Below are 57671 nucleotides of genomic sequence, written 5' to 3'. Positions count from 1 at the left end.
CTGGGCCAATCGGTCTACTCCTACTTCCAGAACGGCGGCGGCAACTGCTACGTCGTCCGGATCGGCCAGAGCGAGAACTCCGGCGGTGCCGGACGCGGTGGTGGCCAGCGCAAGGAGTTGACTCCCGGGACATCGGCCCAGATCGGCCGGCTCAAGGTCACCGCATTGGACCCAGCCATCGCACCGGGTGACATCACCGTCGAGGTCACCGATCCGGGTGGCGAGAATCCCGGCGACGACATGTTCCGTCTGGTCGTCAAGGTGCGCGGCGAGCAGGTCGAGGAGTTCGACCGGGCCAACTTCACCCGGGGCAAGCAGAACGTGGTGACCATGGTCAACGCGGCCTCGAAGGTCATCAAGGTCGAGGACACCGGCAGCGGTACCGTCGCGCGGCCGGCCAGCGGCAGCACCACCCTGGTCGCACCGCCGCCACCGGAAGCCGTCCCAGCGCGGCTGAGCGCCGACGACTATGTCGGCGACGTCGCCGATCGCACCGGTTTCGGCGGCCTGGAGGCCATCGAGGACATCACCATGCTCTGCGTCCCGGACTTGATGAGCGCCTACCAGCAGGGTGCGATCGACCTCGAACAGGTGCAAGCCGTACAGACGGCGATGATCGCCCACTGCGAGCTGATGGGCGATCGCGTCGCGATCCTCGATCCGCCGCCGGGCATGAACGCCCAGCAGATCAAGGAGTGGCGGGTCGACAAGGCGCGTTACGACTCGATGTACGCCACGCTCTACTGGCCGTGGGTCAAGACCATGAATCCAGCCACCGGACAGCTCGGCTTCATGCCCCCGTCGGGGCACATCGCCGGCATCTGGGGCCGCAACGACGCGACCCGCGGTGTCCACAAGGCACCCGCGAACGAGGTCGTCCGCGGCGCCATCGACCTCGAGATCAACATCACCCGAAACGAGCACGACCTGCTCAACCCGCAAGGGATCAACGTCATCCGCGCGTTCCCCGGTCGCGGGATCCGGGTCTGGGGCGCCCGTACCCTCTCCTCCGATCCGGCCTGGCGCTACCTGAACGTCCGGCGGCTGTTCAACTATCTCGAGAAGACGATCCTGAACGGCACCAACTGGGTCGTGTTCGAGCCCAACGACCAAGCCCTGTGGGCGAGGATCCGCCGTACGATCGCCGCGTTCCTGGTGATGGAGTGGCGGGCCGGCGCGCTCTTCGGCGCCACGCCGAACGAGGCCTTCTACGTCAAGTGCGACAGCGAGACCAATCCGGCCGAGGGCATCGACGCGGGTCAGGTCGTCTGCGAGATCGGGGTCGCCCCGGTGAAACCGGCCGAGTTCGTGATCTTCCGACTCGCCCAGTTCTCCGGCGGCACCAGCCTGGTCGCCGAGTAGCCACTCGCACTCACTCATAGGGCCCACCGCCCTCCCCCCAGTACTGAGCACGGAAAGGAACAACTCAGATGGCACTTCCAGATGGCGACAGTTCGGTCGGCCACTCGTTCGGACTCGAGTTCGACGGCGTCACGATCAAGAGCATCACCGAGGTCTCCGGGCTGAAGCTCGAGCAGGACGTCGTGGAGTTCAAGGAGAACACCCCGGACGGCAAGTTCACGATCAAGCGACTGCCCGGTCGGCCGAAGGCACCAGATATCACGCTGACCCGTGGTCTGACCGCCGACAACAGCTTCGAGACCTGGATCCAGAACAGCCGGTTCGGCAAAATGGTCGACTCCCGCAAGGGCGGCTCGATCATCATCTTCGACTATGAGGGTCAAGAGGTGAAGCGCTACAAGCTGACGAACGCCTGGCCGAAGAGCCTGGAGATCGGCAGCCTGAAGGCCGGCGACACCTCCTATCTGACGGAGAAGCTGACCCTCACCTGCGAAGCGATCGAAGTGGGCTGATGGCCATGCGTCGCGGGACCGTGATCATCCCCGAGCCCAAGCAGGCGCCGGTTGGCTCGTCAGCCGGCTCAGACGAGACGAGATCCTCAGATCAGGGACAACGTCTGGTCACCGAGTTCAGCTTCTTGCTGCCTCGGGGCTATGTGGATGGCTCGGGCAGGGTGCATCGCGACGGCGTGATGCGGTTGGCCACGGCCCGCGACGAACTGATTCCCTTGCGCGACGATCGGGTCCGCGAGAACCCCGCGTACCTGACGGTGGTGCTGCTCGCTCGGGTGATCGAGCGGATCGGCGGCATCGAGGACATCCACGCCGGCATCATCGAGAATCTGTTCGCCACCGATCTGGCGTTCCTGCAGGATCTCTATCGCCGGGTGAACACCGAGGGACATACCCGGGCAACGGTGACCTGCCCGTCGTGCGAGCACCACTTCGCGGTCGACGTCTCCGGAGGGCGCCTGGGGGAATCCTGACGTACGCGACCGACCGGCTCTACGCCGAGATCGCGTACGTCGCCTACTACCTGCACTGGTCCCACGAGGCGATCCTCGACCTGGAGCATGCGGAGCGTCAGCGGTTCGTCCGTGAGATCGGTGCCCTCAACACCCGCATTTCGGGGGAGTAGGAGTGGTGAGCATGCGATGGCCGTGGGAGCGAGGAGCCTTCGGGTGGCCTCGCCGGGCCAAGGCTGCGGAGTCCGACGGCGGTGATGCCGGGACTCCGCAGCCGTCTGCTGCTGCTCAGCCGAGCCCGATCACCTCCCCGACCGGGCCCCTCTCGGATGCCTGGACCCGGTTGCCGCCGGTGCAGCGGAGCATCGCCGACTCCACCTCGGTGGCTCCACCGGCGGCCTTCCGTGCATCGCTTGCCTCATATCAGAATCCGAGTCTCCTCGCCCCGCTGGGGCATGCCGTTGACCCGGACGGGCCGAGTGGCGTCATCGGCGGCTTGACCTCACCGGCCGGTCAGCCGATTCCGTACGCGGACGCAGTGGAACTGCGGGTGCCGGACCGCCCGGTGAAGAACCAGGCGTCCGCCGTGCAGCGCCAGATCATGACCCTGCAGCCAGTAGAGATCCCGCAATCCGTGGAGACACCGCAGTCGGTGGAGACACCGCGGTCGGTGGAGACACCGGGTATGGAGGCACCGCCGAGCGCCGAACTGGCTGAGCCTTCCGTCTCCCGATCCCACTCTCCCGCAGCGCCGTCCTCGTTGCCCGGATCAGTTCCGTCACCAGAACCGGCGGCCGCCCTTCAGCGCCAGGTCGAGCCCACCGCGGAGACGGCGTCGCTGCTACCGGACCGGCCACTGGTCGAGTCCACGCCTGCGGATATGACCAGCTCACTTGCCGATGGTCCCGCCACGTCCCATGACGAGGGACGGCCCACCCCTGCTGCGAGCGGGCCATCCACCGAGCTGCCGTTGACCGTACCCACCACTCAGCCCAAGCAAGACATGTCCGGGCCCAGCCTGCAACGCCGCACGATCGATGCTCCGGCGCCGTCATCGGTCCCGCCATCGGCGGTGGCCCCGACTGCACCATCGGTCGTGTCCCCGCCTGCACCATCGGCGGTGCCGCCGCCAGCATCGGTCGTGCCCTCGGCTGCACCATCAGTGGTGCCGGCGGTCGAGCCTTCGGCCGTCCCGATCGAGGCCCCATCGCCGACTCCCGCGGACTCTCCCAGCTCGGGTACGCCGGTCAGCGCAACGTCCGCGGTCGAGGTGACTGTCGCCCGGACACTGGCCGATCCCGCCGGCACCTCGGGCGCCTCGGGCATCACACCGGTGAGCATCCCGGCGCAGTCGACCCCTGATTCGGCGCTCGCCGTACCCGAGCCTCCGACGCGATCGGTCGACCCTGAGCTGGTCGTGGCCCGGACCGCGATCCCCGGCGATTCGACCGCCTCCGCGCTGGGCAGTCGAACGGCCGGCGGACTCGGCGCTCAGACATTCAGCGAGCCGGCCGGCCCGGCCGCCACACAGCCGGCCGACGGCACTGCATCGGCAGGCCCGGTCATAGCAGCGGAACCAGACTCACCGCTGGCGCCAGAGACACCGGCCACGTCAGGCACTCCGCTGGGATCGGACACAGCAGCGGCGCCAGGCATCCCAGCAACGCCAGAGATCGACGTACGCGCTGGCGAGCGGGACATCGATCCCCCCGCGGTGCAGACCCTCACCAGCAGTGACGCCTCCGTACCAGCGCCCAGCCAGAACGAGTCATCCACCGAGACGGCCGGACTGCTCGCTGAGCGGCCCGGGCTCGTCGACACCTCTGCTCACGATGCCCTGGCCCACGATGCCCTGGCCCACGGCGGAGCCTCTGGACCCGATGCCGCCAGAGCCGACATCGCCAGCCCCACCATCCGCGAATCGCCGGGCGAGCTGCCGCCGCTGACGGTGCCGACCGCGCCCACAGCCCAACCGGAATCCGCCCGGCCCACGCTGCAACGTCATACGCTTGACGCACCCGCGGGTCCGGTCGCCCCAACACCGGGGGCTTCGGCAGTTGCTGACTCCTTCCCAGCAGCCGCATCGGGCGATCCGATGCCGTCCACCCCAACTGCAACCGATGCGGGGACGTCGACCCCGACCGCAACTGCTCCGGCTTCGCTGACTCCGACGTCCACCACCGAGTCGGCCGCAACGGGCTGGGCAGCCCCGGCCGGCCTGACCGCCCCGGCCGGTGCTTTCGTAGCGAACGTTGAACCACCGGCAGCCCCGCCCGCGGCTGAGTTGACCGTGGCCCGGATCCCCAGCACCTCAGTGCCCTCCGCATCGGCGACGGATGCCGGGCTGAGCGTCGTTCAGACCCTTCGCACCGGCGAGTCCTCGACGGCCGAGTCCTCGACGGCGATGACCACAGCCGCAGCGTCGTCCGTCTCCGACTCCCTGTCCAGCGGCTTGCAGCCCACCGATTCCCCGGCCGCCGACTCGCTGCCTACCAACTCGCTGCCGGTCGAGCCGGTGTCAACCGGGTCCGCATCGGCCGAGTCTCCGTCGACCGACGCTGCTTCCCCGTCCGTCGAGACTCGGCCGGCTGACTCTCCAGCGGCCGCAGCTGGCGACGTACCGCAGCACGAACCCGAGCCAAGCCTTCCGACGGCCTCCCTGCTGGCGGACCGGCCGCCGCTGATCGAGCGCGCGACAGCCGACTCGGGCCACGACACAAACTCGGGCCAAGCAGCCCAGTCCGCGGGCAGCGAGCCATCCGCGCAGCTCCTGCCACTGACCGTGCCGACCACCCCGGCAGCGCCGCCGGAATCAGACCGGCCCACGCTGCAGCGTCACACCATCAGCGAGTCCGCCCCCGGATCGGCGGCTCAATCAGCCGTGCCTGCGAGCCCGCCGGTCTCGATCCCCATTCCGTCAGCCCCAACGGCATCGGGCACCCAGACGATGCCCACCGTCCAGACGTCCTCGGCAACAACCTCCTCCGCCCTTTCCTCGCTGTCCACGACCTCGCCGCTGAGCGTCTCGACGCCCACTGCCACGACTCCCACCGGCGCAGCTCCCGATAGCGCAACTCCTGCCGACAGCGAGTACCCGCCGCTGATCGCCCGCCCGGTGCAGCGACGGATGGCCGGCGAATCGGCATCCCAGGGATCGTCCGGCCCCTCGGCTGAGGGCTCCACCGGATCGTCCGAGGGCCACGCAGGGTCGTTTGAGGGCTACGCGGGGGCTCCCGAGAGCCATACCGGGAGCCCAGCAACGGAGCTGGCGCAGGCGCCGTTGAGTGGCTTCTCGGCCGCCATCTCCGCGCTCCAGACCAATGATCCGCTGTTCACGGCCGCCGGCCAGCCGGCCGTGTCCGAGGGCGCCGCCGGCCCCACCGCCGATCTGGTCGTCAGCCGTGATATCGCCGGCAGCCTAGATCCGGCCGGCGACCTTGGACCCGCGGCCGGCCATGGACCCGTCTTCAGTTCGGCACCCGATGCCAGTTCAGATGTCGCCGTTGCCGTTGACCCACCGGTCCGCTCGGACGCGGCGGCCGGTGCTGGCCGGACGGCCGGTCCGGAGTTGGTCGTGGCACGTCACCTGGCCCCCGATGATCACGGTGTGCTGCCGCCCGCGGCAACCCGGCTGATGTCGACGTATCCCGCCACGTCGACGTCTTCGGCTGGGCCGTTGTCCCTGCCCGTCCAGCGCAGTCTGCTCGCACTCCGCCCCAGCCCCTTGTCACCGGCGCCAGCGGTGCCCATCGGCCCGGCGGCACCATCGCAGCCGGCCAGCGTGCAGCGAATCCACTATCGCGATGTCCGGGATCCGGTGCCCTCGAACCCCGGCAGCCCGGACGCCACCAACGGCTCAGCAGCCGCCGGTGCCGCCTTCGGGAGCAGCATGCCTGGCGGGAACGGCTTTGACAGCAGCGCACCGGGCGGGAGCACCATGCCCGCCGCACCAGCGTCAGCCGCTTGGTCACCGGTCTCCTCGCCGACCCCGGTGTCTTCGCCCTCGCTGTCCGTGCCGTCGGCCGGTCCGATCTCGACCAACTCACCGGCCACGCAGCGGCTCAGTCAGGAAACCTCGGGCTACGAGACCGCCCAGCCAGCCGTCCAGCGCGCTTCGGCCCAGACCGCATCAGTCCAGCCGCTGTCGATGCAGGCGATGCCGATGCAGCCGATATCGATGCAGGCTGGATCAACGCAGGCTCCGGCGATGCAACAACAGTTCGATCCGCCGGTCGCGGTGTCTCGATCCAGCTCAACCTCCCCGGCTCAATCCATATCCTCCAGCCACGCAGCCGACGCACCAGCAATGGCGGTCTCCAGCCGTACGGTCGGGCTCGCGGAGCTGTTCTCGATGGCAGCGGCCCAGTCGTCCGCAGACGGCGCCACAGTCCAGCGGCTGGGCGCCGCTCCCGATGCTTCCCCAAGCGCACCACCGACCGAGACCGTCGTCCAGACCACGCTGCCCCCGGACGCCGCGGCGCCGGCAGCCGCCCCGACGCCCGATGCCGCGGCGGCCACGCCGACGGCCGAGCAACTGGAAGAGATGGCCCGCCGCCTCTACGAGCCGATGGCGTCTCGTATCCGCGCCGAGCTCTGGCAGGACCGGGAACGCGCCGGCCTGCTCACCGACCTGAGACCCTGACCATCCCCGGAGGAGGACGACCATGGCTGCAGCGCAAGGCAGCACCGGTGCGCAAGGTGCCGCCGACCCGGCGGTCAGCCTGCGCTTCACCGTCACCATCGACGGGAAGAGCATCGGCAATTTCAACACCTGCAGCGGCTTGAAGGTCGAGGTCGTGATGGAACAGCGCGAGGAGGGCGGCACCAACGGCTTCGTCTGGCAGCTGCCGAGTCGCGTCAAATACAGCAACATCACACTCAAACGAGCGGTCGGCCCGGACAGTCACAAGCTCACCGATTGGCTGATCAGCTTCGCCAACGAAGCGACATACAAGACCGCATGCATCACCGCCATGACCGGCGACGGCGAAAAGGTCACCAGCTGGAACCTCGATGGAGTAGTCCCGGTGAGCTGGAGTGGACCCGACCTCGATGTCGGGGCCAACAACGTCGCCATGGAGACCCTGGTACTCGCCCACCACGGCTTCCTGCCGAGCTCGGGGGCCGGCACATGACCACGGCGATCGCCCTCGCCGGCAGCACGGGTCAAGTCGGCATCCCTGGAGACAGTGGTTCAGGAGGAAGCGCGGTCGAGGGCCGTCCCACCATGGACAAGGCCAAGCTGACCGTCTACACCCCCGATCCGGCGCCGGGCGGCTACAAGCCCGGCGGGATTCTGGACACGATCGGCTTCCAGTTCAACCCGAAGGAGGTCAGCATCACCAAGTCGGCGAAGTGGACGCACAGTCCCGCCAAGGAGTCCGAGAGCGCGCCGCCTCCCGAGTTCACCGGTGCCGACCCCTGCAAGCTGACGGTCGAGATGTTCTTCGACGCGACCGCGTCCCGGTCCGGCTCCGTGCTGGAGATCGTCGAGAAGCTGTTCGGCTGCTGCGTACCGACCGAGCAGAGTGCGGGTCAGAAGAAGCCGACTCCCCCGCTGGTCGTCCTGCAGTGGGGCAGCATCTCCACCTTCCCGGCGGTGATCACCTCGGTCACCGCGAAGTACAGCCTGTTCCGCTCCGACGGGACCCCGATCCGGGCCACTTGCAGCGTGGCGATGGAGGAGATGCCGGGCGCGCCGCCGCGCCAGAACCCGACCTCGGGCAGCGACAGCATCCGCCGCGTCCATCGCACCATCGTCGGTGACACCCTGGCCTCGATCGCGTACGCCGAGTACGGCGATCCCGCGCACTGGCGGCCGCTGGCCGCCTTCAACGGCGTCGACGACCCACTGCGGCTACCGATCGGGCAGATGGTCCTGCTCCCCTCACTGTCGGAGATGGGGGTAACCCAATGACGGTACTCGATGGCCGCGCTCCGCGCTCCGCGGTCCTGGGCTCCGCGAGATCTCGCTCGTTCGTCACGATTCTGAACGACAACTCAGCCACATCCACTCGCTTCACCCTCGGGCCTGTCGCTCAGAATCGCTCCTGCACTCCCGAGAGGCTCCGCCCATGACCGGGGGTCTCTGCCAGGTGGAGTTCAACGGGTCCGCGATGCCCGCCGATCTCGAGCCGCTGCTGACTTCGGCGCATGTCGAGACCAGCCAGCGCCTACCGGACATGTTTGCCCTGCGGTTCCGAGACCCCGAGAGGATCGTGCTGTCCAAGAGCGGCGCCAAGGTCGGCGGCAAGATCACGATCAAGGTCAGCACCTCCGCGTTGTCCTCGCCGGTCACCCTGATCGAGGCCGAGATCACCGCCCTCGAACTCGAATTCGACATTGGCGGCACCTTCACCCTGATCCGCGGCTACGACGCCGCCCATCGGCTGTTCCGCGAGCGACGGACCGTCAGCTACGTCCAGATGACCGCCTCCGACATCGCCACCAAGGTCGCCAAACGCGCCGGCCTGCGAGTCGACAAAGTGGACGCCACCTCGACGGTCTTCCCCTTCGTAAGTCAGGCCGGCCAGAGCGACTGGGAGATCTTGAGCCAGCTGGCACGAGACACCGGCTCGGACCTGACCGTCCGCAATGGCGCCTTCTCGTTCTGCGCTCCGGCCGCCGGATCCGAGATCACCCTGAGGTTCGGCGAGCAGCTCCTCCGCTTCCGCTCGGTGCTCACCTCCGCCCAGCAGGTCAAGGAGGTCGAGGTACGCGGCTGGGACGTCACCGAGAAGAAGGCACTGGTCGCCAATGCGCCCGCCCAGACCAGCAGCATCGAGACGACAACCAAGCCCAGCGACATGGCTGCCGCCTTCGGCGATCCCACGTACGTGTCCGCCGACGTGCCATACCGCACTCAGAACGAGGTCGACCAAGCCGCGAAGGCGCTCGCCGACGAGATGGCCTCCGCCTTCGCCGAGTTCGAGGGCGTCGCGAAAGGCGATCCCTCGCTCAAGGCCGGCGGGAAAGTCAAGCTCGAAGACCTCGGAGAACCGTTCGACGGCAAGTACACGATCACCAGTGCCCGGCATCGGTTCGATCCGACAACCGGCTACACCACCACGATCACCGTGACCGGGAAGCAGGACCGTTCACTCCTCGGCCTCGCCTCCGGCGGAGCACGCAGCCGGCGAACCCCACCCGGCGTGGTGATCGCCCAGGTCACCGATGTCAAGGACCCGGACAAGCTGGGCCGAGTCACGCTGAAGTTCCCTTGGCTCAACGACCAGTACGTCAGCGGCTGGGCCCGGGTGGTCTATCAGGGTGCGGGCAAGGACCGCGGCTGGGTCGTGCCGCCCGAGGTCGGCGACGAAGTGCTGGTCGGCTTCGAATTGCAGGACTTCGACCGGCCGGTGGTGCTCGGCGGCCTTTACAACGGGATAGACAAGGTGCCGACCACCGGACCCAACGAGTTGATCGACGGCAACTCCGGCGCGATCAACCGGCGTTCCCTGATCTCGAGGACCGGGCAGCGCATCGACCTGCTCGACGAGGCCGGGACCAAACAAGGCATCAGCATCGCCACCGACGACGACAAGTTCTTGATCAACATCGACAAGACCAACACCACCATCACCATCAAGGCCGACGGCAAGGTGCTGATCGAGGGAGCCCAGGGCATCACCTTGGATGCCAAGACCTCCGAACTGACGATGAAGGCGTCCTCGATCAAGATGAACGCGACCCAGGGTGTCCAGCTGGACGGCGGTGGCGGCGCCGTCCAGGTGAAGTCGAACGGCAGTGTGGCCGTCGAGGGAATGACCGTCAGTGTCAAGGGCCAGACCACGGCCGAGCTCAAGGGCTCGGCCATGACCACGATCAGCGGCGGGCTGGTCAAGATCAACTAGCGGAGGCTGAGCATGCAGGAAGTCGACTTCATCGGCGCCGGCTGGTGCTATCCGCTGCGCGCGGATCCCACCGGCCGAGTCGCCCTGGTCACCCGGGAGCGGGAGATCGAGCAGGCCATCCTGCTCATCTTGGGCACGGCGATCGGCGAACGGCCGATGCGACCCGACTTCGGCTGCCGCATCCACGATCATGTCTTCGGTCCGGCCAACACCGCGACCGCCGGACAGATCGCGTACGACGTCCGCGAGGCCCTGGAACGGTGGGAGCCGCGGATCGACGTCGCCGACGTCCGGGTCAGCTTCGATCAGATCAGCTCTGGTCGGGTGCTGATCGACATCGGCTACACCATCCGCGGTCTGAACGACCCGCGCAACCTCGTCTTCCCGTTCTATGTGATCCCCGACGAGGGCGAGCCGGGGCGGCATGCCATCGGCCAGCCGATCAACGGGCAGTTGGAGACCGGCCGGCCCGCGTACGGAGCCATCCCGCTGCCGGGCTCAGTTCTCGGCCAGATCGGAGGCAACTGACCATGCTCCCCGCCCCGAACCTCGACGACCGCCGGTTCCAGGACCTGGTGGACGACGCCAAGCGGCTGGTGCAGCAACGCTGCCCGACCTGGACCGACCACAACGTCTCCGACCCGGGTGTCACGCTGATCGAGGCCTTTGCCCAGATGGTCGATCAGTTGATCTATCGGGTCAATCGGGTGCCGGACCTGCACTACGTCAAGTTCCTGGAACTGATCGGCGTCGAGCTCCGGCCGCCGGCCGCGGCTCGTGGTGAGGTGACCTTCTGGCTGTCGGCGCCCCGGCCACAGCCGATCACGGTACGGGCCGAGACTCAGGTCGCCACCGCCCGGACCGATGTCGCCGACCCGATCGTGTTCAGCACCACCCGCGAGCTCGAGATCCTGCCCTGCTCCTTCGTCAGCGCGGCCATGCAGCCGGCCGGGGGCAATGCCGCCGACATGACCTTGGCGCTCGCCGGCCCGCAGGGATTCCGCTGCTTCAGCGACTCGCCGGTCGTGGGGGATGCGTTGCTGGTCGGCCTGTCCGACGCCGTGCCGCACTGTGCGGTGGCCCTCCGCCTCAACTGCCGGGTGTCGGGTCGTGGCGTCGACCCGCGGAACCCGCCCGTGGTGTGGGAGGCCGCGACAGAGAACGGCTGGGTGCCCTGCCAGGTCGACTCCGACGACACGGGAGGCCTGAACAAGCCCGGCGATGTGATCCTTCATGTGCCGGGCGCGCACCAGGCGTCGATCATCGCCCGGCAGCGCGCCGGCTGGCTGCGTTGCCGACTCGTCGCCGCAGAGCCCGACCAACCGACCTATTCCGCACCACCGCAGATCCTCGCCATCAGTGCGTTCACCGTCGGAGGCACCGCGCCCACGGTCCATGCCGAGGCGATCAACAACGAGATCATCGGGCAGTCGGACGGTACGCCCGCGCAGAGCTTCGTCCTGCAGGAGCGGCCGGTGCTGCCCTCGGAGACGCCGGCCCAGCTCACCGTGCTGCACGGGGGCCGCGAGGAGATCTGGACCGAGGTGCCGCACTTCGCGGCATCCGGGCCCCAGGACCGGCACTTCCGGATCGACCGGTTCGCCGGGCAGGTCCAGTTCGGCCCAGCCGTCCGATCGGCCGACAACGACGTCATCCACTATGGGGCCGTGCCGCCGGCCGGTGCGGTGCTGAGACTGGAGACGTACCTGACCGGGGGTGGCCAGTCGGGGAACGTGGGCCGCGGGTTGGTCCGCGTGCTCAAGACCTCAGTGCCGTACGTCAGCACGGTCGAGAACCGGATTCCCGCGATCGGCGGCGCCGAGGCGGAGAGCCTCGCCGATGCCAAGACCAGGGGCCCGCTGGTGTTGCGCTCTCGCGGCCGGGCGGTGACAGCCGAGGACTTCGAACAGCTCGCCCTCGACGTCGCGCCGGATGCCGCCCGGGTGCATTGTGTGGCCGACCCGACCGACGGCGGGATCCGCGTACTCGTCGTGCCGCAGGTCGCCAGCGATGAGCTGGGCCGGATCAGCAGATCGGATCTGGATCCGCGCGAGGTGACTCTGCAACGGATCGCGGACAACCTGGACGCGCGGCGGCTGGTCGGCACCCGGTTGCTGGTCCAGCCACCGGACTATGCCTGGCTGACCGCCGTGGTGAGTCTCAGCTGTCGGCCGCTCTTCGACCCCGCGGAGGTGCGGGCTGAGGTGCTGCGTGCGCTGTATCGGCTCTATCACCCGCTGGTGGGCGGCCCGGACGGCACCGGCTGGCCGTTCGGCCGCTCGGCCCAGTCCCACGAGGTACACGCGGCCCTGGCGCGCATCCCGGGAGTCGACATGGCCCGCGAAGTCAGCGCGGCGCTGTTTCCGGCCGAGGCGTTCACCGGCAAGCGCGGTGCGGCGACACAGCGCATCGACATCGCGCCAACCGCGCTGATCTACTCCTTCGAGCATCAGGTTCGGGTGCGCAAGTGACTCAAGCTGTGTGGGTGACCCGAGGCGCGGGTGAGCCTCGATCGATCAGGGGCGGGTGATGACGCGATGAGAGGCACGATCAACGGCGCGTCCAGCCCGGTTCCGCTCGCCGCGACGCTGCCCGGGATGCTGCGCGAGGACCCGTTCACCCAGCAGTTGTGCGCCGGGTTGGACGAGGTGCTCGCGCCGGTGCTGATGAGCCTGGATGGGTTTGCGGCCTATCTGGATCTGGGCACGACCCCGCCGGACATGCTGCCCTGGCTCGGCCATTGGCTCGGCATGGAGGTCGATCCCGGTGAGGAGCTCGGTCTGCAGCGCGCGTTGCTGGCCTCGGCCGGTGAACTGCACGCCATCCGTGGCACCCGGCGCGGCATCGAGCTGGCCCTGGAAGCTGCCCTCGGCATCGACGTACGGGTCACCGAGTCCGGCGGGTCGGCCTGGTCGCTCCAGCCGGACGCCCAGCTCCCCGGCTCACCGCAGCCGATGATCGTGGTGACCGTGGACTCGACCGAGGACGATCCGATCGACGCGGAACGCCTCGACGCCCTGGTGAACCAGATCAAACCCGTGCACGTACGCCATCGGCTCCAGATCAACGAGCTCTGAGGTCGATCTCGGCCTGCGGTCGACCCAAGGTGCTGGTGCCAAAGTTGAAAGGTGCGCAGATGTAGCTACCTTCGCCTGAAGCTACATCTACGCACCTTTCGATCTGCCCTTGGCGGGCAGCACGCGCGGACTTACCCGGCGCGGACGTCCTCGGGTTCCCAGACGACATCCGACCGGCTGCCGGCATCGCTCGCCGGGGTTCGCCGCGTGGGATCCAACGGCGCGGGATCCAGCGGGGCCGGATCCAGAGGGGCCGGAACCGGCAGCTCGGCGGCGTGGGACTCGCCGGCCCGCGGCCGGAGCAGGACCGGCGGCGGCAGTTGGTGAACCGGCGGCGAGATCTCGCCTTCGTCGCTCGTTTGCGTGAGCCGGTTGCGGAGCCGGTCGATGAGCAGCGTGACCACCGCCAGCGCAAGGATGATCAGGGCCACCGATCCGAACCACCGGAGCAGCATCATCAGCGCCGCGTCAATACCCATGATCGAATCCCTCACTCAGCTCATCCCCACCGCGACCGTCGCAGGAATACGACCGTCGCAGAGGCCGGTGAACTCAGCGTGACAACGCGATGGCTGATATCTGGCAGTTCGCCGACTGGCCCCGGGCCAGAAGTCCCGGCAAGCCCAGGGAGCCGTGCGCGGCCGACCCTCCACAATTAGTTCGTGATGGAAATTTGTCCCTCAATGGCACCGTCCTCGGCGTGTCGCGGCTCGCGACGACCTTGAGGTGCAGATTCTCGTCAGCCGAGAGGCTCGTCGATGCCGACCGAGGAGGAGCCACCCAGGCCACCCAGTGGGTCTTCTGCGCCCAAGGGAGACTCACCGAGTCCGGTACCGATCGAGGATGCGCCGAGAGAGGTATCGGATCCGAGACCGGCGCCGAGACCGGAGGTGCCGGGCGTCGCGGTGAGCGGGTCCGTGCCGGCCTGCAGTTCAGCGCCGTCGAGGATGCCGTCCCCGTCGGTGTCGGCCTTCAGCGGATCGGTGCCGAGCGAGGACTCCTGGGAATCGGTGAGGCCATCGCTGTCGCTGTCGGCCAGTTCGACATTGGTTCCCGCCAGTTTCTCGACGTAATCACTGAGGCCGTCGTGGTCGGTGTCGGTGACTCCCTTCCGCACGTTCTCGGCGAATCGCCCGGAGCCGACCACCCCGCCGACGCCGACCAGTTTGCCCGGATCGGTGCCCATCGAGAGCTCCTGGGCATCGGGCACATCATCGCCGTCAGTGTCCGCCGCCAGCGGATCGGTATGCAGGACCGCCGCCTCCTGACCGTCGGAGAGACCATCTCCATCGGAGTCGATCTTGTTCGGATCGGTCCCGGCCAGCTTCTCGAACGCGTCGGTCAGACCGTCCCCGTCGGAGTCGGGATCGGTCACGCCGGCACCAGGCAGATTGTTCAGCGGGACACCGGGGTCGATCGCGTACGAGGTGGTCGTGCTGGTGTTGTACAACGGGTTGGCGACAGTGCTGTTCGTGCTGGTGTTGTACAACGGATTGGCGACAGTGCTGCTCGTGCTGGTGTTGTACAACGGGTTGGCAGTAGTTCCGTTGGCGGCCACTCCGTTGGCACCAGCACCGTTGGTGGTCGGGGCGCTGGCGGCAGGACCGGCTGCACCGTTGGGAGCAGCGCCGTCCACCGTCTCAGTCGAGCCGTAGATCCCCGCTCCAGAGGTCGCCGCCGAACCCCCCGGCGGGGGCGCCGCCAGGTTGCTGGCACCCGCGACTCCGCCCACCCCAGTAGCTCCAGCCGCCCCCGTGGCCATTTGATGGGCACGCAGACCAGCCTCGTCCGAGATCCCCGGCACCGTGGCGGCATAGTTGAAACGGTTCTTCGCCGACCACTCGCCGACCCCGTACTTGGTGCCCTTGGCCTCGACCGTACGACCGTCGCCCAGGCTGATCGCGACATGCGCTTGGCCGGCCGGCAGGGAGTTGGTGGGTTCGCGAGAGAAGTAGAACAACAGGGCGCCCTTGGTCTTCAGCGCCTGCTCCACCGGGATGGTGTGGTTCAGCTTCTTGAGCTGCATGTACTGGTATTCGGCCGTGCCCTCCAGCTTCACCCCGGCCTGGTTGGCAGCCCACTGGGTGAACGAGGAGCAGTCGAAGGTCTTGGGATCCGCGGCGTTCGGCGTCCGCGGCGCACCGTAGACATAGCGGTCACCGATCTGCGCCTCCGCCTTGGAGAGGAAGATCGAGAGCTTGTCGTCGCCGGTAGCCCCCGTCGGCGCAGCGCCAACCCCCGGCGCCGAGAGGCCACCATTCTGCGCCATCGACTGCGACGACATGGTCGGCTGCTGGCTCGTTGCCTGCTGCGCCGCCGCCTGCTGGGCCGCTTGCTGCGCTGCCGCCTGTTGTTGGGCAGCAGCGGCGGCCCGTGCCTCGGCGGCACCCTGCAGCGTCCACGCCGCGGTGGGCTGATGGTCGAACGGCCCGCCCTGGGAGCCGAGCGGGTCGGTACCCGCTTTTACCTCCAAGCCGTCGGTGACGCCATCGTGATCGGAGTCGGCAACCGTCGGGTCCGTGCCCAGGGACACCTCTTGGGAATCGGTGAGACCGTCGCCGTCGGTGTCGGTCTTGAGCGCGTTCGTCCCCACCAACTGCTCGATGCGATCCGAGATCCCGTCGCCGTCGGAGTCCTTGACCCCGCCTCGTACGTTCTCGGCCAGCAACCCTTCGCCGACGACATACGCCCGCCCGGGCACGGTGCCCGCGTCAGTGCCTTGCGCGACCTCGGCGGCATCGGAGATGCCGTCGGAGTCCGTGTCGGCCTTCAGCGGATCGGTGTGCGACACCATCGCCTCGTACGCATCGGTCAACCCGTCACCATCGGTGTCGGCGTTCATCGTGTCCGTGCCGGCCAGCGCCTCGAACTGGTCGGTCAACCCGTCGTGGTCGGTGTCCAACTGGGCAGCGGTCGGCATGGTCACGACGGGTGCCGTGCTCTGCGGAGCGGCAACCCCGGTCCCGGGAGCAGCCTGCAAGCCAGCTGTCGGCGTACCGGGAGTCATCGAGCCAGGAGTCACTGCACTCGGCAACGTCGATCCGGCCAGCGGACGCCCGGTGTCGATCTGGTCGTACTGGCTTTCACTGAGGGGCTGCAGCTTCGACCCGTAGCCGTGCACGCCCCGCGGATCACCGGCGACGCCGATCTCGTTCTGCACCTTGCCCAGATAGGTGCGATAGTCCGCGCCGGTCCCCTTGTTCCTGTCGTGCGTCGTGGTCCACGGCGACATGTCCGTCCCGCGATTGCTGATCTCGTACGCAGCTTTCGCATTGGCCTCAGGGGTGCTGAGCTCGCCCCATCTCGTCGCCCGCGACTTGTCGGCCCGTACGTTGATCTGCCACAGACCGACCGAATACTCACCCTTGCTGTTGAGCGCGCCGGTCCGACCACCTGACTCGGCCATCGCGATCGCGGTCCAGGTCACCGCCTGATGCGGAGTGAAGCCGGCCGAGAGGGCAGCGTTGTAGATCTCACGAATCGACAAGGTCGTCGACATCACCCGCCCCCTTACTCGGTCCCCGTCGGGCCTGACCAAGCGCCCATCCATCCTACGACGCAACCGGTTCGCGGCTCCCCGCTCGAGAGAACCGTCCCCGAGCCAAACTTTTGGTTACCTGTCCACACCTGACGTGGACCGTCGACCAAAAAGTCCTGCTCAGCCGCCGACCGCCAGCCCCAGATCGTCCCAGACCCGGCGATGCTCCGTACGAGCGATAGCGGCGGCGCTGAGGTCGCCGACGCTCTCGTACGCGGTGATCACCAACTGCCAGGCCGGATCATGGAACGGGTCCAAGGCGATCGAGCGGCGAGACAGCTCGATCCCGGCACCCGGGTCGCCGACGGCCAGCGCATCCCCGGCCGCCGCGGAGGCCGTGGAGGCGGCGAGCAACCGCAGCCGGTCGCGCTCCTCGACGACCCACTCGGCAGGACCCACCTCGGGCAGCAGATCCCCGCGATAGAGGTCGAGCGCCCTGGTCCGTACGGCCAGCGCCTCCGCCGGACTGCGCCGCCGAGCCGAGTCGGCCAGTCGCTGGAACTCTGCCACGTCACTGCTCGCGTCAGAAAGCCGCAACTCGTACGCATCGCCTTGGCGCCGGATCGGGTCACCCGTCACGCCGCCGAGTCCCAGGCATTGCCGGATCGAGGACACCGCGACCTGCAGACTGCGGATGCCGGAGCTGAGGGACGCCTCCGGCCACAGCGCCTCGATGATGTGCTCCCGATGCAGGGCGCGCCCGGAGTGCAGGGCGAGCAGCATCAACAGCATCCGGGCCTTGGGTCGCAGCGACCGCCACGCGACCTCGGTGCCGTCGACCCGTAGTCCGAACCCGCCCAGGCAGCACAGCTCGATCCGGGCAGACGCGGCGAGCCGACGCTCCTCCGGGATTCGCGGCAACGGCGCCGAGTCGTCGATCAGGGCCAGCAGCGATGGCGCGCCGAGTTCGCCGGCAAGCTGCACGGCACGACCCCCGGCATCGCTCGCCACCGACTGCGCACCCGCCCGGCTGGCGGCCACCGCAACGCCGACCGTGATCAACAACTGGGACCAGCGATCCCCCACCGAGCTCAGTCTCGCCAACAGATCGCGGGCCACCTCGCCTTGCCAGACACCACCGCTCCGCACCTGCACCATCGCCTGCAGACTGCGACCGAGCCGGCCCAGCCAGGGCAGGCCATCGAGCTCCGCGGCGAGAGTGATCGCCTCGATCCGACCGGCCAGGGCCCCATCCGGCTGCCGAATCGCGTCCGGCAGGCACGCTGCGAGCCCAGCCGCCAACGGCTCCCAGGCCGGGCTGCCCGGACCCGGCACCGGAGCCGGGGAGGTCGCAAACTCCAGCTCGGCCTGTGGCAGGTCGCCGGCGAGCACATACGCCAGCCCGCGCCGCCAGCCGCCCGGATAGCACTTCGGATCCCGGACATCCCTGGTCATCCGTCGCAGCTCGAGAGACTGCCGCAGCAGGTCGGACTCGGGATCGGCGCCGGTCGGCGCCGGAGGCAGTGTGGCTGTCGTCGACTGCGGCAGCCAGATGGCGATCGCGCGACCCTCGGTGGCGCAGCGGTGCTCGAAACCTCGGTCGTCCAGCAGCTCAGCGGCCCGCCGATACGCATCGACCGCGGCTTGCAACTGACCGTCCCGAGCCAGCCGGCGCGCATTGGCCAGTGCCAGTCCGGGATCGTCGGCGACGGCACCCGAACGGGACAACAGCCGCCACACGGCATCGTCGCGGGCCACCACCTCGGTGTCCGGGCCGAGCAGCCGGGCCACTGCCCCCCAGTCCTCCGCTCGGGCGTAGGCGCGTACGGCATCGGCCGGTCGGCCGGCCTGCTCCAGGAGTCGTCCGCTGCGAGCGTAGAGGTCGCGGGCCACCCGGCCGCCGAGCTCGTCGCTGACGGCGACCTCGAGATGGGTCTGCAGCACCTGGTGATAGTGATACGTCAGGCCGCCGTCCGAACTGGTGGTGAAGAACTGCTCCCGCTCCAGCTCGGCCAGCACGGCCGCGCTGCCCTGAGCCTCGAGCAGGGCATCACACAGATCGCCGGTCAGCACACCCAGCGCCGCCGTGTACATCAGGAAGTGACGCCGCTCGTCGGAGAGTCCGTCGAGCACATTCCGCGCCAGATAGGAACGAATGAGCCGGGAGCGGCCGGACAACTCGGTGACCGCACGCTCTCGCTCGGACCGGCTCAGCTGCGCGGTGGCCAGATGGAACAGCTGCAGCCCAGCGGCCCAGCCGCCGGTCCGACGAGTCAGCGCAGCCGCCGCCTCGGGCGACAACGGCGCGTCGTAGACCGAGCGGAAGAGCTGCTCGACCTCCCAGGACCGAAAACGCAGATCGTCGCCGTCGACCATCGCCAGCTCCCCCGACACCAGCAGCCGGGAGGTGTTGAGACCGGGCTGCCGCCGGCTGCCGAGCACCACCGTCACCGTCCGCGGCCGTAGTCGCAGGAAGACCTCGAGCGCCTGCTCGGCCGGGCTGCCGGCGATCTCGTGCAGATCGTCGATGACCAGCCGCACCGGGCCGAGGTGATCGGCGTCCAGGCGCCGTACGAGGTCGTCGATCCGACCGGACCGGGCCGCATCGGCGAGACCGGAATCGCCCAGGGCCAGGCTCAGCGTGTAGCCGAGATGGCGGGCCAGCGCGCGCTCGTCGCTGTCTTCGGCGCCGGCGCGATACCAGGCCGCGGGTGAGATGCTCCGCTCGACCAATTGGCTCAGCAGCGTCGTCTTGCCCGCACCGGGCGGCGCGAGCACAAGGGCGCAGGAGCATCCCTGGGTCGCGGAGAGGACGTCGACCAATCGGCCGTCGAGGCGATCGCGTACCAGACCACGCAGCACGGGACGCCGGACCTTCTCCAGGAAGATCATCGGGTCCACGGTGTTGCGCACGTCGTCCATCGGCTCTCGATCACTCAACTGCCGGATCACAGGGCAAGAGGAGTGAGTCGGCCTTCAGATACCCCCAGATACCCGTCGTCACCCCGCCAGGCAGTCCGACCTCACCATGGTAGTTACGATTGCTACGACTTGCGTAGTGTGGAATCCGATCCGCGGACAACTGTTCGGGTGCTGTCCGAGTCAGGTCTGAGTTTGGTACGCGTCAACCTCAGGTCATCCGATATCCGGTGGTGTCTCTAAACTGAGGCCGCCACTCCCCGACGTCTGCAGGAACCCTATCCCGTGAACAGCAGTCAGTCCCGTCTCCGGGTCGTCGTCGCCAGCCCGCTCAGCGAGGAGAACTGCCGGCGGATCCTCGAGCTCGAGCCGCGGATCGACCTGATTCGCGACCAGTCGCTGTATCCACCGATGCGCCACGCCGCTGACTTCGGCGGGGATCCGTCGTTTCGCCGGACACCCGAGCAGCAACGTGCCTTCGAGGCGATGGTCGACTCGGCCGAAGCGCTCTACGGCATTCCCGACGTCGACCCCGCTGCCCTGCGCCGGACCGCCGACGCCAATCCAGGGCTGCGCTGGGTGCACACCATGGCCGCCGGCGGCGGCGGACAGATCAAGGCGGCCGGGCTGTCCCCCGAGCAGTTGGATCGGATCGTGGTCACCACGTCGGCCGGCGTGCACGGTGGGCCGTTGGCCGAGTTCGCGATCTTCGGGCTGTTCGCCGGAGCGAAAGATCTGCCCAAGCTGCAGGCGCTGCAACGTACGCACACCTGGGCCGGCCGCTGGGAGATGCGCCAGGTCTCGGAGATGACGGTGCTCGTCGCGGGTCTGGGCGGGATAGGCACCGAGGTGGTCCGCCGGCTCGCGGCGCTCGGGGCACGGGTGATCGGCACCAGCCGACACGAACGACCGGTCGAGCATGTCGACCGGGTGATCGCGCCTGACCGGATCGCAGAGGTCGTCGGCGAGGTGGATGCGATCATCACGACGCTGCCGGGCACGACGGCTACCGAGAAGCTGTTCAGCTACGACGTGCTGCGAGCAGCCAAGCCCGGCACGATCCTGGTCAACGTCGGCCGTGGCACGGTGATCGACGAGGACGCGCTGGTCGAGGCGTTGGCCGACGGCCGGATCGGATTCGCCGCGCTGGATGTGTTCGCCGTCGAGCCGTTGCCCACCGACAGCCCACTGTGGGATTCGCCGAACGTGCTGATCAGCCCGCACACCGGCGGCCTCAACGCTGCCGAGGACCGGCTGATCGCCGAGCTGTTCGCCGCCAACGCCACCCGGCTGCTGGACGGCGAGGAACCGGTGAACCGAATGAACAAGGTCGATTTCTACTGATGCGAGTCCTCTGATGCGAGTTTCTGGAGTTCTGATGCGAGGCCGGGAGGCATGGTCGTGAGCTTGTTCAGCCTGGAGGGGCGTACCGCCCTGGTCACCGGATCCAGCCGGGGCATCGGTTATGCCCTGGCCGGCGGTCTGCTGGAAGCCGGGGCCCGGGTGGTGATCCACGGCCGTGATGTCGCGGCCGCGGAGTCCGCGGCAGCACGACTGGGTGAGCTGACCGGCGGCGAGGTCCGGGTGGCGACCTTCGACGTCACCGACCCGGAGGCGGTCGACGCCGGGGTGGCCGGCATCGAGGAGGTGTGGGGCACTCCGGACATCCTGGTCAACAACGCCGGCATCCAGCGGCGTACGACGTTCGTCGACTTTCCGGTCAGCGACTGGCACGACCTGGTGGCGACCAACCTGACCAGCGCGTTTCTGGTCGGCCAGCGGGTAGCCCGCGGGATGGTGACCCGGGGCAGCGGCAAGATCATCAACATCGGCTCGGTGCAGAGCCGGCTGGCGCGGGCCAACATCGCCCCGTACAGCGCGACCAAGGGTGGCATCGTGATGCTCACCCAGGGGATGTGCGCCGATCTGGGACCGCACGGAATCCAGGCGAATGCGTTGGCGCCCGGCTACTTCGCCACCGAGCTGACCAGGGCACTGGTCGATGACGCGGAGTTCAGCGCCTGGGTCGCGCAGCGCACTCCGGCGGGTCGGTGGGGGCAGGTGCACGAGTTGGTCGGGGCGCTGGTCTTCTTGGCTTCGTCGGCGTCGGACTTCGTCAACGGCCAAGTGATCTACGTCGACGGCGGCATGACGGCGGTGATCTGATGGACGCGACGGTGGGTGCGTCGTCCGGGACTGTGCTGCCGGACTCGTCGCCGGCGGTGGTGGCGCACGCGGCAGATGACCTGCGGATCGACGATCTGCCGGTCCGGCTCCCGGCCGCAGACGAGGTCGTGGTCGAGGTCGCGTACGGGGGGATCTGCGGGTCCGATCTGCACTATTGGACCCACGGTGCGGCGGGTGAGTCGATCCTGCGGGCACCGATGGTGCTCGGACACGAGGTCTCAGGGACTGTCGTGCAGGCAGCTGCCGACGGCTCCAGTCCGGCTGCCGGCACCCGGGTCGCAGTGCATCCGGCGACTCCGGGCGCTGACGGTGTGACCCGTTATCCGGCCGACCGACCGAACATCTCGCCGCTGTGCACCTATCTCGGGTCCGCGGCACGCTTCCCGCACACCGATGGTGTCTTCGTGAAGTACGCGACTCTGCCGTCGCGGATGCTGCGGCCGCTGCCGGAGGGATTGGACCTACGAACCGCGGCCGTCATCGAGCCGGCCTCGGTGGCCTGGCACGCCGTGTCGCGCGCCGGTGACGTCGCCGGGAAGTCAGCACTGGTGATCGGCGCCGGGCCGATCGGGGCCTTGATCATCGCCGTGCTGAAGCGGGCCGGCGCAGCCGAGATCGTCGCCGTCGATCTGCAGACTCATGCGTTGGGCGTGGCCGAAGCGATGGGCGCGACCCGGACGCTGCACGCCACCGATGCCGAGGGCGTCGCGGCCGTACAGGCCGATGTGGCGCTCGATTCCAGTGGCAACTATCGGGGGTTGGCCAGCGCCATCCGCGGCACCGCGCGCGGCGGCCGGGTGGTGATGGTCGGTCTGCTGCCGACCGGCGACCAGCCCGTGCCGATGTCGCTGGCGATCACCCGCGAGTTGGAACTTGTCGGCTCCTTCCGGTTCAACGACGAGATCGACGAGGTGATCGCCGCCCTCGCCGACGGCAGTCTGATCGTCGATCCGGTGATCACCCACGAGTTCGGTCTGGATTCAGCCTTGGAGGCATTCGCCGTCGCCAAGGACGCTGCGGCATCCTCCAAGGTGCTGCTCCGCTTCTGATCTGCGTTGGTCGTCGGCTCACGTGGGTTTGCTCCTTGAAGATCAGCGGCTGGTGCCGAGGCTCTCCTTGATCACGTCGGAGGCATCCCAGTCATTGGCCTGCATGGCGGCGACGACGTGGGTGTCCTTGACCCAGTAGGCCTGAAAACTGCCGTGCAGGTCGCCCTCGATGTCGACCCGGTCGTAGCCGTCCGAACCGACACTGCCGACGTACTCCATGCCGAGGTCGTACTGGTCGGTGAAGAAGTACGGCATCCGGTCGTACGCCTCCTGCGCCCCGAGCAGATTGTGGGCGGCGGTCTTGCCCTGCTCGATGGCAGTGTCCCAGTGCTCGACCCGGATCCGCCGGCCGAGCACCGGATGCAGTTCGTTGGCGATGTCGCCGATCGCATAGATGTCCGGGTCGGAGCTCTGCAGCTGGGCATTGACGAGTACGCCGTTGTCGACGGCCAGTCCAGCGGCTTCGGCGAGTGCGGTGGAGGGAACGGCGCCGATGCCGACCACCACCAGGTCGAAGGGCTGCAGGTCGTCGGCGCTGACCGTGACACCGAGCCTCAGGTCAACACCATGCGCTCGATGCAGGTCGGCGAAGGCCTGGGCGACCTCGGGTCCGAGCACGGCCAGCAACGGCAGCTCGGCCTGTTCGAATACGGTCACCTCGCAACCGGCGATCCGGGCGGCCGCAGCAACCTCGAGCCCGATCCAGCCGGCACCGATGATCCCGACCTTGGCGCCGGCGGCGAAGGCGACCTTCAGCCGATCGCTGTCCTCGATCGTCCTCAGATAGGCCGTTGGCGTACCGGACTCGTCGGCCAGCCGAAGCCGGCGAGGCTCGGCACCGGTGGCCAGCAGCAGCTTGTCGTAGCCGAATGTCTCGCCGTCCGCGGTGATCTCATGCCCGCCCGGGTCGATGGCGGTGACCGTGGTGGAGGTCCGCAAGTCGACATCGTGCTCGGCGTACCAGGCAGCCTCGTGTACGAAGGCGTTCTCGATCGGGTCGTTACCGAGCAGATAGCCCTTCGAGAGCGGCGGCCGCTCGTACGGGGGATGGATCTCCGAGCCGAATACGACCAGCTCTCCGTCGTAGCCCTGTTCTCGCAGCTCGGTGACGGCAGTCCCGGCAGCCAGGCCGGCTCCGACGACGATGATTCTCATGGTGGTCCCTTCGGCGGCGAGATGCTGGATTCTTCGATCATCGCTCACCACCGAATCAGCTGTCAGCGAGGGTCAGTAGGTGAGCGGCGCCCGCCGGACAACGCCCCTATCGCGAATGGGCGCTGGTGCCGCTGGGATGGCTCCGCCGGCAAACGCACTGAGCGTGCCTACGCCTCGTGCGCAGGGCAAGCTGACGAGGGAACAGACTCCCGGCAACAAAGACGAGCATCGACGTTGCGATCCATCGACGGCCACCAGAGGCTGATTCAACCGGAACACACTCGGCGTCCATGGGCGCGCCGACCTCCTGTCAAACGGTGGTTCCGATGAAAACCTGGGCCGGCACGGTTTTCGCAGGGGTTGCGGAGACCAGATCCAGTCAGAGGAGACAGCATGACACGCATCAAACCTCGCGTCGCGCTTGCCGCGGTAGTCGCGCTCGCGGCGACAGCTCTCGCCAGCTCGGGAGCAGCGGCCTCGCCCGTCCACCATCATCACCCAAAGCCCGACACCACCGTCACGATCTACCTCACGCGGCATGGCCAGACGCTCCTCAACACCTTGGAGCGGGTGCAGGGCTGGACCGACTCGCCGCTTGTTGTCGGCACCAATGCCGATGGCTCGGTGCTCGACGCGCGGATTCTGCCGCAGACGGTGGGCAAGAACCTGCGGGCCCGCGAGGGCAAGATGGACGCCGCGTACTCGGCCGACATGAAGCGTCACTACGAGACCGCCACCTTCCTCCTGAAGGGCGCCAAGCAGCAGAATCTCTCGATCAAGCAGGACTCCAGGCTCCGCGAGATCAACTTCGGCAAGTACGAGGGCGCGGAGAACAAGGAGATGTGGAGCGCGATCGTCGAGCACATGGGCTACACGGTCAACCATGACGCTCCGGCCACCGCTCCCGTCGACGCCACCGGCCAGAACGGCGGCTGGCAGACGATGCAGCTGCTCGCCATCAACGAGAAGGGCCTCAAGGCGATGATGGCGGCGATGAAGGAGATCGCCCAGGAGCCCACCGAGACCGGCGTCTCGCTGCCTGCTGAAGACTGCACCGACGTGAGCAAGCGCATGATGGCCTCGTTGAACGAGATCGCCAAGAAGGCCTCACAACAGCGCGACGACAAGGTGCTCGTCGTCTCCAGCGGCCTGTCGATCACCTGCGCCATCGATTCCCTGGGCACGACCGTGAACACCGCAATCTCCAACGTCGCGGTCAGCAAGCTCGAATACAAGAAGGGCAAGTGGACGGTGAAGTCGGTGGGCGACACGAGCTACCGGCAGTAACAGTCCAGACGAACTGACGTGACGAGACCCGTGGCCCCGGCTGCGGGTCTCTTCACGTGAACAACTCGTCGCCAGCGCACGCTCGAGGACCGGGACTGACAGATTTCCTCCCCGACCTGGTCCGACACGCCGCGATTCGGACTGAATCTCTCCGGTCGAGGCTGATATATCACTTCGAGCGACCCTGATCTCGGGGTGGCAGCCCGCCTACAGCAGATCCCTAGAATGTTCGGGTGCGAGCGGCTGACGCGTGCCCGGGCGTCCTCCGGCCTCATCGGGCCGAGGACGGAGCGATGGTGCGCCTGCGGCTACCTGGTGGCCGGGTCACAGCCGAGACCCTCGTCCGGCTGGTCGAACTCGCGACCAGCTACGGGAACGGGATCGTTCAGCTGACGTCGCGGGCCGGGCTGCAGGTACGCGGGCTTCCCGATCCGCTGCCGAGTGCGTTCGTCGCCGCGGTGGCCGCGACCGGGCTGCTGCCGTCGACGACCCACGAGCGAGTACGCAACATCGTCGCGTCTCCCCTGACCGGGCTGTCCGGAGGGCTGACCGATCTCCGACCGCTGATCGCCGAACTGGATGCCGGGCTGATCGCCGAGCCGTCGCTCAGTGCGCTCCCGGGCCGGTTCTTGTTCGTGCTCGACGACGGTCGCGGCGACGTTGTCGATCTGACTTTCGACCTCGGCTACCAGGCAACAGGCCGAGGTGAGGGTCGGGTCCTGGTCGCCTCCCCCGACTCCGGTTTGGCAGTGTCCGCGACCGAGGCCGTCCCCGTTCTGCTCGACCTGGCCCGACAATTCGTCACCGCCCGGACCGCCTCCGGCGCCTGGCATGTGGCCGAGCTTCCCGCCTGGATCGAGTCCTTGGACCTGACCAGCCCGCCAGCCACTCACGGGTCACCATCGGTGCCGCTCGGCCACGTTGGCGATGCGGCCTCGGTGCTGGTGCCCCTTGCTCGTCTCGACTTGAAACAGGCCCGAGCCATCGACAGGGCCGTCAGCAGTGGGCCAGTGGTGGTGACGCCTTGGCGCGGGCTGGTCCTCCCCGGAGCGTCCGGGCAGCTCGAGGCGCTCGCCAACGCGGGCATGGTGATCGACGACGAATCAGCGTGGGCGGGGATCAGTGCTTGTGTCGGCGCTCCGGCCTGTGCTCGAGCTCGGGCCGACACGGCAGCGATCGCCGAGGTGCTGGCCGCCGGTGGCAAACCTGTCCGTCAGATCCACATCTCCGGCTGCGAACGCCGCTGCGGGGCGCCTGCCCACGATCACCTCGACCTGGTAGCGCCTCAGGCGAGCGTCAGCGTCAGCACCGCTCGGTAGGAGCCCGGGTCGATCGACGACGGCGCGGTGAAACCGAGCTCGGCTCCCAGCACCGCTCGCCCCCGGCCCAGCCCCGGTCGGCCCTCCGCGAGCACCCGCGGTGTCGCGAGCCCGGCCCTCGGCACGACCTCGGGACCTGCCGACACGGCCTGGCCGGAATCGGCCGAGACCATGCGCGGCCGCCAGCCCAGATCGGCTTCGGAGGCCGCACCGGTGTCGCTTCGGAAGGCCGTGACTTGGCCGACCAGGGACCAGCCGGGATCGGTCGACCGGTTGTCGAGAACCGTCACCCTCGGCAGCACACCGGAGGCGGTGTAGTGGTCCAGGTCGTCGTTCAGCCTGGCGCTGCCAAGGTCGACAGACGTCGAGTCGAACCCCAGAGTCAGCCCACCGGCGCCGGCGATCGTGACCCCCACCTCGACGCCTGCGTCATCGGTCGGATCCGGATCAGGAGGCGGCGTGGTCGACACATAGAGCACAGTCAGAGTGTCGGCGGTGGTGACTGGTGTGCTGAGCTGGACGAAGAGGGCGCCCTTGGCGAACAGCACCTGCTTGGGCATGCCGGAGAGCTGGACCGTGCTGGCGACCTGGTTCGCCGCCAGGTCGACGATGGCCAGTGCCGACGCGCCGGGCTGGGTCGCGTACAGCAGTTGGTTCGCCCCGTCGTATGCCAGCGCGCCGGCACCGCTGGCCAGCGGGATGGCCGCTGTCTGTTCGCCTGCGACAAGGTCGATGACGGTGATCTGGGGCAACCCCGGGCCGGCCAGGTAGGCCCGTTCTCCGCCGGGGGTGACCGCGACCGTGGTGGCACCCGCCACCCCGGCCAGCCGACGGACCGTACGATCGGCCGGGGCGATCACCAGCAGCTCACCGGTTGTCTCGTCGACGGTGATCACCTTCGCCTGCGCGCCGGACCCGACGAGCGCGAGGGTGGTCGGCTGTGCCCCGTCGCCGAGTGGGATGGCGGGAAGCTCGCTGGTGTAGCCAGCGGTGGAGATGACGGCCAGCGCGCCCGTCACGCTGAGGTAGGCGCGGTCACCGAGATCGTCGACGAGCACGTCACGCGGCGACGGGAATCCACCCGCTCGATAGCTCCACGACCGCTGATCGTTGAAGGCTGCGTATCCGTGCTGACTGGGGCTGGTGCTCCAGATCCGGCCGTGACGGTCGTCGACCGCCACGGCGTCCAGTTCCTGCGACCGGGCCGGCTGTCCGCTCGGCGGCCGCGGGACCGGTGCCGGATAGCTCATGCTGGTGGTCAGATCCGACGGCCGGATCGCCAACAGCGCCGCATCGGTCACCGGGTCACCGGTGCCGACCGTGGCCCAGAGTGTGTCGCTGGCAGCCGAGTAGGCGACATCGCGGACGCCGTCGGCGATCTCGGCCTGGTTGCTCCGCACCGAGATGCTGCGTGGCTCGGCCGCCGCCGGGAGTGGCTGCCAGAGCAGTGTCATCGCCAACACACCAGTCGCCAGCACGCCAACGGATGCGAGCGGACGAGACCGTCGCCAAGACCACGTCGTCACGCGAAACCTCCAGCTAGTTTAGGTTAGCCGATCCTAAGTCAGACAAATCCGTGGGCTAGTCCACCGTCCATCGGCCGACCGCTCCTACTATGTGCGGGTGCACCTTGTGGGATCTCGATGACCGATCGGCCATTCAAGCAATACGACTACCTGGACGATCCGGCGGCGATCTACCGCGCGTCGTTCGCGACGATCCGAGCCGAGGCGGAGTTGTCCAAGGTGCCGGCGGACGTGGAGAAGATCGTCGTACGGATGATCCACGCCAGCGGTGATGTCGGCCTGGTTCCCGATGTCGAGGCGCATCCGCTCCTGGTGAGCACGGCACGCGATGCCCTGAACTCCGGAAGGCCGATCTTCACCGATGCGGAGATGATCGCCTCGGGAGTGACTCGACGACGATTGCCTGCCGGCAACGAGGTGCGCTGCCTGCTGCGCGACCCCCGAGTCGCCGAGCTGGCGAAGGAGTGGAGAACGACCCGATCCGCGGCCGCGGTGTCACTGTGGGGTGAGGATCTGGAGGGCGCCGTCGTCGCGATCGGCAATGCACCAACCGCGCTGTTTGCCCTGCTCGAGCTGATCAGCGACGGTGGACCCAAGCCCGCCGCGATCCTCGGGATCCCGGTCGGTTTCGTCGGCTCCGCCGAGTCGAAGCTGGCGCTCGTCCAACATCCTGAGCAGATTCCCTACCTGGTCGTGCACGGTCGTCGCGGCGGCTCTGCGCTCTGCGCGGCAGCCTTGAACGCGCTCGCTCGCGAGGACGAGCTATGAGCCGGATCCTTCCTTCCGAGCACGCCACGGACCGGCCGGCCGAGCCGACCGAGCCGGCAGACAAGCCGGATTCCGTGCTCGCCGGCAGCCTGTATGCGGTCGGGGTTGGCCCAGGCGACCCGGAGCTGCTCACCCTCAAGGCCGCGAGGCTGATCGCCGCCGCCGATGTGATCGCGTACCACTCGGGCACCCATGGCACCTCCATCGCCCGGTCGATCATCGCCGAGCTGATCCCGCACGAGGTGATCGAGGAACTCCTCGCCTATCCGGTGACGGTGGGCCCGACCGATCATGCCGGCGGCTACTACGGCGAGCTCACCGCGTTCTATGACACGTCGGCGGCTCGGCTGGCCGATCATCTGACCGCCGGTCGCACCGTGGTCGTGCTGGCCGAGGGCGACCCGCTCTTCTACTCCTCCTACATGTATCTGCACGATCGACTGGCGGAGCGTTTCGCGTGCGAGATCGTGCCCGGGGTGACCTCGGTGAACGCCTCCTCCGCTGCGGTCGGCCTGCCGCTGGCCCGACACGAGGATGTGTTGACCGTGCTGCCCGGCACCCTGCCGATTCCTGAACTGGCCCGCCGGATCACCGGCAGCGACGCGATCGTGATCATGAAGCTGGGCCGGACCTTCGCCGGCGTACGCGAGGCGCTGCGGCAGGCCGGCAGGCTGGACGAAGCGGTCTATGTGGAGCGAGCCAGCACCGGGCAGGAGATCGTGAAGCCGGTCACCGACGTCGACGCCGACACGGTTCCGTACTTCTCCACCATCGTCGTGCCCGGCGCTGATCGCCGAGCCGACAGCGCCGGACGGGCTGAGGTGAGGTTTCCAGCACCGGCGGTGGAGGAATCGGGAACAGCCGAACTGCTGGTGATCGGCCTCGGTCCTGGGCCCGATCACTGGGTGACACCGGAGGTGACCGACGCGCTGGCGGTAGTGGACCACGTGGTCGGCTACGGCCCCTACGTAGACCGGGTCCCGCCACGTCCAGGGCTGCACCGCCACGCCAGCGGCAATACAGTCGAGCTGGATCGGGCCCGGTTCGCACTCGACCTGGCCACCCGTGGTGAGAAGGTCGCCGTTGTCTCCGGTGGCGACGCCGGGGTGTTCGGCATGGCCTCGGCCGCTTTCGAGGCGGCCGCCCACGATCCGCGGTACGCCGCCATCCAGATCACCGTGCTGCCGGGCGTGACCGCTGCCCAGGCCGTGGCTGCCCGGGCCGGTGCTCCGCTGGGCGGTGACTATGTCGTACTGTCCTTGTCAGATCGGCTCAAGTCGTGGGAGACGATCAAGGCGCGACTGACGGCAGCAGCAACGGCCGATCTGGTGATCGCCATCTACAACCCTGCCTCCCGCAGCCGTACCACTCAACTGGCTGAGGCGCGGCGACTGCTGCTGACCTATCGGTCCCCCGACACCCCCGTGGTGATCGGGCGCGGGGTCGGGCGAGCCGGGGAAGAGGTTGTCGTGACCACCCTCGCGGAGCTGGATCCAGCCGGCGTGGACATGCGCTGCCTGCTGATCATCGGTGCAGGCGGGACGTCGGTCACCGACGGACGGGTATGGACCCGTCGTTCACAACCCGCGGAGGGCTAGTTTGTCCAGACAACTAGAGGTAAGGTCGGATCCAGCCGTCTCAACGAGCTGACGGCATCGGCCCAGAGGAGTTGAGATGAGCGTTGTCGTCGCACACCAGGCATCCAGCATCGGTCACGTGGCCCTGCAGGAGGCGGCGAAAGAGGCCAATCTGCGCCAGACGACGATGGCAGTGATCCACGTCGCCGAAGGCGTCGACCTCGATGTCATCGAGGCGCACAAGGCCGGACTCAGCGACGAGATCGCCAAGGTGCTGGCCGAGGTCGATCAGGACAGTGTCGAGTGGACGCTTCAGGTGACCACCGGCGACGACGTGGCTGAGGCCATCTTCGATGCGTTCGCCGATACCGACGTCGAACTGCTGGTGATCGGGGCTCGTCGCCGAAGCCCGGTCGGCAAGCTGATCCTCGGCAGTGTCACCCAGACCATCATCTTGAATGCCGATGTGCCGGTGCTGGTGGTGAAGGACTGAGCTAGTGCTCCGACTTTTGTCGAGCTAGCGACAACTATTCAAGGTAGCTCGACAAAAATCAGGTTCGTACCCACGGCGGTGGGCCGGGCGGAATGATCCAGTGCAGGTCAAAGAGCACCGCCGACGACACACCCATGGCCCCACCACCCTGGGTGGCGAACCAGCTGAGAAAGGGCGCCGGGTCGAAGCTGGCGCGGCCAAGACCACTGGTGTACTGCGCGTGGGCCCGCAACGACTCGATCCCCCGTTGCAATGCCTCACCGGTGACCTCCACACCGTGAGTAGGCGTACTCGCGCCGGCGACCATGACGAATCGCACCCCACCCCACGGCTGCAGACCCTCCTCCTCGATCAGCTCGGGAAAGATCCAGCGGTTGCCCGCGTCCCGAGCCGCATCCAACGTGGCCAGGCCGACGGCACGATGGTCGGCCTGGTTGGTCATGCCGTTGGGCATCTTCACTTCGTAGTTGCCGGTGATCAGCACCTCCGGCCGGTGAGTTCGGATGGCTCGCGTGATCTCCCGGCGCAACGCGATGCTGTTCTCGATCACGCCATCGCGGTGATCCAGGAACTCCACGGTCTCGACACCCACGGCGCGTGCACCGGTGCGCTCTTCCTGCTCCCGCAACGGCGCGGCGTCGATGGGATCGATGGCGTCGATGCCGGCCTCTCCGCGACTGGCCAGCAAATAGCTGATCGCCTTGCCCTGTGCCGTCCAGCGGGCGATCGCCGACGCCGATCCGTACTCGATGTCGTCGGGGTGCGCCACCACGGCGAGTGCGGTGTGCCAGTCCTCCGGCACCGCAGGAAGCAGTCCACCCATCGCCCCCGAGCTCATGAGGCCGAGCGTAGACCTCGATCTGCAGCGGCGCTGGGGAATTGCCTGAGTCCGCTCGCGTTCTTGCTTCACTCCGCCAGGAAGACGTACCGCGCGATCAAGAGGGCAGCGACCACGTACAGGATCGGGCTCACCTTCTTGCCCTCGCCGGAGAGCAGCTTGATCACGCAATAGGCGATCACCCCGAAGCTGACACCGTTGGCGATCGAGAAGGTCAGCGGCATCACGATCACCGTCAAGAAGGCCGGTACGCCCTCGGACAGGTCCTTCCAGTCGATATGCCTGACTGCCTGCATCATCAGCGCACCGACCAGGATCAGGGCCGGCGCGGTGGCGGCACCGGGCACGGCGCCGGCGATGGGCCAGAGGAAGGTCGAGAGGATGAACAAGACGCCGACCGTGCTGGCGGTCACACCCGTCTTGCCACCCTCCTCGATGCCGGAGGCGCTCTCCACGTACGCGGTCGTCGTCGACGTGCCCACGAACGCACCGAACATCGCCGCCAAGCCGTCCATCGAGAAGGTCAGCCGGGCCCGGGGCATATCGCCGTCGGCATCGAGATAGCCGGCCCGCTGCGCCAGCCCGGTCAAGGTGCCGGTGGCGTCGAAGAAGTCGACGAAGAAGAAGGTGAAGACGACACTGAACAGCCCGACGCCGAGCGCGGCGCCGATGTCCAGGTGACCGATCAGGTCGCGCGGCCAGACCGGTACGCCGATGATGCCGTCAGCGAAGCCCTGAAAGGCCGCTGGCTTCCCATCGGCGCCGACATAGACATGTGCCCGGGTGAGGATCGCGATCAGCGAGGTGCCGATGATCCCGTACAGGATGGCGCCCTTGACCTTCTTGTACATCAGCACCGAGGTGCCGAGGAGTCCGATGATCGCCACCCACGCGTTCGGGTTCTCCAGGGAACCGAGGGCGACCAGCGTGGCCTCGTTGCCGACCACGATGCCCGCGGCCTTGAGCCCGAGGAGAGCCAGGAAGGCACCGATGCCCGCGGTGATGGCGAACTTCAGGCTGAGCGGGATGGCCTTGACGATCGCCTGTCGTGCTCCCGCGGCACTGAGCACCACGAACAGCACGCCCGAGATGAACACCGCGCCCAGGGCCGTCTGCCAGGGGAAACCCATGGCACCGACGACCGTGAACGCGAAGAAGGCGTTCAGCCCCATGCCGGGCGCCTGAGCGAACGGGTAACGCGCGATGATCCCCATCGCCAGGGAGCCGAAGGCCGCGGCGAGACAGGTGCTGGTCAGCAGCTGATTGAAGCCGTTCGGCACGTCGATGGCGTTCGACAGCACCTGCGGGTTGACGAACAGGACGTAGCTCATGGTGAGCCAGGTCGTGAAACCTGCACGGATCTCGGTGCGCATGGTCGAGCCGTGCGCGGTGATGCCGAAGTAGCGGTCGAACCCACCGACCGGCTTGGCGTCGGTCTGCGAGTCAGCGGAAGCACCGGTCATGGATGAGAGTCTCTCAGGAACGTTGGACGACTCCGCACGACGCGCGGAACTCTTAACGCGGCAGAAATCCAGGTGCTGACGCCACAGCCCGACGGCTATCGTTCCGCGACGGTCACGACGACCGAGACAGAGATGACTGAGACAGAAGGGAAGTGATGATCATGGTGGAGCAGCTGACGCCCAAGCTGATGAACTGGGCGTCCATTCTGGACCCGCAGACTCGCGCGCAGGCGGAACTGGCGGCCACCATGCCGTTCATCCACCCGCACATCGCACTGATGCCCGATGCACATCTGGGCAAGGGTGCCACCGTAGGGTCCGTGCTCCCGACCGTCGGCGCGATCATCCCCGCCGCTGTCGGCGTCGACATCGGCTGCGGCATGGTCGCAGTCCGTACGCAGCTGACCAGCGCGGCGTTCACCGATGATCTGGCACGGCTGCGGAAGTCGATCGAGGAGGCGATCCCGTTGTCTGCGGGCCGGTACAACCACGAGCTGACCGACGGCGCAGCCGTCCGGGTTGCCGAGCTCGAGCAGCGCGCCGACCGGCGGGGTTTCGACCCGGCCGGCTACGCCGCCAACTGGCGGCTGCAGCTGGGCAGTCTGGGCTCGGGCAATCACTTCATCGAGGTGACTGCCGACGAGACCGACGCCGTCTGGTTGTTCCTGCACTCGGGGTCCCGGGGTATCGGCAACAAGATCGCGACGCACCACATCAAGATCGCCACCCGGCTCTGCCAGCAGTGGTGGATCCAGCTGCCCGATCCCGATCTGGCCTACCTGGTGGAGGGGACTCGGGAGTTCGACCGCTATCTCGCCGAGCTCACCTGGGCACAGCAGTTCGCACTGCTCAACCGGGAGGAGATGATGGATCGCGTTCTCGACTGCGTACGGCAGTGGCTGGGCGGTCCGGTCGAGGAGCTGGAGCGGATCAACTGCCACCACAACTTCACCGCGCGAGAGCGGCACTTCGGCAAGGACGTGTGGCTGTCCCGGAAGGGCGCCATCGAGGCCACCGAGGGCAAGCCGGGGCTGATTCCCGGATCGATGGGCACGGCGAGTTATGTCGTGGTGGGCAAGGGCAATCCGGTCTCGCTCAACTCCTCACCGCATGGTGCAGGGCGGGCGTACTCGCGGTCGAAGGCACGCAAGACCTTCACCCAGGAGGATCTGCGGGCGGCGATGAAGGGTATCGAGTATCGGGACACCGCTGCCTTCATCGACGAGATCCCCGCGGCCTACAAGGACATCGACCAGGTGATGGCCGATGCCGACGGCCTGGTCGAGGTACGCCACACCCTGCACCAGTTGGTCAATGTGAAGGGCGATTGAGCCGGGTCGCTGCGACAAGTTGCTGGCTCGTCCCCGTAGTCGGGGATGAGTCAGCAACTAGGAGGGTGGTGGTGGTCAGGGGCCGAGTAGTGCAAGCGGCACCACCGCGACGCCGTCGGGTCGTCGATAGGCGAAGTCACCGGTCGTGACGAGCACCCTGTCGGCAAGACGGTCACCTATGTGATTGTGCAGCCAATTGAGATGCCGAACATCCTGGTCGCCAACCGACTCGCTCAGCTTGACTTCGAGGGCGACGACCTTGCGGTCTTCCCCCTCGACGATGAGGTCGATCTCGTGATCGGTTTCCATAGCTGTGCAATTGGACGCAAATCTATTGAGCAGACGGACGCATTGACCCATGGGGCGACGCAGGTCTGCCAGACTGACCGCGGGGAGGTGGCAGATGGCGGATGGGTCGATCTGGCGAGCGGGACACCCTCCAGGAGAACGCCGACCTGATCCAGGAACGTCTCGTCACTTCCGCAGCGCTGACACTGTCGCTGCGGCGACCTGACCCCTCGCCGCGCTGTCAGCCAAGTCATGACAGGGTGTGCGTCATGGATGTGCTGATCGGATGTCTCTCCTGGTCAGATGGCATTCTGATGGTGGGCTGCACCGTCAACTGGTGCGTCACCCGGCACGATCTGGATGATCCGATTCGGCGCTGGTCGGCGCGGGTCCAGGCTGCCGTTGGGCAGCCGAAGCAGCCGAAAGTCGCCACTCGATAACGGCGTACGGCCAACCCGGCATCGAGAGGCGAGTTCCGGTTGCTTCGCGGCCGCTGAAGCAACGAGTTCTCACCTCTCGGTGAAGGGCGCGAGATCGAGTGGCGACTTCTGGTTGCTTCGACGCAGGCGAGCAACCCGCTGCCCATGTTCGAGGCGGTCGGGTTGGTGGGCGCAGGTCAGGGCTGGTGGGAGCCGGGCCGTCCGCGTCGTTTCCCGGCCCCAGTCGGCTTTCGTTACCGGGAGCGCCGCGGTCGCGTCGTTTCCCGGCCCAAGTCGGGTTCTGCCGGCCCCAGGCGCCGCCGACCACGCCAAATTCCGTCATTCGACGGCTTCAGCGACGCACCGCGGGCCAACAGGTGTCAACGGCCAGGAGATCCTGCCCATTGGCGGCCATGAGATCTGCCCGCCGGTGGCCAGCAGAAGTGCCCGGTGATGGCCAGATGATCTGCCCACCTGTGGCGGGTCTGGCCATCGACGCGGTTAGTGCAGGGGCATCACTCCTTTGCCGTTGAGGGCTTGGGTGAGGCGGATCGAGTCGCCGCTGGTTTGGCAGATGTGGGCGTGATGGAGGAGTCGGTCGACGGTGGCGGTGGCCAGGGTTTTGGGCATCAGCTCGTCGAAGCCGGCCGGGTGGAGGTTCGACGACAACGCGATCGAGCGTTTCTCGTAGGCGGCGTCGACGATCCGGTAGAGCCCTTCGGCGGCGTCGTGGGACACCGGGAGTAGCCCGATGTCATCGATGATCACGAGTTCGGCCCGCAGGATCCGGGCGACGGCTTTGGTGACGGTGTCGTCGGCGCGGTGGGCGGCGACGAGACCGCCGAGGTGTTCCAGGGTGAACCAGGCCACGGCTCGGCCGGTTTCGATGACGGCTTGGCCGAGGGCTTCGAGGAAGAACGTCTTGCCGGTGCCGGACGGTCCGCAGACCACCAGGTTCTCCCGCCGGTGCACCCATTCCAGGGTTTGCAGTGCCTGCTGGGTCGGTGCCGGGATGGAGGAGATCGCCGGGTTCCAGGCGGCGAAGGTCTTCCCGGTGGGGAACCCGGCGGCTTTCCGGCGATGCGCCAGCATCGACCGGCTCCGGCCGGCGACCTCTTCGACCAGGAGGGCTTTGACGATCTCGACCGGTTCCCAGCGTTGCGCTTTGGCGGTGGCGAACAGCTCCGGCGCCAGCCCGCGGGCATACGGCATCTTCAGCTGCCGCATCAGCTGCTCCACCTCGACCGGCAGCGCCGGTGCGGATGCCGCGGTCATCGGGACTCCTCGCCGTCGACGCCGGCTGGGGGCTGCTGGTTGGTGATCTTGGCCCAGCCGGCGGTGCCCTGGGACAGCGACCGGGTCTCGGTGGCCCGGCGAGTCTGCAGGTGAGCGGACTGTTGGGCGTTCAGGATGGAGGACAGGTCTTTCCAGCCGAACCGGCCGTTCACCGCCGCATGCCCCAAGGCCCAGTCGACCCGGGCATTGCCGGCGACCTTGGCCATGGTGACCGCGGCGTCCATCTTGGCCCGGATCCGTTGCACCCCGGACGCGGCTGCCTCGGCCAGCCACACGTGCGCACCGTCGCCGATGGCCAGGAACGCCTGCTCCGCCTCAGTGCGTGGCCGCACGGTGTACCGGCCGGGCTGCTTGGTCGCCGGCCCACCGAAATGATCATCATCGATCTGCGGGGACCCGGGGGTGGCGCGGATGTGGCGGGCCACCTCGACCGGCCCGGACCGGCCGTGATGCACGATCACGATCCGCTCGGCGGCGCCGACGCCGGTGACGCGGACCCACACCTGTTCACCGAGCAGCTGCTGCGGCACCGAGTACTGGCCGTGGTCGAAGGCCACCATCGGGGTGTTGGTCGGCACCCGGCGTGCCAGCCCGAACACCACCGTGTGTGGCTCGATCGGCACCCGGTGCAGCCGGGTCTGTTCCTCGGTCAGCATCTCGGCCGGTGCCCGCCGGGTCACCCGATGCGGGCGGCCGTTCACCACCGTCATGAACTCTTCGCAGGCCTGCTCGAGCTCGGCGAAGGACCCGTAGTCGTCGCGCAGGTTGACCTCGGTCGGAACCAGGTCGGCCTTGCTGACCTTGACTGCCGCCTCGACCCCGCCTTTCGACGCCGGATCGGCCGGCTCACAGGTCAACACGGTGGCCCCGTAGTGCCGGCCGAACGACACCGCTTTCCGGTTACGCACCGGCACCCCGGCAATGTGCTCGACGGTCACCGTCTTCTCGTTGTCGGTCAACACATACGTCGGGACCCCGCCCAGCAGCCGGAACGTCCGATCCAGCGCGGCAATCACCGACGGCTGCGTCTTGTCCCGCAACGCGATCACCACCCGGAACCGTGACCACGCCAACCAGGCCACGAACAACACTGTCTTGACCGCACCACTGCGACCGGAGACAACGGGACCGTCGCCGAAGTCGTACTGGAGCCACAGCCCCGGCTCGGTGACCCAGGGCCGATGCACCCGGGCGTGGCCCAACCGGTAGGCCTTCTTCACCTCTGCGACCGCCCGCCGAGTGGAGCGGTCCGACCCAGCAAACCCCGCCGCCACCAGCTTCTCGTGCACCTTGTCGGCACGGACCTTGCCCTGCGAAGCCTCCACCCACTCCTCGATCTTGTCCAGATACTCATCGGTGACCTGGGCCCGGCGGGCCGGTGCCCCGACAGGCCGGCCCGCGTCCCGGGCCGCGACATGCGCCGCAACGGTGTGATGCGAGCAGCCGACCAACTCCGCGGCCGCCCGCAACGACCCTGTCAGATCGAAAGCAGCAAGAATTTCCATGATCTCTCCGTCAGACTTCAACTGGCCCCTCCTCGGACCTCGACGTTCGACTCGACACCGAACATCGAACCGAGGAGGAGCCACGACCCGGCTCAACCAGGCCGAAGCGAATAGAAGACGTGGGCAGATCTCACGGCCACCGATGGGCAGTTCTCCTGGCCATCAGCGGGCAGTTTCGTGGCCGCCTATGGGCACTTTTTCATGACCGCCGACAAACAGGTGATATATCAGCCCCGACCAGGGTCTGACTGGTGTGAAGTGAGTGTCTGCGGGCTGGTCGGGACGCGTTTCTGTCAGCTGACTGGTGGGTCACCGCTCGGGCAAGGAAATGTCGGCGCATCCTCACAGGAGGCAGGGGACCCACCACAGTCCTGACGCACACCCGTCATGGCAAGCGATTGGATGTCCTGTCTGGGTGGCCTGGAACGATGCTGCCTATGGTCATCCGCTTTCCCGCCCCGCTCTCGCCGGGCGACACCATCGCAGTCACCTCGCCGTCCAGCGGCGTAGCGGAGAGGCACCGGGCACGCCTCAACTTCGCGGTGTCGACTCTGGAGGAACGCGGCTACAAGGTCATCGTCGGCAACTGCATGGATGGCGCGACGCACGTGAGTGCCCCTGCGCCGGACCGGGCACAGGAACTGGCGACATTCCTCACCGACCCGACCGTACGGGCCGTCATTCCGCCGTGGGGCGGTGAGACCGCCATCGACCTGCTCCCGCTGCTGGACTGGGACGCCATCGCCGCAGCCGACCCCACATGGTTCGTCGGCTTCTCCGACATCTCAACTCTCATCACGCCGATGACGCTCCTCACCGGGGTTGCCACGGTGCACGGCAACAACCTCATGGACACGCCCTATCGCGTCCCCGACGGCCTGATCACGTGGCTCGACATCGCGACACGGGCGACTGGCAGCACCTTCACCCAGACCTCACCCGACCGCTACCGGAGCGCCGGTTGGGACGACTACATCGCCCACCCTGAGGTATCCGAGTTCACGCTGAACGACCCCGGCACGTGGACCCGGCTCGACGGCAGTGTGGGCGACGTGGACGTGGCAGGTCGCCTCATCGGCGGGTGCATTGAAACGCTGTGCAACGTCACCGGCTCGCCCTACGCGGACGTGCCCAAGTTCGTCAGTGAGCACGCACCCGAAGGACTCCTGGTCTATGTCGAGGCGTCCGACGAAAACGCATTCAACATCTGCCGCCACCTCCACGGCATGCGGCTCGCAGGCTTCTTCGACCATGCCAACGCGGTGCTCGTCGGACGCACTCGCGCCGCCGACACACCATCCCTCACCCAGCACGAGGCCGTCCTCGACGCACTCGGTGGCCTCGGTGTTCCCATCATCGGCGACATCGAGTGCGGACACGTCCCGCCGTACATGCCCATCGTCAACGGAGCCCTCGGCCACCTCCGCTTCGGAGGCGGAGAGAACTCACTAGCGCAGACTCTGGCATAGGCGGTAGGCAGCGGGAGAGGCACTTCGGCAAGGACGTGTCTCGGGACACCGCTGCCTTCATTGACGAGATCCCCGCCGCCCAAGGACATCGACCAGGCAATGGCCGACGCCGCCGATCTCATCGAGGTACGCCACACACCGCACCAGCTGGTGAACGTCAAGGGCGACTGAGGTCGGTCGAGTCGCGTCCAGGGCCTGTCCTGGGCTGTCGACTCCGCGAGAAGTACTTTCTGGTCCCAAATCCGTGGGCGATTCAGGACCAGAAAGTACTTCTCGATGGAGATCCTTGGAGCACGCTCTGCCACACTGACCCGCGAGGAGGTGGCAGATGGCGGATGGGTCGATCTGGCGAGCGGTCCGGCGGCAGCTGACCGGTCAGCGGATCCAGAGCTGGGTGGTGGACGCGAACGACGGGATCATCGCGACGGCCGGCCTGCTCGAGGGATTTGCCGGGGCGGGCGCGGATGACCTGCTGCTGATCACCGCTGCGTCGGCGGCCACTATCGCCGGCGCTCTCAGCGCCGGCGGTGCCAAATGGGCCGAAGCCGCCGCCGAGCGGGACAGCCAGCTCGCCACGATCGCGTACGAGACGCAGAAGCTGGCCGCGAACCCGGACGAGGAACTCGCCGAACTCACCAGCTACTACGTCGACAAGGGACTGAGCGAGGATCTTGCCCGCGATGTTGCCGAGCAGCTCAGCGCCGTCGATCCGCTGGCTGCCCAGTTGCAGACCGAATACGGTATCGACGAGATCCCACCGGCCCGAGCTCCCATCCTCGCCGGCATCAGCGCGGGGCTGTCCTTCGCGGTGGGAGCCAGTATTCCGTTGCTCATCACGACCTTGGCCCCGATCAGCCTGGACGCCGTCGCCTTGCTGATCGCCGTCGTGGTCTCCTTGACCCTGACCTCGATCATTGCGGCCAAGTCCTCGTACATGTCCGCGCCACGGACCATCCTGCGCTCGTTGATCGTGGGTCTGGGCACCATGGGCATCAGCTTCCTCGCCGGCTCGGTGCTGCTGCCCCCCGCCGACTGAACCCAGGTTCGGGTCAGGAGTCGGCCGCCGCCTGATTGGGTGACAGGACCGTGACCACGCTGGAGTCGTCGGCGGCGCCCAATCCGGCGGCCTCGGCGATCATGAACAGCTGCTGCGCGGCGGCGGAGAGCGGCAGCGGTACGCGGGCGCCCTTGCCGACGGAGGTGACGATGCCCATGTCCTTGGTGAAGATGTCGATCCGCGATCTGACCTCCGCTCCGCCCGTATAGGCCTGCAACATCCGCGGACCACGGTCGGTGAGCATGAAGGAACCGGCCGCGCCCTGGGACAGCGCATCGATCACCACCGCCGGATCCAGGCCCAGCCCACGGGCCAAGGCCACCGCTTCCGCGGTGGCGACGATGTGGATCCCGGCCAGCAGCTGATTGATCGTCTTCAGCGCCTGTCCGTCCCCGGCGCGAGAGCCGACGATGGTCAGCGTCGAGGAGAGGTGGTCCAGCACCGACTGGGTAGCCGCCAACGCTTCCTCACTTGCGCCGACCACAATCAGCAGATCACCGGTGCCGGCCCGCAGGGGGCCACCGCTGATCGGCGCGTCCACCATCGGGTGGCCGGCCTCCGCCAGCCGATCCGCCAGTGCTCGCGCCCCATCCGGTCCGATCGTCGAAGTGAGAATCACCGCGGCGCCGGGCCGGATTGACTCCAGCACCCCGTCGGGACCGAACAGCGCCGCTTCGGCCTGAGCCTGATCACGTACCGCCAGCAAGGCGATGTCCGCGTCCCGGCTCGCCGCGCTTGGGGTCTCCGAGGCCGTGACGCCGCCCTGCTCGGCCAACTCCCTCCGCGGCTCGAACGGATCGAAACCGGTCACCGTGAACGCGGTGGCGAGATGGGTCGCCATCGGCAGGCCCATGGCCCCCAGGCCGATGACGGCAATATGAGTCTTCGATTCAGCTGACATGTGCAGGACTCTCCTCGGGTACGTCCGGATGTACGTGCAGGGTTCGCGATGAGTAGCTCAGACCGAGCGCAGCGTTGCTACGACTCAGACCGAGCGCAGCGTTGCTACGACGGTGGCCAGCGCCTCGTCATCACCGACATTGCCGGCAAAGACGATGTACGGGATGCCCTGGGCCGGCCCGGAGACCGGCTCCCACAACGAGACGATGCCGGGCAGCATCGTCCCGCGGGTCCAGGCACGCCGGATCGACAGACCCTCGGTGGCCGTGTCGGAGGAGGTGATGCCGCCCTTGGCCACCACGAACGCCGGCCGGACCTGGCTCACGATCTCGCGCACCGTACCGACCAGGGCGCTGCTCACACTGCGGGCGATCACCAGACTGTCGTCGGCGTCAGTGCCTTTGATCAGGGTCCGGCTGGTCCGCACCACGATGTCGGCATCCGAATCGTCGGACTGCAGCAGCCGGGCAGCTTCGAGTGCCACCGCGCTGACGTGCGCGTCGCGTGCCTCGGGATTCAGCAAGGTCGGCACGTCCAGCTCCAGCTCGATGATCTTCCCGGTGCCACGGAGTCGGTCGAGCTGCCGGGTGGTCAGGCCGACGTGCGACCCGATCGCGATCAGACCACGCGAGGAACTGGGGCGTCGATCCTCCGGATCGCGTGGCTGGGCGGCGATGATCGCCCGCAGCCGCTCGGCATCGATCGGCGGCGTTGCGACCTGGCCGGTGCGGGCTCGGACGAACGACGGCCCGGTGCGATAGATGAACCGCTGGCCGGCGTCCTCGGCCCGCAGCAGCGCGAGCACCACGACATGCAGATCGGCGTCGCAGGTCGTGTCGACCACCACCGGCTGCCCGTCATGCAACCCGGACAGGATCTCCTGCACCCGGTCCGGTCCGCCTTCTCGGATATCGGCGATGGTGATCGCGGCGACGTCGTCACGGCTGATCCGGCCGCCGGTCTTCTCCTCGACCCAGTCCCGCAGATCCGAGCTGGAGTAGCCGAAGCTGGCGTCCTTGGCGAACTCGCTCTGCGCCACCGGGATCATGCCTGCAGCGATCTTGGACCAGTGCACGCTGTTGATCGTGATCCGACCCGGCTCGATGTAGGCCGGCGAGATCACCACCCCGTCGGTGCCGGTCCCCCGTGCGCTCAGCTCCTCGGCGAGCACGTCTGTCTCCAGCGGGTAGTAGCCGCGCAGGGTGGAGTCGCTCCGGCTGAGCAGCACGTAGGGCACCGCTTCCAACCGAGATGCCTCGTCCAGGGCCGCGACGATCTCCCGGTTTCGCTCGGCCGCGTCCGCCTCGGCCAGGCTGCGGGTGTTGGTGAGCACGAAGAAGCCGGCCGTCGGCTGTCGCAGCGCCCAGCGGCAGTCGTCCACCGTCCAGCTGGTCAGCACCGGCAGATCGGCGATGCTCTGCGTCCCGGTCGGGTCATCGTCGAGCGCCACCAGCCGCCGGCCACCCAGGATGGCCTCGAGATTCGTGCCCACCTCGAGCTCCGGCGGCAACTCGGCGAGCAGTTGCTCCAGCGCCACCGGCTCGACGGTGGGCGTACGGTCGTCGGTCACAGAGAAACCTTTCCAGGAAGGGGAACTGAGGAAAGTCAGGAGCGAGCCACGGCCCGGACGAGCGGCACCTCGGGGTTGAGCTCGACACCGAAACCAGGTGTATCAGGAAGCCGCAGCCGGCCGTCCACCGGGACCGGCTCGCCGAGCAGCAGCGGCTGGAACATCGGCACCACCTCGTCGGCTTCCGGCGCCATCATCAAGAACTCCGAGAACGGGCTGTTCGTCCGGGTGATCACGAAGTGGTACGAGTACACGCTCGACCCGTGCGGCACGACCAGGGCACCGTACGCATCGGCGAGCGCGGAGATCCGAATCAGCTCCGTGATTCCGCCGCACCAACCAACATCGGGCTGCAGGATGTCGGCGCAGCCCATCTCGAGCAGCATCCGGAAGCCGTACCGGGTCGACTCATGCTCGCCGGTGGTCAACAACATCCCGGGTGGCAGCTGACGGCGCAGGTCCCGATAACCCCAGTAGTCGTCGGGGATCAGCGGCTCCTCCAGCCATTTCAGGCCGTACGCGTTCGCGGCGCCGGCCAGCCGGACCGCGTACTCCCGTTCCAGGGACATCCAGCAGTCCCACATCAGCCAGAAGTCGTCGCCGACCTTCTCCCGCATGGCGGCCAGCTCGGCCACGTTCGCGCGGAGCCCGGCCTCTCCCTCGTGCGGTCCGTGATGCAACGGCATCTTGCCGCCGATGAACCCCAGCTGCTGTGCCAGGTCGGGACGGGCACCGGTGGCATAGAAGGTCAACTCGTCGCGGACCGCGCCACCGAGCAAGGCGTATACCGGCTCTTGGCGGAGCCGGCCCAGCAGGTCGTACAAGGCCAGGTCGACCGCACTGATCACGTTCAGCACCAGGCCCTTGCGGCCGTAGAACAGGGTGGACCGGAACATCTGGTCCCAGATCTTCTCGATCGCGGTGACGGGCGCGCCCTCGAGAAAGCGTGCCAGGTGGCGCTCGACGATCCACGCCCCCGGCTCGCCGGCGGTGGTGACCCCGAAGCCGACCGTCCCATCGTCGGCCTCGATCTGGACCACCAGGGTGCCCAGCACGTTCAGCCCGAAGCTGCGCCGGCTCTGCTCATACCCGGGATAGCGCGACATCGGGGTCGCGATGTGATCGTCGATCCAGTGGTAACCCTGCTGGTCGTGATAGTCCGCCCCGCCGCCTGCACCCACGGTGTAGGCGCGGACCTGGGCGATCCGTCGCTCGGTCATGAGCCGGCCTCGGTGGCCGGCGGACCCTGCGGAAAGACCAGGATCTTGCTGGCCGAGGTGCGGCCCCGGGCAAGATCGTCGAAGCTCTTCGGAGCCCCATCCCAGCCGACCCGACCGTCGATCAGGGCCTCGATGCCCTCCGGCACGGTGCCGACCCAGGCCGCCGTCGCGGCGAACTCCTCGGCGGTGTAAGTGAACGAGCCGACCAGCGTGCGCTCCTCGGTGCTCACTGCATACGCCGGCAGTTCGACCCGCGGCGCACCCATCCCGACCAACACGATCCGGGCGCCCAGTCCGGAGGCAGCGAAGGCGTCCTCCAGGGTCCGGCTGATCCCGACGGCGTCCACGACCAGGGTGGCCGGCCCGCCCAGTGCCTCCGCCGTAGCCGTGGCGAGATCGCTCTCGATCGGATCGATCACGTTCGCCCCGAGCCGCGCACACAACGCCCGACGGCTCGGCGAGATGTCGGAGACCGCCACCGCGGTCACCCCCTCTCGCCGGGCCGCCATCAGACAGGCCTGGCCGATCGGCCCGCCACCGATGACCAGCACGCGGTCATCGGCGGCGATGCCGCCCCGGCGGACGGCGTGGTAACCGACCGCCATCGGTTCCACCAGGGCACCCAGTTCGGCCGGCATGCTCTCCGGCAACACGACGATGTTGGTGGCCGGGACGGCCACCAGGTCGGCGAATGCGGCCGGCGGCTCCGGCGTGACACCGAGCACCACCCGGCGACCGCACCACTGCCCGCGCCCGGCCAGACAGACGTCACAACTGCCGCAGACCATCATCGGGTTGATGGTCACCAGCTGACCGGCATCCAGCCCGGTGACCGCCGACCCGACCGACTGGATCCGGCCGACGGTCTCGTGGCCCATGATCTGGCCAGGATGGCGCCTGCCGTTCTCGCCGGAGTAGCCGTGGAAGTCCGACCCGCAGATGCCGGTCGCGATCACCGCCACCACCACATCCGACGGTCCCGGACTCGGCACCGGCCGATCCTCGACCCGGATGTCGTAGTCCCCGTGCAGCACCAGCGCCTTCATCCACTGACCTTCATCTCTGATGCCTTCATCTCGGGACTTTCAGCTCCTCATCGTCAGTGCGGGATGATCTTCGCGTCGACCGCGTCCAGGTGGCCGGCCTCGATCTCGTTCGCCTTCTTGAAGAACGCGGTGATGCCGAAGAGCAGACAGGCCATCAACGCCCCGACGGCCAGGGAGTACAGGCCGGCGTTGCCACCAATGGTCTCCTTGAAGTAATCGCGCATATTCGGAGCCAGGAAGCCGCCCAGGTTGCCGATCGAGTTGATCAGACCGATGCCCGCCGCGGCGGCGTACCCGGTCAGATACTCGGTCGGCAGCGTCCAGTAGATCGGCTGCATCGAGACGAAGCCCATCACCGCGAGCGAAAGACCGCCGATCGCCAGCACCGGGTTGGCCTGGAAGACCCCGGACGCGATGATGCCGGTCGCGGTAGCGAGCATCAAGCAGCAGCCGATCAGCCGATGCTTGCGGGTCCGGTCGGCCAGACCTGGGAAGTAGGCCACGGCGAGCAGACCGAACACCCACGGGATCGCGGTCACCAGGGATGCCTGGAAACCGAGCTTCTGTCCGGTGATGGCCACCACCTGAGTCGGCAGGAAGAAGGTCACACCGTAGACCGCGATCTGGATGCAGAAGTAGATGGCCGAGAAGTACCAGACTCGCCAGTTGACCAGGGCCTTCATCACGCTGCCAGGAGCATGCCCCTCGGACTTGGCTTGCTCTTCGGCCTCGATGGTCTGAGCCAGTGCCTCCCGCTCGTCGGCGGGCATCCACTTCTTCGCGTCCCGCGGCTTGTCGGTCAGGTAGAAGAACGACCAGATGCCGACCGCGACCGCGAGCAGACCCTCGATCAAGAACATCCACTGGATGCCGCGCAGGTTGGCGATGCCGTGCATCTCCAGCAGCGCGCCGGACAGCGGGTTGCCGAGAATGCCGGCGATGGCGATGCCGGCGTAGAAGTAGCCGCGTGCCCGGCTCAGGTGCCTGGCGGGGACCCAGTAGGTCAGGTACAAGATCACGCCGGGGAAGAAGCCGGCCTCCGTGACACCGAGCAGGAAGCGCAGGATGTAGAAGCTGGTCGGTCCCTGAATGAACATGAAACAGGCCGCGACGATGCCCCAGCTGACCATGATCCGGGCCAGCCACCAACGCGCCCCGACCCGGTGCAGCATCAGGTTGCTGGGCACTTCGAACACGGCGTAGCCGACGAAGAACAGACCGGCGCCGAACGCGTACGAGGCCGCGCTGATGCCGAAGTCGATCTCGAACTCCTGCTGGGCGAATGCCACGTTGCTGCGATCGAGGAACGCGATCACGTACATCAGCAGCAGGAACGGGATCAGCCGTTTGAAGACCTTCTTGGTGGCTTCCTCGGAGAGGTGATGGCGGCGTTCGGCCGTCATCGTTGTGTCAGACATCGTTGTCTCCTTTGATCCTTAGGGGCGGGTGGGGGGGTAGAAGAAACGCGGGCGGGTGGCGGGTAGAAGAAACGCGGGCGGGTGGCGGGTAGAAATGGGGAACGCGGGGACTTGGGTTTCTCAGTGCATGTACTTGCCGCCGTCGACCTGCAAGGTGGCGCCATTGACGTAGCCGCCGTCCTGGCTGAGCAAGAAGGCGACGGTGGCGGCGATCTCGACCGGCTGGCCGACGCGACCGAGCGGAATGCCGGCCGACATCGAGGCCTTCCGCTCGTCGCTCAGTTTCCCGCCCATGATCTCGGTGTCGATCGGGCCGGGCGCGATCACGTTGGTGCTGATGCCGTACGGGCCGAGTTCGCGTGCCGCACCATGACACATCCCGATCACCGCAGCCTTGGCAGTGGCGTACACGCCCTTGGAGAACGTGCCACCACCGTCGAAGGCGGTGATCGAGGAGGTGTTGACGATCCGGCCGATTCCCTGCGGGATCATCCGGGCGGCCGCCGCCTTGATCATCAGGAAGGAGCCGGTCACGTTGACCGCCATCACCCGCTCGAACTGGGCGACGTCGCACTCGTGCAGGGCGACCGGGCAGGCGATGCCGGCGAGGTTGACCAGGCCGACGACCGGCGGCAGGTTCGCGTCGATCTGCTCGTACGCCGCAGCGACCGACGCCTCGTCGGCGATGTTGGTCGGAATCGACAACACAGCTGAGTGCCCGGCCTCGCGCAGTTCGGCTTCGACCGCCGCCAGGCCCTCGGCGTTGATGTCGATCAAGGCCACGGCCCACCCTGCTTCGAGCAGGACCCGGGCGGTGACCCGGCCGATGCCGGCGGGCCCGCCGGCGCCGGTGACCACGGCAGTGCGTTGCTCAGGCAGCAACCCGGTTGCGGTTGCAGTGGACTCAGAGGTCATCGGTGGCTCCTGGTGATCGGTCGGTAACAGATGTGGTCGAGGTGATTCAGTCGATCAGGGACGACAAGACGTCGCGGATGTAGGCATGGTTCTTGCCGATGACGGTGATCCCGTCGCTGCCGTAGTGCTCGCAGAGGAACGCGCCGCGGAAACCCAGCTCGAGCGCCCGCGAGATCGCCGCCCGGTAGTTGATCAGTCCGAAGTCCATCGGCACCGGGAAGGTCATCACCTGGCCGGTCGCCGGGTCCTCGTCGCGCAGGTAGTTCTTCACGTGCCAGTAGTTCGTGTACGGCAGCAGCTTCTCGAACATCTCCGCCACCGGCTCCAGTGGGCGGTGCAGGCGGACGAAGTTTCCGATGTCGGGGTTGAGGCCGCAGGCCTCGTGATCGACCTCCTTGAGGAACTGCACCGCGCCGTCGGCGCTGCCGACATAGGTGTCCTCGTACATCTCCAAGGTGATCTGCTGTCCATTGCTCTGGGCGTGCTCGGCCAACTCGCGGATCAACGACGCCGCCCGCGCCCGGGCCTCGGTCGACTCGTCGTCGTGCCAGCCGTCCACCAACCAGAACCACAGCGCCTGCTGCTGCGCGGGCGTGAGGTCCTGGAAGAAGCCGAAGCTGACCAACGGCACACCGAGCTCGGCGGCCTTGTCCAGCAGCCGGTGGCTGTACGCCAGATATTCCGCGCCGCGGTCGGCGTCCATCACGCTGCGCCGCGAGGTGGAGATCGCCGGGATGGTCAGGCCGACATCGTCCAGCACGGCCTTGAAGTCGGCCATCCGAGCCTCGTCGAGATCACCCACTCGCACCCAGGTGTCGGTCGGGTCGACCTCGGTGAAGCCGAGGCGCCGGACCAGACGCAGGTGTTTGACCCACTCCTCCGGTGCGGCGTCGTGGATCGGTCCGCCATGCGAGTCGGTGCTGCCGAAAGGCAGCATGGCGGCCGCGATCGGCCAGGTCTCAGCGGTGTAAGGGGCAGTGGTCGACATCGGACGATGGGTTCCTCTCGGTTGCTGAGACGGTGTTGCTGAGACTTAGCTGAGATGGCGCGCGGAGCGTATCAGTCGGGTCCGACACCATTTCGGACTGGTGCTCTAGCCGGGCGCGGGGCCCAGCTCCCGAAGCAGGCCGCCGAGCCGCTCGTACGCGAGGTTGCGATAGGCGACCAGCGGCGCGGTGTCGCCCGCCGGGGTCACGAAGCCGCCGCCTTGCTTGACCCCGAACCGGCCGTCGGCCACCAACTCGGTCAGCATCGCCGGCGCCGACAGGCGCTCGCCGTAGTGACTCTGCAAGGTGCGGAAGCCGTCGACGTACACGTCCAGCCCGGCCATGTCGGCGATCGCGAACGGCCCGAAGAACGGCAGTCGATAGCCGAAGGTCGTCCGGACGATCGTGTCCACGTCCTCCGGGGTGGCAACGCCCTCCTCGACGAGGCTGATCGCCTCGCGCAGCAGCACATACTGAAGCCGGTTGAGCACGAACCCAGCAGAGTCGTTGACCCTCGCCGACAGCTTGCCGGTGCGGGCCACCAGCAGTTCGGCTGTCTGCACCGCCGCTTCGTCTGTCGAGCTGTGGGCGATCAGTTCCACGCCAGGGATGAACGGTGCCGGGTTCGAGAAGTGGATACCCAGGAACCGTTCGCGGTGAGTCAGCGACCCCGCCAGATCTCCGATCGGGATCGTCGAGGTGTTCGTGCCGATCACCGCGTCCGGCCGGGCCGCCTGCTCGATGCTGGCCAGCACCGGACCCTTGACCTCGGGACGCTCCAGCACCGCCTCCTCGATCAGGTCGGCACCCGCGACGGCTTCAGCCAGCGTCGCGGCCGCGCTCAGATTGGCCCGGACCAGGTCCGCAGACCCGGGCTCGAACAGACCGGCCTCCTCGAACTCCTCCGCCTCGGTGTGCAGTCGTCGAAGATGAGCCTCGGTTCGCTCCCGATCGAGGTCGGCGATGACGACCTCGAAGCCCGCCAGGGCGAGCACCTGGGCGATCCCTCCACCCATGTATCCGGCGCCGATCACGGCGACCCGGTCGATCGAGCCAGACACTTCGTGCTGACCTTTCGCTCGGCAGATCTCAGCTGACATACGCCAAACGGCCACCACCGCGACCCTGTTGGCGCACGAACGGGAGTTCCGTTGGCAGGACCCTATAGGATCGATCGCATAGCATCAATACCCCAGCTTGGAATGGTCGTGCTCGCTGGACCGCCCTTCCAGCCCGGCTACTTCGTCGTCGTTCGGAGAGGAAAAGCGCCTCTCCTCACTCCTCCTCAGCACACCGACCGGCGGTCCCGGGCGCTCGCACTCCTGTCGAATGGTCGTGCTCGCTGGACCGCCCTTCCAGCCCGGCTACTTCGTCGTCGTTCGGAGAGGAAAAGCGCCTCTCCTCACTTCTCCTCAGCACACCGACCGGCGGTCCCGGGCGCTCGCACTCCTGTCGAATGGTCGTGCTCGCTGGACCGCCCTTCCAGCCCGGCTACTTCGTCGTCGTTCGGAGAGGAAAAGCGCCTCTCCTCACTTCTCCTCAGCACACCGACCGGCGGTCCCGGGCGCTCGCACTCCTGTCGAATGGTCGTGCTCGCTGGACCGCCCTTCCAGCCCGGCTACTTCGTCGTCGCTCGGAGAGGAAAAGCGCCTCTCCTCACTCCTCCTCAGCACACCGACCGGCGGTCCCGGGCGCTCGCACTCCTAGACTGTTCGAATGACCGTCAGCACGTCCAGCGGACCACTCCAACTGGATCCGCCGCGACTGGAGCGACGAGCACTGCGGGACAGCGTGTATGACCTGGTGCTGAATATGCTCCTGGACGGCACATTCCAGCCGGACGACACGCTCAGCATCGATGGTCTGTCCCGCGAACTCGGTGTCTCGCCCACCCCGATCCGAGAAGCTCTGGTGCATCTGGAGCACACCGGGCTGGTCACCAGGACTGCGTTGCGGGGATACCGCGTCGCGCCACCGTTCAGTCCGCAGCAGATCGGCCAACTGGTCGACGCCCGGGCAGTGATCGAACTCGGCGCGCTCGAGCACGCATTGGATCGGCGCACGTCCTTGGCGCCGACGCTGCAGCAGGCCCACGAGCTGCATCGGCAGGTGATCGATGAGCTGGCAGCGTTGCCTGCGGAGGCGATGGTCGGCGATGCCCGGTTGGCAGGCTACCGGCGCTATTTCGATGCCGACTGGGGCTTCCACCTGACGATCATGCGACATGCCGACAACCCCTTCATCGTGCAGATGGCCGAGTCGCTGGGCGCCCACGTGCACCGGCTCCGCCAGACGGTCGGGGTCGGCTTGACCGACTGTGAGGACGCCTCGGCCGAGCATGCCCGGATCGTCGAGGCGATCATCTCCGGCGCCCCGGCAAGACTGGTCAAGCAGGCGATGCGGGACCACCTGGAAGCCGTCCGCGAGCGATCGATCGCGGACAGTCGACTGATCGCCAAGGACCGATCGAAGGCGACGAAGAGCAGCGCCAAAGCCGTCAGGGACCGATCGGGAGTGGTCAGCGGCTGAACTATAGGATCTTTCCTGGTGTCGATCGATCATCAGGAAAGCGTGGGCAAGAACCACGTCTGAAGAAGAACCGCAGCTGGGCAAGAACCGCGTCTGAGCAGGACCGCGTCGAGGAGGACTGCATGGCCTGGGTATGCAACGATCCGACCGAATTCACCGACGAGATGGTCGATGGATTCGTCGAGGCGAGTCGTCGCTGGGTGGCCAGGGCACCCGGTGGGGTCATCCGCAGCACTCGGTCGGCCAAGCCGCAGGTGGCGGTGGTGATCGGTGGCGGCTCCGGCCACTTCCCTGCGTTCGGCGGATTGGTCGGGCCCGGGCTGGCGCACGGCGCGGCGATGGGCAACGTCTTCGCTTCGCCGTCCGCGCAGCAGGTCTACGACGTCGTCAAGGCAGTCGAGCGTGGACGTGGGGCGGTGCTGTCCTACGGGCAGTACGCCGGTGACGTGCTGAACTTCGACCAGGCCCAGGAGCGGCTGCGCGCCGAGGGCATCGACGTGCAGACTGTCCTGGTCCGCGACGACATCGCCAGTGCCCCGCCGACCGAGGCCGAGCGTCGCCGCGGCATCGCCGGTGACCTGCCGGTGTTCAAGATCGCCGGCGCCGCCGCCGAGCGTGGCTACGACCTGCCGCGGATCGTCGAACTGGCGCAGCGCGCGGCGGACCGGGTGTTCACACTCGGCGTCGCCTATTCGGGCTGCACCCTGCCCGGCGCCAGCGCTCCCCTGTTCACCGTGCCTGCGGGGCGGATGGCCATCGGGCTCGGCATCCACGGTGAGCCGGGGATCGAGGAGGTCCCGTTGCCGACCGCGGACGGCCTGGCGGAGCTGCTGGTCGGCCGCTTGCTGGCCGAGGCGCCGGTGCCGACCGACGGAGCCCGAGTGGTGCCCTTCGTCAACGGACTCGGCGCCGTGAAATCGGAGGAGCTGTACGTCGTCTATCGCCGGGTCGCCCGGCTGCTCGCCGACGCGGGCATCGAGGCGGTGTCACCCGAGATCGGTGAGTTCTGCACCAGCTTCGACATGGCCGGGCTGTCGCTCACCCTGTTCTGGCTGGACGACGAGTTGGCCGAGTTGTGGGCCGATCCGGTGGACACGGTCGGCTTCCGGCGGGGTGCTGTGGCCGCTGGAGATCTCGAGGTGGTGAAGGACGTCGTCGTAGCGGCGGTCGGTGAAGCGGAGGCGATCCCGGCCGGCGCTCCCGCATCGCAGGTGACGGCCGTCGTGGTTGGTGATGCGCTGCAGGCCATCCGTGCCGTCATCGACGAGAACGTCGAGGAACTGGGTCGGATCGATGCCGTGGCCGGCGACGGCGATCATGGGATCGGCATGCAACGCGGTGCCCGGGCGGCGGCACAAGCCGCCGAGGCCGCGCAGGAAGCCGGTGCCGGAGCGCGTACCGTCCTCCTGCAAGCCGCCGAGGCGTGGAGCGCTCGCGCCGGCGGCACCTCGGGCGTGCTCTGGGGGTTGGCCTTGCGCAGCGTCGCCGATCAGCTCTCCGACGAGTGCGCCGCCACCGCGGAGCAGGTGTCCGCGGGCGTCACCGGCGCGGCGCAGGCGATCCAGGACTTCGGCAAGGCGAAGGTCGGTGATGCGACCATGGTCGACGCACTGGTCCCCTTCGCGGTAACCCTGGCCGAGCGGGTCCGGGCCGGTGACCGACTGGCCGTGGCGTGGCCGGTGGCTGCTGTTGCCGCCCGCGAAGGCGCGGATGCGACCGCCGATCTGGTCCCGTCGATGGGCCGCGCCCGTACCCATGCCGAGAAGAGCATCGGTACCCCGGACGCCGGCGCGTTGTCGCTGGCCATGACCGCCCAGGCCGTGGGCCGGGTGTTGAGCGAAAGGAACACAGATGAGTGACGGCCTCCGGCTGGTGGTCGGCTCCGACAGCGCCGGCTATGAGTACAAGGAGCAGATCAAGCAGGATCTGCTGAGCGACCCTCGAGTGGCCTCGGTGGTCGACGTCGGCGTGGATTGCGACGGCGACACCAACTATCCGTCGGTGGCGATCAGCGCAGCGACCCTGGTCGCCGACGGCGAGGCCGACCGGTCGATCCTGTTCTGCGGCACCGGCCTCGGGGTGGCGATCGCGGCGAACAAGGTCAAGGGCATCCGCGCGGTCACCGCGCACGACTCGTTCTCGGTCGAGCGTTCGATCCTCAGCAACAACTGCCAAGTGCTCTGCATGGGGCAGCGAGTGATCGGCCGTGAGCTGGCCCGGCGGTTGGCGCGGGAATGGATCGGCTACACCTTCGACCCGGCCTCGTCCTCGGGTCCCAAGGTCGAGGAGATCTGCGCGTACGAGGAGAGTTGACCTCCATGGCCTATCGGGAGGAGGGTGCTCGACGGCGCTACCTGATCGGGATGAGCACGAAGATGTACTTCAGCCATGCCCGGACCCTGGAATGGTGCCGCCAGGTGGCCGAGCTGAGCCGGATGCATCCGGCGGTCGTCGAAGGACGAGCTGAACTGTTCGTGTTGCCGGGGTTCCTGTCGGTCGCCGAGGTGGCTTCGATGCTGGAGCCGGTTCGGGCGGCTGGCTCAGGTGGCTCAGAAGCCCGATTCTGGTCGGTCGGAGCGCAGGATGCCTGCTGGGCCGACGACGGTCCGTACACCGGTGAGGTCAGTGCCGCGCAGTTGGCAGAAGTAGGCGCTCGATTGGTCGAGGTCGGCCATGCCGAGCGGCGCCGGCTGTTCGGCGAGGACGACGAGGTGATTGCAGCGAAGACTGCAGCGATCCTGCGACACGGGCTGACTCCGGTGCTCTGCATCGGCGAGACCGAGCGGGTGGACCCAGAGGCGGCAGTCGAGGTCTGCCAGGCTCAGCTCGAATCTGCCTTGGCGCCGGCCCGTTCGGCTGGTCATCAGGGTCCGGTGGTGATCGCGTACGAGCCGGTCTGGGCGATCGGAGCCTCGGAGCCAGCCGGGGTGGAGCACATCGTCGGAGTCTGCGGGCCGTTGCGGGCGGCCTTGGCTGCCGATCTGGACTACTCCGGGGATGTGATCTACGGCGGCAGTGCCGGACCTGGTCTGCTGCGCGAGGTCGGCGAGCACGTGGACGGCCTGTTCCTGGGCCGCTTCGCCCACAATCCGCAAGCGATCAAGGGCATCCTCGACGACGTACTCACCCTGGGCTCGGCGACCTCGGCCTGACCCCGCCCTGGTTCACCGACTTCTGCTGGGCTCCGCCGGGCCGCCCGTGGAGTAGCAACCTCACCCATTCCCACTTCGCACCATTTGCTGCTGCCGCGCACCAGGTACACCCCATGCGAAGCAGACCCAGCTGGTGCGCAGTCGAATTCAGGGCCCGATCTGATCCCCGCAGAAGTCCGCGGCTGGCCGCGAGGTCGGCGTCAGGCCTTGCGTTGGGTGATCCGGGTTCCGTAAAGATGTGAGTCCGCAAAACCCTCGGCAGCCAGGGCAGGCCCGATGATGATCACCGCGGCCATCCGCAACCCCGCCGCCTCCACCTGACCGCCGATATCGGCCAGGGTGCCACGGAGTACGAGTTCCTCGGGTTGGCTGGCACGCGAGACCACGGCCACCGGGCAGTCGTCACCATAGAAGGGGACCAGGCGGGCAGCCAGTTCACGAGTCCGCCGGATCGCCAGGTGAAGCACGAGCGTGGCGCGTGAGGCGGCCAACTGCTCCAGTTCTTCGGTCACCGGCATCGCGGTCGAGGCCGCCTGGGTCCGAGTCAAGATCACGCTCTGGGCGATCTCAGGCACGGTCAGTTCGCGACCGATGACTGCGGCAGCCGCCGCGTACGCAGGCACTCCCGGAGTCACGTCCCAGGGCACGCCTACCCGATCCAGCCGCCGGGCTTGCTCGGCCAGCGCTGAATAGATGGACGGATCACCAGAGCACAGCCGCGCGACGTCTTGTCCGGCGTGATGCGCCGAGACCAAGTGCTCGGTGATCTCATCCAGCGACAGCTTCGACGAGTCGATCAACTGCGCATCCTGCGGACAGTACGACAGCACCTCGGCGTCCAGGTAGGTGCCGGCATAGACGCATACCGGCGAACTGGCGATCAGCCTCGTCGCCCGCACGGTCAGCAGGTCCGCAGCCCCAGGACCGGCACCAATGAAGTGCACGGTCACGGGTAGAGCCTCTCGGGTGGGGTGCGGATGGATACGACATGCTAGTTGGCTGGCTGAGCCCCGCCATCAAGCAAGCAAGGCTTCCGGACCCTGTTCTGACCTCGCACCCCGCACCTGGCGCACCTGCCGCGGCCGTCGATCAGTGCGGTACCTCGGCGTAGTGCTGTGCCAGCAGATCGCCGCCGAAGTCACGGCGCAGATCGCGCCAGACGGAGTGGATGTGGTTGGCCTGGTCCAAGGTGTTGTCGTACTCGATGAGCAGGCTCGGACCGCTGAGCGCGTAGTAGTGGCCGGCGCCTGGTTCGACGGGTCCGGCCCACCCGAAGCACACCTGCTGGAGTCCGGCGTCGGTGATGTCGACCCAGGCTTGGTTGGCGATGGCGGGGCTCGCCCGGTCGACGTATTGCCGCAGCAGCGCCTCGAACAGCTCGCGCTGCCCGCGGTCCAAGTGCCCGTACGAAATCCCGCGCGGCCGCTCCGGCAGGGAAACCACCGGATCCCAACGCGAGGCGATGTCTGCGGGTGCGGTAGTCGCGATCTGCGCCAGGCTCCGCTGATCTTCCTGCAGGGTGAGCATCAGCTCCCGAGCCAGGTCTCCCTCGCGCGGCAGCGCTCGCAGGCCAGTGTGCGGGCCGGCCAGCACGGTGGCCGGCTCCGCGCCGAAGAAGTGCGGCACGCCGCCGACCTGGTCTCCCACGATCGTGGCCTGCGCCAGCAGGTGGTGGCCGTTGATCCGCCAGGCCCAGGGCTCGGTGCTCCGCGGATCACCCAGTACCACCAGCCAGTACGGCAGGTCCCGGTACGGATCGATGTCTGACCGGTCGGCCTGCTGGAGCGCCAGCTCTCGCCTTGCGGCTTCGATCCGGATCACCAACTGCGTGTCGGACCAGCCACGCACGCTGTGCGCCAGTTCCAGCAGATCCAGCGCCACATCCAACTGCACATCGCTCAGGTCTCCCAGTCGTAGTCCGGGTCGTTCACCGGGAAGATAGGTCCATCGCTTGTGCAGATCGCCATCGAACGGGAAGACCCCGCGACGGCGTTGCTCGGCGTCCAATTGATCAACCAGCTTGCGAACAGCTGCCCCCATGGCCGAGGCGAGCTCTGGCATCGTGAGTTCAGCCATGGGGCCAACCTAGTCCCGTGGCTCCGACGGACCCAGGTCGAAGACTGGCTGAGTTCGATGGTGAGGGAGCGAGGATCACGACGATTCGGTACAGCTATCGGCCGATCCTCTTCGTCGCTGACCACTGCACCACAGGTCGGGCCGGCTGCCACCCGTGGAGACCACCCAGCGGCTCCATCCGCTCGATCCCGATCCGGACCAGCTCGCCGCCGTACGCCTGCCAGGCCCGGACCAGGGTCTGCTCGGTTTCGATGGTCACGGCATGCGCGACCAGCCGACCATTTGTGGACAGACGTTCCCAGCAGCGGTCGAGCAGTTCGACACTCGCTCCACCACCGACGAAGACTGCGTTCGGTTCCGGCAGATCGGCGAGACTTGCCCCGATATCAGCCGTGATCACCTGCACCCCTGGCACCCCGAGCTTGGCCGCGTTGGCAGCGATCCGGGCCGCGCGCTCGGGCGTTCGCTCTACTGCGACGGCCCGACAGCACGGGTCCGTCCGCGCCCACTCGATGGCAATCGAACCGGCTCCCGCCCCCAGATCCCACAACTGCTCGCCGGGGACCGGCGTCAGCCGGGCGAGCGCGGAAGCTCTCAGGTCACGCTTGGTGAGCTGGCCGTCGTGGTCGAAAGCGTCATCAGGCAGACCCGGGCCGACACCCAGGACGCAGGTCTCCGGGTCGGCAACGCACTCGATGGCAACGACGTTGAGCGCGGGCATACCGCCAAAACCAGCCTCGGACGCGAGCGCCTCTCTCCGGCTCTCCGCAGCTGAGCCCAAGTCACCCAGCACGGTCAGCCGGCTCTGGTCATATCCAGTGTCCACGAGCAGTGCCGCCAACTCGGCCGGCGTCTGAGTGCCAGCAGACAACACGATGAGGCGCTGACCCGGGCCGATGTGGCGTCGGACGAGATCGAGATCGCGACCCACGACAGAGACCACGCTGACGGTCTCGCTGGACCAGCCCATCCTGGCCCGCGCGAGCGCTATCGAGGACACTGCTGGATGAATGCGCACCATCTCGGCACCGAGCAGCTCGATCAGGGTGGATCCGATCCCAGAGACCAGCGGATCGCCGGTGGCCAGCACAACGGCCCGCCGATCCTCTACCCGTTCCAGCAGCGCCGGCAGTCCGGGCTTCAGCGGACTCGGCCAAGTCAGTCGCTCAGCCCCAGGAG

47 protein-coding genes and 1 pseudogene (2 of these 48 cut by a window edge) are annotated in these 57671 nt (G+C 67.7%); 26 read left to right on the top strand and 22 right to left on the bottom strand.

Annotated elements, in window-relative coordinates; translation table 11 throughout:
- The 11 genes from MLP_RS01755 to MLP_RS01705 form a co-directional block, all read left to right on the top strand.
- Positions 1-1362 carry the 3' portion of a phage tail sheath family protein gene (locus MLP_RS01755; protein ID WP_013861272.1) on the top strand. 192 nt of this gene lie to the left of the window's left edge, so only the last 1362 of its 1554 coding nucleotides appear in the window; its start codon lies off the left edge, out of view; the stop codon is at positions 1360-1362.
- 68 nt (positions 1363-1430) lie between these two features.
- Positions 1431-1874 carry a phage tail protein gene (locus MLP_RS01750; protein WP_013861271.1) on the top strand — a complete coding sequence of 148 codons (444 nt, stop codon included), beginning with the start codon at positions 1431-1433 and terminating at the stop codon, positions 1872-1874.
- Positions 1875-1879: 5 nt separating this feature from the next.
- Positions 1880-2347, top strand: coding sequence for a hypothetical protein (locus MLP_RS01745; protein ID WP_041790894.1), 468 nt, complete (start codon positions 1880-1882; stop codon positions 2345-2347).
- Complete coding sequence (locus MLP_RS01740; protein WP_013861269.1) at positions 2293-2499, top strand: DUF6760 family protein; 207 nt, start codon at positions 2293-2295, stop codon at positions 2497-2499. Before MLP_RS01745 ends, MLP_RS01740 begins: the two co-directional genes overlap by 55 nt.
- 11 nt (positions 2500-2510) lie before the next feature.
- Positions 2511-6968: a hypothetical protein gene (locus MLP_RS01735; RefSeq protein ID WP_013861268.1), complete on the top strand. Its 4458-nt coding sequence runs from the start codon at positions 2511-2513 to the stop codon at positions 6966-6968.
- Between the two features lie 22 nt (positions 6969-6990).
- Positions 6991-7461, top strand: a complete 471-nt coding sequence (locus MLP_RS01730) for a phage tail protein (RefSeq protein WP_013861267.1) — start codon at positions 6991-6993, stop codon at positions 7459-7461.
- On the top strand, positions 7458-8243 hold the full coding sequence (locus MLP_RS01725) for a CIS tube protein (protein WP_013861266.1): 786 nt from the start codon (positions 7458-7460) through the stop codon (positions 8241-8243). Before MLP_RS01730 ends, MLP_RS01725 begins: the two co-directional genes overlap by 4 nt.
- Positions 8244-8400: 157 nt before the next feature.
- Positions 8401-10179 (top strand): VgrG-related protein, encoded by a 1779-nt coding sequence (locus MLP_RS01720; protein ID WP_013861265.1) that lies wholly within the window; start codon positions 8401-8403, stop codon positions 10177-10179.
- A gap of 12 nt (positions 10180-10191) precedes the next feature.
- Positions 10192-10707: a GPW/gp25 family protein gene (locus MLP_RS01715; RefSeq protein WP_013861264.1), complete on the top strand. Its 516-nt coding sequence runs from the start codon at positions 10192-10194 to the stop codon at positions 10705-10707.
- A 2-nt stretch (positions 10708-10709) separates the two neighbouring features.
- Complete coding sequence (locus MLP_RS01710; protein ID WP_013861263.1) at positions 10710-12650, top strand: putative baseplate assembly protein; 1941 nt, start codon at positions 10710-10712, stop codon at positions 12648-12650.
- A 66-nt stretch (positions 12651-12716) separates the two neighbouring features.
- Positions 12717-13256: a phage tail protein gene (locus MLP_RS01705; RefSeq protein WP_041789606.1), complete on the top strand. Its 540-nt coding sequence runs from the start codon at positions 12717-12719 to the stop codon at positions 13254-13256.
- A 131-nt stretch (positions 13257-13387) separates the two neighbouring features.
- Here the strand turns inward: MLP_RS01705 and MLP_RS01700 are convergent, their stop codons facing one another.
- From MLP_RS01700 to MLP_RS01685, 3 genes are all read right to left on the bottom strand, one after another.
- Positions 13388-13735, bottom strand: a complete 348-nt coding sequence (locus MLP_RS01700) for a hypothetical protein (RefSeq protein WP_041789605.1) — start codon at positions 13733-13735, stop codon at positions 13388-13390.
- A 260-nt stretch (positions 13736-13995) separates the two neighbouring features.
- Positions 13996-16755: an NlpC/P60 family protein gene (locus tag MLP_RS25915; protein WP_049804422.1), complete on the bottom strand. Its 2760-nt coding sequence runs from the start codon at positions 16753-16755 to the stop codon at positions 13996-13998.
- A 159-nt stretch (positions 16756-16914) separates the two neighbouring features.
- Positions 16915-19674 (bottom strand): BTAD domain-containing putative transcriptional regulator, encoded by a 2760-nt coding sequence (locus MLP_RS01685; protein ID WP_156820988.1) that lies wholly within the window; start codon positions 19672-19674, stop codon positions 16915-16917.
- 264 nt (positions 19675-19938) lie between these two features.
- On the opposite strand from MLP_RS01685, the gene MLP_RS01680 reads away from it, so the two are divergent.
- From MLP_RS01680 to MLP_RS01670, 3 genes are read left to right on the top strand one after another with little or no spacing between them, the layout of a single operon-like run.
- Positions 19939-20997, top strand: a complete 1059-nt coding sequence (locus MLP_RS01680; RefSeq protein WP_013861258.1) for a D-2-hydroxyacid dehydrogenase — start codon at positions 19939-19941, stop codon at positions 20995-20997.
- A gap of 51 nt (positions 20998-21048) precedes the next feature.
- On the top strand, positions 21049-21819 hold the full coding sequence (locus tag MLP_RS01675; protein ID WP_013861257.1) for an SDR family oxidoreductase: 771 nt from the start codon (positions 21049-21051) through the stop codon (positions 21817-21819).
- The gene (locus MLP_RS01670; RefSeq protein ID WP_013861256.1) at positions 21819-22889 is read left to right on the top strand and encodes an L-idonate 5-dehydrogenase; all 1071 of its coding nucleotides are present in this window, start codon (positions 21819-21821) and stop codon (positions 22887-22889) included. Before MLP_RS01675 ends, MLP_RS01670 begins: the two co-directional genes overlap by 1 nt.
- Before the next feature lie 42 nt (positions 22890-22931).
- Here the strand turns inward: MLP_RS01670 and MLP_RS01665 are convergent, their stop codons facing one another.
- Positions 22932-24044 (bottom strand): NAD(P)/FAD-dependent oxidoreductase, encoded by a 1113-nt coding sequence (locus MLP_RS01665; protein WP_013861255.1) that lies wholly within the window; start codon positions 24042-24044, stop codon positions 22932-22934.
- A gap of 393 nt (positions 24045-24437) precedes the next feature.
- Between MLP_RS01665 and MLP_RS01660 the strand changes: the two genes are divergently transcribed.
- A complete protein-coding gene (locus tag MLP_RS01660; protein ID WP_013861253.1) occupies positions 24438-25331 on the top strand; it encodes a histidine phosphatase family protein in 894 nt (297 codons plus the stop codon).
- A 233-nt stretch (positions 25332-25564) separates the two neighbouring features.
- Positions 25565-26650 (top strand): precorrin-3B synthase, encoded by a 1086-nt coding sequence (locus MLP_RS01655; RefSeq protein WP_013861252.1) that lies wholly within the window; start codon positions 25565-25567, stop codon positions 26648-26650.
- Here the strand turns inward: MLP_RS01655 and MLP_RS01650 are convergent.
- Complete coding sequence (locus MLP_RS01650) at positions 26617-28128, bottom strand: YncE family protein (RefSeq protein WP_013861251.1); 1512 nt, start codon at positions 28126-28128, stop codon at positions 26617-26619. The two genes, MLP_RS01655 and MLP_RS01650, sit on opposite strands and share 34 nt — an antisense overlap.
- A 165-nt stretch (positions 28129-28293) precedes the next feature.
- Between MLP_RS01650 and MLP_RS01645 the strand changes: the two genes are divergently transcribed.
- From MLP_RS01645 to MLP_RS01635, 3 genes are all read left to right on the top strand, one after another.
- Positions 28294-28944, top strand: coding sequence for a precorrin-8X methylmutase (locus MLP_RS01645; RefSeq protein WP_013861250.1), 651 nt, complete (start codon positions 28294-28296; stop codon positions 28942-28944).
- Complete coding sequence (gene cobJ, locus MLP_RS01640) at positions 28941-30542, top strand: precorrin-3B C(17)-methyltransferase (protein ID WP_083843659.1); 1602 nt, start codon at positions 28941-28943, stop codon at positions 30540-30542. The genes MLP_RS01645 and cobJ overlap by 4 nt, the downstream gene beginning before the upstream one ends.
- A gap of 76 nt (positions 30543-30618) precedes the next feature.
- Entirely contained in the window at positions 30619-31014 is a 396-nt protein-coding gene (locus tag MLP_RS01635) for a universal stress protein (RefSeq protein WP_013861248.1), read from the top strand.
- A 58-nt stretch (positions 31015-31072) separates the two neighbouring features.
- Here the strand turns inward: MLP_RS01635 and MLP_RS01630 are convergent, their stop codons facing one another.
- Both MLP_RS01630 and MLP_RS01625 read right to left on the bottom strand, forming a co-directional pair.
- Entirely contained in the window at positions 31073-31852 is a 780-nt protein-coding gene (locus MLP_RS01630; RefSeq protein ID WP_231851408.1) for a PIG-L deacetylase family protein, read from the bottom strand.
- A gap of 68 nt (positions 31853-31920) precedes the next feature.
- A complete protein-coding gene (locus MLP_RS01625; protein WP_013861246.1) occupies positions 31921-33315 on the bottom strand; it encodes an NCS2 family permease in 1395 nt (464 codons plus the stop codon).
- A gap of 155 nt (positions 33316-33470) precedes the next feature.
- On the opposite strand from MLP_RS01625, the gene MLP_RS01620 reads away from it, so the two are divergent.
- A complete protein-coding gene (locus MLP_RS01620; RefSeq protein WP_231851407.1) occupies positions 33471-34646 on the top strand; it encodes an RtcB family protein in 1176 nt (391 codons plus the stop codon).
- 75 nt (positions 34647-34721) lie between these two features.
- Here the strand turns inward: MLP_RS01620 and MLP_RS01615 are convergent, their stop codons facing one another.
- The 3 genes from MLP_RS01615 to istA all read right to left on the bottom strand — a co-directional run bounded on the left by MLP_RS01615 (position 34722) and on the right by istA (position 38175).
- The gene (locus MLP_RS01615) at positions 34722-34955 is read right to left on the bottom strand and encodes an ATP-binding protein (RefSeq protein WP_013861244.1); all 234 of its coding nucleotides are present in this window, start codon (positions 34953-34955) and stop codon (positions 34722-34724) included.
- Positions 34956-35854: 899 nt separating this feature from the next.
- Positions 35855-36628, bottom strand: coding sequence for an ATP-binding protein (locus tag MLP_RS01610; RefSeq protein ID WP_013861242.1), 774 nt, complete (start codon positions 36626-36628; stop codon positions 35855-35857).
- Positions 36625-38175, bottom strand: a complete 1551-nt coding sequence (gene istA / locus MLP_RS01605) for an IS21 family transposase (RefSeq protein WP_041789603.1) — start codon at positions 38173-38175, stop codon at positions 36625-36627. The genes MLP_RS01610 and istA overlap by 4 nt, the downstream gene beginning before the upstream one ends.
- A 407-nt stretch (positions 38176-38582) precedes the next feature.
- Here istA and MLP_RS01600 point away from each other — a divergent pair, with 407 nt between their 5' ends.
- Complete coding sequence (locus MLP_RS01600) at positions 38583-39623, top strand: S66 family peptidase (protein WP_231851406.1); 1041 nt, start codon at positions 38583-38585, stop codon at positions 39621-39623.
- Positions 39624-39951: 328 nt separating this feature from the next.
- Positions 39952-40659 carry a VIT1/CCC1 transporter family protein gene (locus tag MLP_RS01595; RefSeq protein WP_013861239.1) on the top strand — a complete coding sequence of 236 codons (708 nt, stop codon included), beginning with the start codon at positions 39952-39954 and terminating at the stop codon, positions 40657-40659.
- Positions 40660-40672: 13 nt separating this feature from the next.
- Here MLP_RS01595 and MLP_RS01590 read toward each other — a convergent pair whose 3' ends face one another.
- The 8 genes from MLP_RS01590 to MLP_RS01555 all read right to left on the bottom strand — a co-directional run bounded on the left by MLP_RS01590 (position 40673) and on the right by MLP_RS01555 (position 49796).
- Complete coding sequence (locus MLP_RS01590; protein ID WP_013861238.1) at positions 40673-41581, bottom strand: NAD(P)-dependent oxidoreductase; 909 nt, start codon at positions 41579-41581, stop codon at positions 40673-40675.
- Between the two features lie 84 nt (positions 41582-41665).
- The gene (locus MLP_RS01585) at positions 41666-43150 is read right to left on the bottom strand and encodes a four-carbon acid sugar kinase family protein (protein WP_013861237.1); all 1485 of its coding nucleotides are present in this window, start codon (positions 43148-43150) and stop codon (positions 41666-41668) included.
- 35 nt (positions 43151-43185) lie between these two features.
- Complete coding sequence (gene rhmD, locus MLP_RS01580) at positions 43186-44370, bottom strand: L-rhamnonate dehydratase (RefSeq protein WP_013861236.1); 1185 nt, start codon at positions 44368-44370, stop codon at positions 43186-43188.
- Positions 44367-45416 carry a zinc-dependent alcohol dehydrogenase gene (locus MLP_RS01575; protein ID WP_013861235.1) on the bottom strand — a complete coding sequence of 350 codons (1050 nt, stop codon included), beginning with the start codon at positions 45414-45416 and terminating at the stop codon, positions 44367-44369. Before MLP_RS01575 ends, rhmD begins: the two co-directional genes overlap by 4 nt.
- A 53-nt stretch (positions 45417-45469) precedes the next feature.
- On the bottom strand, positions 45470-46834 hold the full coding sequence (locus tag MLP_RS01570; RefSeq protein ID WP_013861234.1) for an MFS transporter: 1365 nt from the start codon (positions 46832-46834) through the stop codon (positions 45470-45472).
- A gap of 120 nt (positions 46835-46954) precedes the next feature.
- The gene (locus MLP_RS01565) at positions 46955-47749 is read right to left on the bottom strand and encodes an SDR family NAD(P)-dependent oxidoreductase (protein WP_013861233.1); all 795 of its coding nucleotides are present in this window, start codon (positions 47747-47749) and stop codon (positions 46955-46957) included.
- A gap of 46 nt (positions 47750-47795) precedes the next feature.
- Positions 47796-48737 carry a sugar phosphate isomerase/epimerase family protein gene (locus MLP_RS01560; protein ID WP_013861232.1) on the bottom strand — a complete coding sequence of 314 codons (942 nt, stop codon included), beginning with the start codon at positions 48735-48737 and terminating at the stop codon, positions 47796-47798.
- Between the two features lie 105 nt (positions 48738-48842).
- A complete protein-coding gene (locus MLP_RS01555; RefSeq protein WP_041789602.1) occupies positions 48843-49796 on the bottom strand; it encodes a 3-hydroxyacyl-CoA dehydrogenase family protein in 954 nt (317 codons plus the stop codon).
- 655 nt (positions 49797-50451) lie between these two features.
- On the opposite strand from MLP_RS01555, the gene MLP_RS01550 reads away from it, so the two are divergent.
- The 4 genes from MLP_RS01550 to MLP_RS01535 all read left to right on the top strand — a co-directional run bounded on the left by MLP_RS01550 (position 50452) and on the right by MLP_RS01535 (position 54416).
- The gene (locus MLP_RS01550) at positions 50452-51264 is read left to right on the top strand and encodes a GntR family transcriptional regulator (protein ID WP_013861230.1); all 813 of its coding nucleotides are present in this window, start codon (positions 50452-50454) and stop codon (positions 51262-51264) included.
- Between the two features lie 122 nt (positions 51265-51386).
- Positions 51387-53123: a dihydroxyacetone kinase family protein gene (locus MLP_RS01545; protein WP_013861229.1), complete on the top strand. Its 1737-nt coding sequence runs from the start codon at positions 51387-51389 to the stop codon at positions 53121-53123.
- Positions 53116-53577: a ribose-5-phosphate isomerase gene (locus MLP_RS01540; RefSeq protein WP_013861228.1), complete on the top strand. Its 462-nt coding sequence runs from the start codon at positions 53116-53118 to the stop codon at positions 53575-53577. Before MLP_RS01545 ends, MLP_RS01540 begins: the two co-directional genes overlap by 8 nt.
- A 5-nt stretch (positions 53578-53582) precedes the next feature.
- The gene (locus MLP_RS01535; protein WP_013861227.1) at positions 53583-54416 is read left to right on the top strand and encodes a triose-phosphate isomerase family protein; all 834 of its coding nucleotides are present in this window, start codon (positions 53583-53585) and stop codon (positions 54414-54416) included.
- Positions 54417-54616: 200 nt separating this feature from the next.
- On the opposite strand, the gene cobM is transcribed toward MLP_RS01535, so the two are convergent.
- The 4 genes and pseudogenes from cobM to cbiE form a co-directional block, all read right to left on the bottom strand.
- Positions 54617-55366, bottom strand: coding sequence for a precorrin-4 C(11)-methyltransferase (gene cobM, locus MLP_RS01530; RefSeq protein WP_013861226.1), 750 nt, complete (start codon positions 55364-55366; stop codon positions 54617-54619).
- Positions 55367-55505: 139 nt separating this feature from the next.
- Positions 55506-56492 (bottom strand): DUF3500 domain-containing protein, encoded by a 987-nt coding sequence (locus MLP_RS01525; protein WP_013861225.1) that lies wholly within the window; start codon positions 56490-56492, stop codon positions 55506-55508.
- Between the two features lie 94 nt (positions 56493-56586).
- A complete protein-coding gene (gene cbiT, locus MLP_RS29630; protein WP_456237783.1) occupies positions 56587-57213 on the bottom strand; it encodes a precorrin-6Y C5,15-methyltransferase (decarboxylating) subunit CbiT in 627 nt (208 codons plus the stop codon).
- Between the two features lie 27 nt (positions 57214-57240).
- Positions 57241-57671: pseudogene (cbiE, locus tag MLP_RS29625) on the bottom strand (precorrin-6y C5,15-methyltransferase (decarboxylating) subunit CbiE); its annotated part runs 115 nt beyond the window's last position; the annotation flags it as partial.

Origin of the sequence: Microlunatus phosphovorus NM-1, from assembly GCF_000270245.1 — a bacterium.
Lineage (GTDB): Bacteria > Actinomycetota > Actinomycetes > Propionibacteriales > Propionibacteriaceae > Microlunatus > Microlunatus phosphovorus.
The sequence above is the reverse complement of the archived record's forward strand: the minus strand, read 5'-3'. Positions and strand labels throughout refer to the sequence as shown.

Excerpts from the sequence above, each read along its gene's own strand:
- MLP_RS01750 (WP_013861271.1), top strand. The coding sequence starts at position 1,431 with ATGGCACTTCCAGATGGCGACAGTTCGGTCGGCCACTCGTTCGGACTC.
- MLP_RS01745 (WP_041790894.1), top strand. The coding sequence starts at position 1,880 with ATGCGTCGCGGGACCGTGATCATCCCCGAGCCCAAGCAGGCGCCGGTT.
- MLP_RS01735 (WP_013861268.1), top strand. The coding sequence starts at position 2,511 with ATGCGATGGCCGTGGGAGCGAGGAGCCTTCGGGTGGCCTCGCCGGGCC.
- MLP_RS01730 (WP_013861267.1), top strand. The coding sequence starts at position 6,991 with ATGGCTGCAGCGCAAGGCAGCACCGGTGCGCAAGGTGCCGCCGACCCG.
- MLP_RS01725 (WP_013861266.1), top strand. The coding sequence starts at position 7,458 with ATGACCACGGCGATCGCCCTCGCCGGCAGCACGGGTCAAGTCGGCATC.
- MLP_RS01720 (WP_013861265.1), top strand. The coding sequence starts at position 8,401 with ATGACCGGGGGTCTCTGCCAGGTGGAGTTCAACGGGTCCGCGATGCCC.
- MLP_RS01715 (WP_013861264.1), top strand. The coding sequence starts at position 10,192 with ATGCAGGAAGTCGACTTCATCGGCGCCGGCTGGTGCTATCCGCTGCGC.
- MLP_RS01710 (WP_013861263.1), top strand. The coding sequence starts at position 10,710 with ATGCTCCCCGCCCCGAACCTCGACGACCGCCGGTTCCAGGACCTGGTG.
- MLP_RS01705 (WP_041789606.1), top strand. The coding sequence starts at position 12,717 with ATGAGAGGCACGATCAACGGCGCGTCCAGCCCGGTTCCGCTCGCCGCG.
- MLP_RS01700 (WP_041789605.1), bottom strand. The coding sequence starts at position 13,735 with ATGGGTATTGACGCGGCGCTGATGATGCTGCTCCGGTGGTTCGGATCG.
- MLP_RS25915 (WP_049804422.1), bottom strand. The coding sequence starts at position 16,755 with ATGTCGACGACCTTGTCGATTCGTGAGATCTACAACGCTGCCCTCTCG.
- MLP_RS01675 (WP_013861257.1), top strand. The coding sequence starts at position 21,049 with ATGGTCGTGAGCTTGTTCAGCCTGGAGGGGCGTACCGCCCTGGTCACC.
- MLP_RS01670 (WP_013861256.1), top strand. The coding sequence starts at position 21,819 with ATGGACGCGACGGTGGGTGCGTCGTCCGGGACTGTGCTGCCGGACTCG.
- MLP_RS01665 (WP_013861255.1), bottom strand. The coding sequence starts at position 24,044 with ATGAGAATCATCGTCGTCGGAGCCGGCCTGGCTGCCGGGACTGCCGTC.
- MLP_RS01660 (WP_013861253.1), top strand. The coding sequence starts at position 24,438 with ATGACACGCATCAAACCTCGCGTCGCGCTTGCCGCGGTAGTCGCGCTC.
- MLP_RS01645 (WP_013861250.1), top strand. The coding sequence starts at position 28,294 with ATGACCGATCGGCCATTCAAGCAATACGACTACCTGGACGATCCGGCG.
- cobJ (WP_083843659.1), top strand. The coding sequence starts at position 28,941 with ATGAGCCGGATCCTTCCTTCCGAGCACGCCACGGACCGGCCGGCCGAG.
- MLP_RS01635 (WP_013861248.1), top strand. The coding sequence starts at position 30,619 with ATGAGCGTTGTCGTCGCACACCAGGCATCCAGCATCGGTCACGTGGCC.
- MLP_RS01630 (WP_231851408.1), bottom strand. The coding sequence starts at position 31,852 with ATGAGCTCGGGGGCGATGGGTGGACTGCTTCCTGCGGTGCCGGAGGAC.
- MLP_RS01625 (WP_013861246.1), bottom strand. The coding sequence starts at position 33,315 with ATGACCGGTGCTTCCGCTGACTCGCAGACCGACGCCAAGCCGGTCGGT.
- MLP_RS01620 (WP_231851407.1), top strand. The coding sequence starts at position 33,471 with ATGATCATGGTGGAGCAGCTGACGCCCAAGCTGATGAACTGGGCGTCC.
- MLP_RS01615 (WP_013861244.1), bottom strand. The coding sequence starts at position 34,955 with ATGGAAACCGATCACGAGATCGACCTCATCGTCGAGGGGGAAGACCGC.
- MLP_RS01610 (WP_013861242.1), bottom strand. The coding sequence starts at position 36,628 with ATGACCGCGGCATCCGCACCGGCGCTGCCGGTCGAGGTGGAGCAGCTG.
- MLP_RS01600 (WP_231851406.1), top strand. The coding sequence starts at position 38,583 with ATGCTGCCTATGGTCATCCGCTTTCCCGCCCCGCTCTCGCCGGGCGAC.
- MLP_RS01595 (WP_013861239.1), top strand. The coding sequence starts at position 39,952 with ATGGCGGATGGGTCGATCTGGCGAGCGGTCCGGCGGCAGCTGACCGGT.
- MLP_RS01590 (WP_013861238.1), bottom strand. The coding sequence starts at position 41,581 with ATGTCAGCTGAATCGAAGACTCATATTGCCGTCATCGGCCTGGGGGCC.
- rhmD (WP_013861236.1), bottom strand. The coding sequence starts at position 44,370 with ATGACCGAGCGACGGATCGCCCAGGTCCGCGCCTACACCGTGGGTGCA.
- MLP_RS01575 (WP_013861235.1), bottom strand. The coding sequence starts at position 45,416 with ATGAAGGCGCTGGTGCTGCACGGGGACTACGACATCCGGGTCGAGGAT.
- MLP_RS01570 (WP_013861234.1), bottom strand. The coding sequence starts at position 46,834 with ATGTCTGACACAACGATGACGGCCGAACGCCGCCATCACCTCTCCGAG.
- MLP_RS01565 (WP_013861233.1), bottom strand. The coding sequence starts at position 47,749 with ATGACCTCTGAGTCCACTGCAACCGCAACCGGGTTGCTGCCTGAGCAA.
- MLP_RS01560 (WP_013861232.1), bottom strand. The coding sequence starts at position 48,737 with ATGTCGACCACTGCCCCTTACACCGCTGAGACCTGGCCGATCGCGGCC.
- MLP_RS01550 (WP_013861230.1), top strand. The coding sequence starts at position 50,452 with ATGACCGTCAGCACGTCCAGCGGACCACTCCAACTGGATCCGCCGCGA.
- MLP_RS01545 (WP_013861229.1), top strand. The coding sequence starts at position 51,387 with ATGGCCTGGGTATGCAACGATCCGACCGAATTCACCGACGAGATGGTC.
- MLP_RS01540 (WP_013861228.1), top strand. The coding sequence starts at position 53,116 with ATGAGTGACGGCCTCCGGCTGGTGGTCGGCTCCGACAGCGCCGGCTAT.
- MLP_RS01535 (WP_013861227.1), top strand. The coding sequence starts at position 53,583 with ATGGCCTATCGGGAGGAGGGTGCTCGACGGCGCTACCTGATCGGGATG.
- MLP_RS01525 (WP_013861225.1), bottom strand. The coding sequence starts at position 56,492 with ATGGCTGAACTCACGATGCCAGAGCTCGCCTCGGCCATGGGGGCAGCT.
- cbiT (WP_456237783.1), bottom strand. The coding sequence starts at position 57,213 with ATGCCCGCGCTCAACGTCGTTGCCATCGAGTGCGTTGCCGACCCGGAG.